The organism is Brevibacterium sp. (assembly GCF_031179145.1).
Classification (GTDB): domain Bacteria; phylum Actinomycetota; class Actinomycetes; order Actinomycetales; family Brevibacteriaceae; genus Brevibacterium.
In genome coordinates, this window is record NZ_JAPSIB010000002.1 from 228,418 (window position 1) to 274,403 (window position 45,986).

At 68.1% G+C, this 45,986-nt stretch carries 39 protein-coding genes and 1 tRNA gene (1 of these 40 running past the window's edge); 10 read left to right on the forward strand and 30 right to left on the reverse strand.

All coding sequences use genetic code 11. The annotated features are described in order from the left end of the window. The 11 genes from lysS to RIT73_RS03060 form a co-directional block, all read right to left on the reverse strand. Positions 1-314, reverse strand: partial view of a lysine--tRNA ligase gene (lysS, locus tag RIT73_RS03010; RefSeq protein ID WP_309130570.1) — the beginning only. The gene continues 1,246 nt to the left of window position 1, outside the view; only the first 314 of its 1,560 coding nucleotides appear in the window; its start codon is at positions 312-314; the stop codon falls past the left edge of the window. A 53-nt stretch (positions 315-367) separates the two neighbouring features. Continuing rightward, complete coding sequence (locus RIT73_RS03015; protein ID WP_309130571.1) at positions 368-1,252, reverse strand: DUF2520 domain-containing protein; 885 nt, start codon at positions 1,250-1,252, stop codon at positions 368-370. After that, on the reverse strand, positions 1,249-3,036 hold the full coding sequence (locus tag RIT73_RS03020; protein WP_309130572.1) for a PH domain-containing protein: 1,788 nt from the start codon (positions 3,034-3,036) through the stop codon (positions 1,249-1,251). Before RIT73_RS03020 ends, RIT73_RS03015 begins: the two co-directional genes overlap by 4 nt. A 1-nt stretch (position 3,037) precedes the next feature. Beyond that, entirely contained in the window at positions 3,038-3,556 is a 519-nt protein-coding gene (locus tag RIT73_RS03025) for a PH domain-containing protein (protein WP_309130573.1), read from the reverse strand. Further along, positions 3,553-4,014 carry a DUF3180 domain-containing protein gene (locus tag RIT73_RS03030; protein WP_309130574.1) on the reverse strand — a complete coding sequence of 154 codons (462 nt, stop codon included), beginning with the start codon at positions 4,012-4,014 and terminating at the stop codon, positions 3,553-3,555. Before RIT73_RS03030 ends, RIT73_RS03025 begins: the two co-directional genes overlap by 4 nt. A gap of 28 nt (positions 4,015-4,042) precedes the next feature. After that, positions 4,043-4,933 carry a 2-amino-4-hydroxy-6-hydroxymethyldihydropteridine diphosphokinase gene (gene folK / locus RIT73_RS03035; RefSeq protein ID WP_309130575.1) on the reverse strand — a complete coding sequence of 297 codons (891 nt, stop codon included), beginning with the start codon at positions 4,931-4,933 and terminating at the stop codon, positions 4,043-4,045. Then, positions 4,920-5,795: a dihydropteroate synthase gene (gene folP / locus RIT73_RS03040; protein WP_309130576.1), complete on the reverse strand. Its 876-nt coding sequence runs from the start codon at positions 5,793-5,795 to the stop codon at positions 4,920-4,922. Before folP ends, folK begins: the two co-directional genes overlap by 14 nt. Before the next feature lies 1 nt (position 5,796). Next, positions 5,797-6,414, reverse strand: a complete 618-nt coding sequence (gene folE / locus RIT73_RS03045; RefSeq protein ID WP_309130577.1) for a GTP cyclohydrolase I FolE — start codon at positions 6,412-6,414, stop codon at positions 5,797-5,799. Continuing rightward, positions 6,414-8,498, reverse strand: coding sequence for an ATP-dependent zinc metalloprotease FtsH (ftsH, locus tag RIT73_RS03050; RefSeq protein WP_309130578.1), 2,085 nt, complete (start codon positions 8,496-8,498; stop codon positions 6,414-6,416). The genes folE and ftsH overlap by 1 nt, the downstream gene beginning before the upstream one ends. Positions 8,499-8,628: 130 nt before the next feature. After that, positions 8,629-9,180: a hypoxanthine phosphoribosyltransferase gene (hpt, locus tag RIT73_RS03055; RefSeq protein WP_309130579.1), complete on the reverse strand. Its 552-nt coding sequence runs from the start codon at positions 9,178-9,180 to the stop codon at positions 8,629-8,631. Positions 9,181-9,259: 79 nt separating this feature from the next. Continuing rightward, on the reverse strand, positions 9,260-10,480 hold the full coding sequence (locus RIT73_RS03060) for an MFS transporter (protein WP_309130580.1): 1,221 nt from the start codon (positions 10,478-10,480) through the stop codon (positions 9,260-9,262). A 1-nt stretch (position 10,481) separates the two neighbouring features. Here RIT73_RS03060 and RIT73_RS03065 point away from each other — a divergent pair, with 1 nt between their 5' ends. Together RIT73_RS03065 and RIT73_RS03070 are read left to right on the forward strand one after the other, a co-directional pair. Further along, positions 10,482-10,613 carry a hypothetical protein gene (locus RIT73_RS03065; RefSeq protein WP_309130581.1) on the forward strand — a complete coding sequence of 44 codons (132 nt, stop codon included), beginning with the start codon at positions 10,482-10,484 and terminating at the stop codon, positions 10,611-10,613. Next, complete coding sequence (locus RIT73_RS03070) at positions 10,610-11,896, forward strand: amidohydrolase family protein (RefSeq protein WP_309130582.1); 1,287 nt, start codon at positions 10,610-10,612, stop codon at positions 11,894-11,896. The genes RIT73_RS03065 and RIT73_RS03070 overlap by 4 nt, the downstream gene beginning before the upstream one ends. On the opposite strand, the gene tilS is transcribed toward RIT73_RS03070, so the two are convergent. From tilS to dacB, 3 genes are read right to left on the reverse strand one after another with little or no spacing between them, the layout of a single operon-like run. Further along, positions 11,839-12,930 (reverse strand): tRNA lysidine(34) synthetase TilS, encoded by a 1,092-nt coding sequence (gene tilS, locus RIT73_RS03075; protein ID WP_309130583.1) that lies wholly within the window; start codon positions 12,928-12,930, stop codon positions 11,839-11,841. The two genes, RIT73_RS03070 and tilS, sit on opposite strands and share 58 nt — an antisense overlap. Further along, complete coding sequence (locus tag RIT73_RS03080; protein WP_309130584.1) at positions 12,917-13,930, reverse strand: zinc-dependent metalloprotease; 1,014 nt, start codon at positions 13,928-13,930, stop codon at positions 12,917-12,919. Before RIT73_RS03080 ends, tilS begins: the two co-directional genes overlap by 14 nt. Further along, complete coding sequence (gene dacB, locus RIT73_RS03085; RefSeq protein ID WP_309130585.1) at positions 13,927-15,375, reverse strand: D-alanyl-D-alanine carboxypeptidase/D-alanyl-D-alanine-endopeptidase; 1,449 nt, start codon at positions 15,373-15,375, stop codon at positions 13,927-13,929. The genes RIT73_RS03080 and dacB overlap by 4 nt, the downstream gene beginning before the upstream one ends. A gap of 137 nt (positions 15,376-15,512) precedes the next feature. On the opposite strand from dacB, the gene RIT73_RS03090 reads away from it, so the two are divergent. Beyond that, positions 15,513-15,998 carry an inorganic diphosphatase gene (locus RIT73_RS03090; protein WP_309130586.1) on the forward strand — a complete coding sequence of 162 codons (486 nt, stop codon included), beginning with the start codon at positions 15,513-15,515 and terminating at the stop codon, positions 15,996-15,998. Positions 15,999-16,166: 168 nt separating this feature from the next. After that, a complete protein-coding gene (locus RIT73_RS03095; protein ID WP_309130587.1) occupies positions 16,167-16,811 on the forward strand; it encodes a VOC family protein in 645 nt (214 codons plus the stop codon). A gap of 135 nt (positions 16,812-16,946) precedes the next feature. Here RIT73_RS03095 and RIT73_RS03100 read toward each other — a convergent pair whose 3' ends face one another. The 6 genes from RIT73_RS03100 to msrA form a co-directional block, all read right to left on the reverse strand. After that, positions 16,947-18,977, reverse strand: coding sequence for a PhoX family phosphatase (locus tag RIT73_RS03100; protein ID WP_309130588.1), 2,031 nt, complete (start codon positions 18,975-18,977; stop codon positions 16,947-16,949). Positions 18,978-19,122: 145 nt separating this feature from the next. After that, positions 19,123-19,899 carry a CPBP family intramembrane glutamic endopeptidase gene (locus RIT73_RS03105; RefSeq protein ID WP_309130589.1) on the reverse strand — a complete coding sequence of 259 codons (777 nt, stop codon included), beginning with the start codon at positions 19,897-19,899 and terminating at the stop codon, positions 19,123-19,125. Next, complete coding sequence (locus tag RIT73_RS03110) at positions 19,899-23,204, reverse strand: efflux RND transporter permease subunit (RefSeq protein WP_309130590.1); 3,306 nt, start codon at positions 23,202-23,204, stop codon at positions 19,899-19,901. Before RIT73_RS03110 ends, RIT73_RS03105 begins: the two co-directional genes overlap by 1 nt. A 26-nt stretch (positions 23,205-23,230) precedes the next feature. Continuing rightward, the gene (locus RIT73_RS03115; RefSeq protein WP_309130591.1) at positions 23,231-24,499 is read right to left on the reverse strand and encodes an MFS transporter; all 1,269 of its coding nucleotides are present in this window, start codon (positions 24,497-24,499) and stop codon (positions 23,231-23,233) included. Between the two features lie 17 nt (positions 24,500-24,516). Continuing rightward, positions 24,517-25,335, reverse strand: coding sequence for a nitroreductase family protein (locus RIT73_RS03120; RefSeq protein WP_309130592.1), 819 nt, complete (start codon positions 25,333-25,335; stop codon positions 24,517-24,519). Continuing rightward, positions 25,336-25,866, reverse strand: a complete 531-nt coding sequence (gene msrA / locus RIT73_RS03125) for a peptide-methionine (S)-S-oxide reductase MsrA (protein WP_309130593.1) — start codon at positions 25,864-25,866, stop codon at positions 25,336-25,338. It abuts the gene before it with no gap. A 166-nt stretch (positions 25,867-26,032) separates the two neighbouring features. On the opposite strand from msrA, the gene ggt reads away from it, so the two are divergent. Continuing rightward, complete coding sequence (ggt, locus tag RIT73_RS03130; RefSeq protein WP_309130594.1) at positions 26,033-27,865, forward strand: gamma-glutamyltransferase; 1,833 nt, start codon at positions 26,033-26,035, stop codon at positions 27,863-27,865. A gap of 18 nt (positions 27,866-27,883) precedes the next feature. Here the strand turns inward: ggt and RIT73_RS03135 are convergent, their stop codons facing one another. Both RIT73_RS03135 and RIT73_RS03140 read right to left on the reverse strand, forming a co-directional pair. Next, entirely contained in the window at positions 27,884-28,687 is an 804-nt protein-coding gene (locus RIT73_RS03135; RefSeq protein ID WP_309130595.1) for a CoA ester lyase, read from the reverse strand. An 8-nt stretch (positions 28,688-28,695) separates the two neighbouring features. After that, a complete protein-coding gene (locus RIT73_RS03140; protein WP_309130596.1) occupies positions 28,696-29,208 on the reverse strand; it encodes a MaoC family dehydratase in 513 nt (170 codons plus the stop codon). Between the two features lie 201 nt (positions 29,209-29,409). On the opposite strand from RIT73_RS03140, the gene RIT73_RS03145 reads away from it, so the two are divergent. The 3 genes from RIT73_RS03145 to RIT73_RS03155 all read left to right on the forward strand — a co-directional run bounded on the left by RIT73_RS03145 (position 29,410) and on the right by RIT73_RS03155 (position 31,979). Beyond that, positions 29,410-29,574, forward strand: coding sequence for a hypothetical protein (locus RIT73_RS03145; protein ID WP_309130597.1), 165 nt, complete (start codon positions 29,410-29,412; stop codon positions 29,572-29,574). Continuing rightward, positions 29,571-31,046 (forward strand): cytosine permease, encoded by a 1,476-nt coding sequence (locus RIT73_RS03150; protein WP_309130598.1) that lies wholly within the window; start codon positions 29,571-29,573, stop codon positions 31,044-31,046. Before RIT73_RS03145 ends, RIT73_RS03150 begins: the two co-directional genes overlap by 4 nt. A 120-nt stretch (positions 31,047-31,166) precedes the next feature. Beyond that, on the forward strand, positions 31,167-31,979 hold the full coding sequence (locus RIT73_RS03155; protein WP_309130599.1) for an HAD-IIA family hydrolase: 813 nt from the start codon (positions 31,167-31,169) through the stop codon (positions 31,977-31,979). A 44-nt stretch (positions 31,980-32,023) separates the two neighbouring features. Here the strand turns inward: RIT73_RS03155 and cls are convergent, their stop codons facing one another. The 4 genes from cls to RIT73_RS03175 form a co-directional block, all read right to left on the reverse strand. Then, positions 32,024-33,511 carry a cardiolipin synthase gene (cls, locus tag RIT73_RS03160; RefSeq protein WP_309130600.1) on the reverse strand — a complete coding sequence of 496 codons (1,488 nt, stop codon included), beginning with the start codon at positions 33,509-33,511 and terminating at the stop codon, positions 32,024-32,026. Between the two features lie 120 nt (positions 33,512-33,631). After that, positions 33,632-34,804: an acyl-CoA dehydrogenase family protein gene (locus RIT73_RS03165; protein WP_309130601.1), complete on the reverse strand. Its 1,173-nt coding sequence runs from the start codon at positions 34,802-34,804 to the stop codon at positions 33,632-33,634. Then, entirely contained in the window at positions 34,801-36,861 is a 2,061-nt protein-coding gene (locus RIT73_RS03170; protein WP_309130610.1) for an acetyl-CoA carboxylase biotin carboxylase subunit, read from the reverse strand. The genes RIT73_RS03165 and RIT73_RS03170 overlap by 4 nt, the downstream gene beginning before the upstream one ends. 19 nt (positions 36,862-36,880) lie before the next feature. After that, entirely contained in the window at positions 36,881-38,494 is a 1,614-nt protein-coding gene (locus RIT73_RS03175) for a carboxyl transferase domain-containing protein (RefSeq protein WP_309130602.1), read from the reverse strand. Between the two features lie 135 nt (positions 38,495-38,629). Here RIT73_RS03175 and RIT73_RS03180 point away from each other — a divergent pair, with 135 nt between their 5' ends. Continuing rightward, positions 38,630-39,271 (forward strand): TetR/AcrR family transcriptional regulator, encoded by a 642-nt coding sequence (locus RIT73_RS03180; protein WP_309130603.1) that lies wholly within the window; start codon positions 38,630-38,632, stop codon positions 39,269-39,271. Here RIT73_RS03180 and RIT73_RS03185 read toward each other — a convergent pair whose 3' ends face one another. Genes RIT73_RS03185 through RIT73_RS03195 form a run of 3 tightly spaced genes read right to left on the reverse strand, consistent with a single transcriptional unit; the run spans position 39,272 to position 43,947 of the window. Next, a complete protein-coding gene (locus RIT73_RS03185) occupies positions 39,272-41,512 on the reverse strand; it encodes a 3-hydroxyacyl-CoA dehydrogenase NAD-binding domain-containing protein (RefSeq protein WP_309130604.1) in 2,241 nt (746 codons plus the stop codon). It lies immediately after the preceding gene. Between the two features lies 1 nt (position 41,513). Continuing rightward, a complete protein-coding gene (locus RIT73_RS03190; RefSeq protein ID WP_309130605.1) occupies positions 41,514-42,722 on the reverse strand; it encodes an acetyl-CoA C-acetyltransferase in 1,209 nt (402 codons plus the stop codon). Between the two features lie 55 nt (positions 42,723-42,777). Beyond that, the gene (locus RIT73_RS03195; RefSeq protein WP_309130606.1) at positions 42,778-43,947 is read right to left on the reverse strand and encodes an acyl-CoA dehydrogenase family protein; all 1,170 of its coding nucleotides are present in this window, start codon (positions 43,945-43,947) and stop codon (positions 42,778-42,780) included. Positions 43,948-44,083: 136 nt separating this feature from the next. On the opposite strand from RIT73_RS03195, the gene RIT73_RS03200 reads away from it, so the two are divergent. Beyond that, the gene (locus RIT73_RS03200; protein WP_309130607.1) at positions 44,084-45,568 is read left to right on the forward strand and encodes a hypothetical protein; all 1,485 of its coding nucleotides are present in this window, start codon (positions 44,084-44,086) and stop codon (positions 45,566-45,568) included. Positions 45,569-45,622: 54 nt separating this feature from the next. Here the strand turns inward: RIT73_RS03200 and RIT73_RS03205 are convergent. Further along, positions 45,623-45,695: transfer RNA gene (locus RIT73_RS03205), tRNA-Thr, on the reverse strand. Between the last annotated feature and the right edge of the window lie 291 nt (positions 45,696-45,986).

A 45,986-nucleotide genomic window follows, 5' to 3' on the forward strand; every position in this document is an offset into this window, starting at 1 on the left:
CGCAGGGACAGCATTCCCTGCAGGCGCGTCCCATCTCCGGACTGCAGGGTGACGAAGCAGAGCTTGCCGGTCGTGCGGACGAAGACGACACGACCGACGACTCCGACGATGTCGTCGGTCTCGTCACCGGCGTCGAGATCGTCATGGGCGGCGTGCACCTCGGCGAGGGTGTGAGTGCGCTCGACGCCGACCGGATAGGCTTCGACACCGGAGTCCAACAGCCTCTGCCGTTTGTCCTTCCGAATCCGGATCTGCTCCGGATCGAGGTGGTCCGTCGAGGGGTCCGTGAGAGTGTTCGACTCAGTATCTGCCATGCGGTCAAGGCTACCGTGGTCCCCGCCCCCGGCGGAATTCGAGGCTCCCGCACTCAGCCCAATCGGCTCAGGAGCTCCTGGGCCTGTGCCTCGGTGATCCGGCCCAGGCTCAGCGCCTTCGCGGTGGTCGACCGGGCCAGGGCGCGGTAGCTGTCGCGGGCCGCCGGCGAGGACACGCTGAGGCTGTATTCGCCGAGTGCGGCGAGGTGGGCCTCGACCGTTCCGACGTCACCGCGGCTGACCGGCCCGGTCAGTGCCTTCGCACCGTTCTGCAGGGTGTTCGCGGCACTCGCATCGACGAGCGCTGACAGCACGCGGGACGCGTCCTCGACCCCCACCTCGGCGAGCATCTCCATCGCTTCGCTGATGATCGTGATCGTATGGTTCGACGCGTGCGTGATCGCGGCGTGGTAGAGGGGACGGTCCGCCTCGGCGATCTCGATCGGTTCGGCGCCCATCTCCACGACCAGCGCCTCGCCGACGGGGCGGATCGGGGCGGGAGCTGTCACCGCGACCGTCGAGCGCCGCAGCCGGGGCAGGTCCACCTCGGTGCCGGTGAACGACAGCGACGGGTGCAGGGCGATGGGAAGCGCGCCGAGGCGGGTCCCGGCCTCGAGAACGTCGGTTCCGTGCCGGCCCGCGCAGTGGATGAGGATCTGCCCCGAATGGATCCGGCCCAGCTTCGCCAGTCCGCCCGTCAAGGATGCGATCTCATCGTCGGGGACGGCGAGGAGCAGCAGCTCGGCGCGCTCGGCGATGTCGTCGGGCGGCAGGACCGGAACTCCGGGGAGCATGTCCTCTGCTCTCTCGCGACTGGCCGCCGAGGTCGCGCTGACGCCGATGATCGCGTGTCCCGCCTGCCTCCAGGCGGCGCCGATCACGGCTCCGACCTTTCCGCAGCCGATGATTCCGATGCCGAGTCGGGGCGCGTCGGTCACTGGTGGTTCTCCGTGAACTCTCGGGCTTCGGCGTCGAAGCGCTGACGGGCGAGACGAGTGCGCTCCGCGTGCTCGCGGAAGAAGCGCAGGGCGTGGTCCCGGGACTGGTGGGTGACCCGCGGGTTGATCGGCCCGGCCGTGGAGTGCACGGCGACGGTTCCCAGGCCGAGGGCGCGCTGCAGCGGCCCCTGCCGGTACTGCATCGACTGGACGCGTTCGTGCGGCACGAAGTCGACGCGACGCTCGAGCGCCCCCAGGCGCAGAATGAGCAGCGCCGAGGTCAGCGTATAGGCCCTCCGCTTCCACACCACTGGGTCGATGATCCGGCTGGAGGGCGGCTGCCCGTGGAACAGGGCTTCGGCGGCGGGCGCCTCGGGGTCGGTCGACTTGCGGTCGAACATCGCGGAGAGGATGAGGCTGCGAGCGCTGACTCCGTCCTCGACCTGCGGTTCGGGCAGGGCCAGGCCGATCATCAGAAGCGCCTGATCGATGTCACCGACGGGAAGCAGCAGATTCGTGTCCGCTGCGTCTGAACCGCTGGCGATGTTGTACTCGGCCTTCCACCATCCGGTCAGACGCCACAGGAGCGGCTGGTGCAGGCTGACCGCCTGCACCCGGTCGAGGGGAATGACCTTGCGGGAGGTGGAGAACAGCCCGTGGCTGACGGAGAGACCGGATTCGGTCATCCTGACCACGAAGTTCGCATTGCCCAGGTCCTTCTTGACCACGGCGCCGGCGGCGAACAGTCCGGGCAGCACTCCGAAGAACAGCGGAACGGCGACCTCGGTGAGTCCGAGGACGAACAGGACGCCGACGGCGACGAGCAGCCCGAGGAAGATGAGGACGGTGATGAGCGTCTCGGTCTTGAGCAGGGAGGCGGCGACCACTCGGTGCACGGGGACGCGGATGATCTCCCCCTCCCGTCCCAGCTCGGTGGTGACCTGGTAGGGCGCGAGCATCGAGTTGAGGCTGTCCTCGACCTCGCTCGCCGCGCCGCCGGCGATCGCATCGAGCCTCTTGGTCAACCGCACGCCGATGCTGTCGCCGCGGCGTTCGGGCACCGAGAGGTCCACCGGCGGCGCATCGACCGACGCGGCGTCGGGCCCGTCCCCTGCGACCCCGGTGGCGGTGACCCCGGTGGCGGTGTCCCCGATGGCGCTGTCTGCCGCCGGGGCCGAGGGCGCACCCCGGTTCTCCTTGACGTCCCGGACGGCGCCCAGCAGCTCGTCGCGCAGGACCTCCGCCTTCCGCCTGCTCAAGTACTTCAGCGACACGTTCGAGTCGCTTCCACCGGCGACGTCGAAGACGAGTTCGGCCAGGCCGAACAGGCGCGGCAGGAGCTTCTGCTTGAGGTCGATCGACTGGACCCGGTCCAGCCGCGCCTTGCGCTGCTTCTTGACCACGAGTCCGGACCGGGCATAGAGCGCATCCTCGTCCACCCGGTACCCCATCACCTTCCACGCCAGCCAGCTGCAGACACCGGCGACGAGGACGATCAGGATGATCGCCCCGAGCCCGGCCAGCAGGATCAGTGGGTGGGAGCGCAGCCAGTCCGCGGCGGTCAGGTCGACGCCCTCCCCCGTGGCGATGCCCTCGAGGGCGCCCTGGATGAAGTCCTGCGCGGCGTAGGCCGCGGCGATGACGATGACGACGAGCACGCCGAGGCTGTTCATGATCGGCGTCAGCGGGTGCACCCGGTGCCAGACCTCGGGTGCCGCCACAGCTTCGCGGGTCTCGGCGCTCTCGGGGGTCGGCTGTTCTCGGTCGGTGAACTCGGCAGGCATCTCAGAGCCCCGCGAGATTCGCCTGGCCGAGGCCGGCGAGACTGTCGCGCAAACGCTCGGCCTCGTCCCTGGGCAGTCCCGGGATGTTCGCGTCGGTGCTCGCCGAGGCGGTGTGCAGCTTCACCGAGGCCAGGCCGAACATGCGGTCCACGGGACCGGCATCGACGTCGACGAACTGCAGGCGGCCGTAGGGGACGACAGTGGTGCGGTGGAACATGATCCCACGCCGGATGAGCAGGTCGTCCTCGCGTTCGGCGAAGCCGATGGCTTTCGCCTGGCGCAGCGTGATGACGGCGATGATGACCGTGAGCAGGGCGATGCCGATCCAGATCAGATGGAGCCAGGTCAGCTCGTCGAAGATGATGGCCAGCACCAGGCCCGCGATGATCACGGGAATGGCCAGGAACAGCATCCCGACGATCTCCTTGAGTCCGTATCGGGGACTCACCCGGTTGAAATCGGGGAAGTCGGCGCGCTCAGCGGCCTCGGTCGGTGGGGATGGGTCGGGGGTGGTGCTCATGCGGGTTCGGCTCCTGGGGGATCTTGGGGAGGAAGGGCGCAGAAGCTCTCGACGATCAGACCGACGATCATCAGTGTCGCCGCTGCGACCATTGCGATCAGCATACCTGCCGCCAAATCGTTGCGGATCCCCGGCGCCGACAGGAAGTAGTAGGCAGCGTTGCCCAGGTACCAGCCGGCCAGCCCCGCCCCAGTCAGGGCACTGGCCTTGGCCATGACTGCGACCCGTGCGGCCTGCAGGGGGTCGATCTCCCTGGTGCGGTCGCCGTCGTTCCACTTCTTGATCGGGTAGCCGAGCACCAGCAGCACCGCGGACAGGACGAGCATTCCGAGGATCGCGAACCAGGGCAGCCCGGGCAGGGTGAGCCCTTGGCTCTCCAGCAGCACATCGATCACGGGCGCGATGACGGCGCCGACGGCTGCCCAGATGACCAGGTTGCTCGAAGAGGTGCGCTGCATGATCCCTAGTCTCCCAGAAGTCGCCGCGTCATTCTGCGGGCAGCCGGGATATTTCCTGATCACCGACGGTCTCGAGGACCTCAGCGATCGGCGTTCGACCCGCGGGGGTGAGCACGAGCGCCTCGGGGTCGAGCTCGGCCCAGGGAGCGAGGACGAAAGCGCGTTCGTGCGCGCGCGGGTGGGGCAGGATGAGCGTCTCCGTGTCGACGACGAGCTCCTCTCCCCCGACCGCGAAGCGGATGAGATCGATGTCGAGCGTGCGCGGGCCCCAGCGCAGCTCCCGCGTGCGTCCGCAGGCGACTTCGATGCCCTGCCCGACGGCGAGGAGTTCGTGCGCGCGAAGGCTCGTGTCGACGATGACGCTGAGGTTGCAGAAGTCGCTCTGCTCGACCCCGCCCCAGGGTGCGGTGCGATAGACGGAGGATCGTCTGCGCACCGAGATCCGCGGGTGCCTGTCGAGGGCGTCGACTGCTTGTTCGAGGGTGGCCGGGGCATCGCCGAGGTTGGCCCCGAGACTCAGCATCGCCTCAGCGGTGGTGGGTTCCCCGGCGCCGATGTCTCCTCGCCTCCGCACGACCGTGACGCTGACGTCGTTGAACGTGCGCTGGATCGGGGCGCTGGGCTTGTGCACGACGACTTCGACGGTCTCGCACAGGGTCAGGCAGTGGTCGGCGATGTGCTCGGCCAGCGTCTCGATGAGGTCGAAGGTGTTGTCCTCGACGATGGCGGCGACCGCCTCGGCGAGGTCTCCGTAGTGAATCGTGTCGTCGATGTCGTCGCTGGCGGCTGCCGCTGTCAGCGAGGTGTGCAGGACGACGTCGATGACGAAGTCCTGGCCTTCGCGCTTCTCGAAGTCGAAGACCCCGTGGTTGCCGCGCACGGTCAGTCCGCGCAGCTCGATCCGATCAGGCGTGCTCATTCTCGTCCTTCTCGCTCTCCGGTGCCGGTCTGTGGGCGGCGATCGCAGCGACGACCCGGCAGGCGACGGCCGAGCTCGCGGGGTCGTGCACGCGCACGGCCCAGGCTCCGGCCTGAGCCGCGATGGCCGAGATCACAGCGGTGGCTTGGTCCTTCGCGGCTTCCGCCGCCAGCGCCGGGTCGTCGGGCGAGAGCAGGCCGGAGATGAATCTCTTCCGGCTGGCCGCGACGAGGAGCCGATGGTCGAGATCGGCGAAGGCCTCGAGTGCGGCCAGGATCTGCCAGTTGTGCTCCGCGTTCTTCGAGAAGCCCAGCCCTGGGTCGACGATGATGTTCTCCGTGCGCACACCCGTCTCGACGGCCTCGGCGATGCGGGCACGCAGCTCCGCGATCACCTCCGCGACGACATCGTCGTAGTGGAACGAGGCATTAGCGCGATCGAGGTAACCGCGCCAATGCATGAGCACGACAGGTGCCTGGGCGCGGGCGGCCACGCCGAGCATGGAGGGATCCGACAGGCCCGCCGACACGTCGTTGATGATCCGGGCCCCGGCCTCCAGCGCCTCCTCGGCGACGACCGCGCGCATCGTGTCGATGCTGATCGCCGCTCCGGCCGCGGCCAGTTCACGGATCACCGGAAGGACCCGGCGCAGCTCTTCGGTCTGGTCGACGCGGACGGCGCCCGGCCGGGTCGACTCCCCTCCGACGTCGATGATGTCGGCGCCCGACCGGAGCAGCTCGAGCCCATGGTCGATCGCCTTGGCCGGATCGAACCAGCGGCCGCCGTCGGAGAACGAGTCGGGTGTCACATTGAGCACACCCATGATCCGCGTGCGCTCGGGGATCTCGGACATCGCTGACATCTCAGCGCAGGATGAGACTCATGGCTTCGGCTCGCGACGCGGGCTCGCGCAGCTGTCCCCGCACCGCCGAGGTGATGGTCGAGGCTCCGGGCTTGCGGACTCCGCGCATCGACATGCACAGGTGTTCGGCCTCGACGACGACGATGACGCCCTGGGGCTCGAGGTGCTTGACGAGGGCATCGGCGATCTGCGCGGTCAGCCGCTCCTGCACCTGTGGCCTGCGCGCATAGATCTCGACGAGGCGGGCGAGTTTGGACAGGCCGGTGACCTTGCCCTGCTTGTTCGGGATGTAGCCGATGTGGGCGACTCCGTGGAACGGCACCAGGTGGTGCTCGCACGTCGAGTAGAGATGGATGTCGCGGACGAGCACCATCTCCTCGTGACTGATGTCGAATGTCACGCCGAGCACTTCGGACGGGTCGCGGTGGAGTCCGGCGAAGACCTCTTCGTAAGCCCGGGCGACCCGGGCCGGGGTCTCGGCCAGACCCTCCCGATCCGGATCCTCACCCACGGCGATGAGGATCTCGCGCACCGCGGCCGCGATCCTGGCCCGATCGACCTTGGCGTCGGGCAGTCCTTCCGCTTCGAGAGCGTCGGACAGGTCATCGAGTTCGGGCATCAGCGCGCGTTCCCCTTGTCGTCATCGTCAGTGTTCGGGCCGTCGATCGGCGCCTCGGTGTCATCTCCCGGACCGACCGCGATCCCCTCTGCCGGTCCGGCAGGCTCGTTCTCCACATCGGAGACCGTCGCAGCATCATTCTCGCTGCTCAGCCGCACTGGTGGGACGATCGGTCCGCGTTCCGAGACCGGACGGTCGTCGCTGGCCAGCCACACATCGCGCTTGGGCCGTTTGACGACCGGGGCGAAGATCTCCGCCAGCTGCGCCTGGTCGAGAGTCTCGCGTTCGAGGAGCTGGTAGGCGAGGTTGTCGAGGACGTCCCGGTTGTGCGTCAGCGCCCAATACGCGTCGGCGTGAGCGGCGTCGATGATGGTGCGGACCTCGCGGTCGATCGTCGACAGGGTGGAGTCCCCGTGCTCGTCGCCGCCGCCCATTCCGCGTCCGGCGAACGGCTCCGAGTTGTCGTCGCCGACCTTCACCATGCCCAGCTTCTCGCTCATCCCGTACTGGGTGACCATCTTGCGGGCGATCTTCGTCGCCTTCTCGATGTCGTTGCTGGCGCCGGTGGTGGGGTCGTGGAAGACGACCTCCTCGGCGACCCGGCCGCCCATGGCATAGGCGAGCTGGTCGAGCAGCTCGTTGCGGGTGGTCGAGTACTTGTCCTCATCGGGCATGACCATGGTGTAGCCGAGCGCACGGCCGCGGGGCAGGATCGTCACCTTCGTCACCGGATCGGTCTGGTTCATCGCCGCCGCGACGAGGGCGTGCCCGCCTTCGTGGTAGGCCGTGACCAGGCGCTCCTTGTCGTTCATCAGCCGGGTGCGCTTCTGCGGACCTGCGATGACCCGGTCGATCGCCTCGTCGAGGATCCGGTTGTCGATCATCTTCGCACCCTCGCGCGCGGTCAGCAGGGCCGCCTCGTTGAGGACGTTGGCGAGGTCGGCGCCGGAGAACCCGGGGGTCCGCTTGGCGACCTGCCCGAGGTCGACCTCCTCGGCCAGGGGCTTGCCCTTGGCGTGGACCTCGAGGATGTGCTTGCGGCCCTTCATATCTGGGGCCTCGACCGGGATCTGCCGGTCGAAGCGACCGGGGCGCAGCAGGGCGGGGTCGAGGACGTCGGGTCGGTTGGTCGCGGCGATGAGGATGACGTTGGTCTTGACGTCGAATCCATCCATTTCGACGAGCAGCTGGTTGAGCGTCTGCTCGCGCTCGTCGTGGCCGCCGCCCATGCCCGCGCCGCGCTGCCGCCCGACGGCGTCGATCTCATCGATGAAGATGATGCAGGGAGCGCTCGCCTTGGCCTGCTCGAACAGGTCGCGCACCCGGGACGCTCCGACGCCGACGTACATCTCGACGAAGTCCGATCCGGAGATGGAGTAGAAGGGCACTGCGGCCTCACCCGCGACGGCCTTGGCCAGCAGGGTCTTACCGGTTCCCGGCTGCCCGTAGAGGAGCACGCCCTTGGGGATCTTGGCGCCGACGGCCTTGAACTTCTCGGGCTCGGCGAGGAATTCCTTGATCTCCTCGAGCTCCTCGAGGGCCTCGTCGACCCCGGCGACGTCCTTGAACGTGACGTCGGGGTTCTCCTTGCTGACGAGCTTGGCCTTGGATTTGCCGAAGTTCATCATCTTCCCGCCGCTCATCTGCGAGATGAGGAACCAGAACACGACGAAGATGATGACGAACGGGATCAGGGTTCCCAGCAGCGACATCAGCCAGCTCTGCTGCGGGACCTCGTCTGTGTATCCCTTGGGCGGCTCGGCCTGGTCGACGGCGTCGACGATCGCCTCACCGCGCTGTTCGACGTAGAAGAACTGGACCTTCTTGCCGAAGTCGGTGCCGTCGACGACGAGATCGTCCTTCAGGGTCAGATCGACGCGCTGATCGCGGTCGACGATCTTCGCCTGCTCGACCTTGTCGTCCTCGAGCAGCTGAAGGCCCTGCTGCGTGTCGATCTGGCTGAATCCGACTCGGCTGAAGAGCAGAGCTCCGATGGACACCACGAGGAGTGCCATCACGATCCAGATCAAGGGGCCTTTCGTCGCCTTGTTCAGAAATGGGCGACGCTTATTCGACTCGGCCATAGGTCCTCTCTGGAATTGATGTGGGCGGCCTGTTCAGGCTGCCGCGGCTGCCTGAGAACATCCCCCACAGCCTAGTCCCTGTCACTGGCAAAGCGGGAATGCGCTCCTGCGCCTTCCCGCCCGCCCCCGCTCAGCTGTAGACGTGCTGGGCCAGGGTGGCGACGAAGGGCACGTTGCGGTACTTCTCGGCATAGTCGAGTCCGTAGCCGATCACGAACTCGTTGGGCACGTCGAAGCCGATGTACCGGACGTCGATGTCGACCTTGACGGCTTCGGGTTTGCGCAGCATCGTGCAGATCTCGACGGTCGCGGCTCCGCGGCTGCGCAGGTTCTGCACCAGCCAGGACAGGGTCAGCCCCGAGTCGATGATGTCCTCGACGATGAGCACGTGCTTGTCGGAGAGGTCGGTGTCGAGGTCCTTGAGGATGCGGACGACGCCCGAGGACTTGGTTCCCGAGCCGTAGGAGGACACCGCCATCCAGTCCATCTTCACCGGAGAGTGCAGGGCCCGGGCGAGATCGGCCATGACCATCACGGCGCCTTTGAGAACACCGACCAGCAGGATGTCCTTGTCCTTGTAGTCTTCATCGATGGCGGCTGCCAGTTCAACGAGTCGTGCGGCTATCTGCTCTTCGGAGACCAGTACCTTTTCGATGTCACTGCCGAGATCGTTGATGTCCACGTCTGCTCGATTCTCCTTGCTGGGGGCGGGTGTTCCTTCATTATGAGTCACGACCTGGCACAACTGCCAACGAGCACAGTCACAGCTCTTCGTCGACGCTGCCCGGTGAGGCCGCGAGCACTCCGGTCACGCCCATGAGGATGCAGACGACGATCATGAACCACAGCGGCGCGGCCCATCCCCCGGTGAGTCCGAGCAGCCCGCCCACGATCAGGGGGCAGACGGCGGCGAGGACATATCCGACGGGCTGGACGAATGCCGATGTCCGCGCCGTCACGGAGACCGCCCGGGTGCGGGCGGTGATGAGGGCGAGCGCGGCCGGGAACGCAAAGCCGCCGTAGGACAGCAGTGCCGCCCACAGCGCGGGGAGGGTGGCGGGCATGAGGAGCAGACCGAGGTAGCCCAGGGCCGCGGCGACGGCGAAGCTGGCGAGCACCGTGCGCGTCCAGAGGCCGCGGGCCACGATCTGCGGGGCGATGAAGCCACCGGGGATGCCGCTGAAGGTGACGATGGTCATCATCACTCCCGCCATCACCGGATCGAGTCCGGCGTCGCGGTAGATCTGCGGCAGCCAGCCGAACTGCACGTAGGCGTTGACCGACTGCAGCCCGAAGAACATCGCCATGTACCTGGCTTTGGAGGAGGTGTAGATGTGCCGCCGAGGCGCGTCCGACTCCGGCGCCGAGGTGGCGGAGGCGTGCAGCCGGGGCACCGAGTGCGCCGCCCGCAGGGCGACCCAGGTGATGAGGCCTGCAATGGGGATGAGCGCCCAGAAGCCGAGTCCGAGGCGCCACGTGGAGAAGTGCTGGGCCAGGGGCGCGGTGAGCAGGGAGGGGAACATGGCGCCCAGTCCCAGCGAGACGGTGAATACGGTCGAGCCCAGCTGCCCGCGGTCGGGGAACCGGGCCTTGACGTAGACGGGGAGCACCACGTTGCCCACGGCCATCCCGATCAGGGCGAGCACGGTCAGCAGAGCGAACCCGGTCCAATCGGCCACCAGCGATCGGACGATGATTCCCGCCCCGATCAGGGCGCAGGACACAGCCAGGGTGGTGAACAGGCCGAGCCGGCGCAGTAGGGGGATGGACACGAGCCCGAACCCTGCGAAGCAGAAGCCGGGCAGGGCGGTGAGCAGCCCGATCTGCCATTCGTGGAGGGAGAAGGCGGTCTGCACCTCGGCGAGCACCGGGCCGAGAGAGGTCGCCGCCGGCCGCAGGGAGGCCGCGATGAGGATGAGGCACAGGAGGGCGAGTGCGTCGAGTCCACGGCTGGTCTTCAGTTCGTGAGGTGGCTGCGACATCATGACCCTCATCCTGTCAGATCGGCTGAGCCGGTTCGCCATCGGCCCTGGCGCGGCTCGCGGTGTTCCCCTGCGGCGGCTCGCCGAGGCGATACCCTTGGTCTTCGGATCCCCTGCCGACCTGAGGACGTGAATTTGACGCTCACCGATGTGCGACTCTTCCCCCGCCACCACGACGACCCCGCCGTCGACGTCGAGATCGCCGACGGGCGGATCGCCGCGATCACCCCGAGCCGCCGGAACGATCGCCGGCCGGACGACGGCCGCGGCGAGGACGAGAGCCGCAGCCACCTGCGCGAGGAGTCCGAGCACATCGACGGTCGTGGCCGGCTGCTGCTGCCGGGGCTCGGCGACGTCCATGCCCATCTCGACTCGAACCGGATGGGCCAGACCTTCCGTCCGCACACCGCCGACGGCACCCTGCACGGCTACATCATGAACGACCGCGCGAACTGGCGCCACGGCGAACGCAGCGTCCGCGACCAGGCCTCCTACGCGATCGCTGCGATCATCGCCTCCGGCGGGACCCGCATCCGCTCCCATGCCCAGATCGACGCCGACTGCTCCCTCGACCGGTTCGCAGGTGTCCGTGACGCCCTCGCCGCCCACGCAGACGTCCTCGACGCGCAGCTCGTCGCCTTCCCGCAGGCCGGAATCGTCCGCGAGCCCCGGGTCAGGGATCTCCTCGACGCGGCGCTGAGCGAAGGGGCCGATCTCGTCGGCGGGCTCGATCCCCTCCAGTACGACCGGGACCCCGTGAGACATCTCGACATCGTGTTCGGCCTCGCCGAGAAGCACGGCAAGGGGGTCGACATCCACCTCCACGAAGGCGGCAGCGCCGGCGCGTATTCGATCGAGGAGATCGCCCACCGTACGAAGACGCTGGGCCTCGAGGGCCAGGTGACGATCTCGCATGCGTTCGCCCTGCACACGAATCCCGAGTCCGAGGTCCGCCGCCTCGTCGAACTCATCGCCGAGGCGGGGATCTCGTGCACGACGGTCGCTCCGTCCAAGGGCGCACTGCCGCTGCGTCTGCTCGCCGAGCACGGGGTGGCGGTGGGTCTCGGAGAGGACGGACAGCGCGACTACTGGAGTCCCTACGGGGACGGGGACCTGCTGCGCCGGACCTGGCAGCTGGCCTTCACGAACAGCTTCCGGCACGATGAGGACATCGAGGCCTGCCTCGACGTCGCCTCCCGCGGCGGGGCGCAGGTGATGGCCGGGACCCGGCCTGCGGGGCTGCCGCTCACCGAGGATGCGGACTTCGGTCTCGCGGTCGGGGCGCCGGCGGACTTCGTCCTCATCGATGCCGACACGGTCACCTCGGCGATCATGGACACACCCCGTGACCGGGACGTCTACAAGGGCGGGGTGCTCGTCGCCTCCGGCGGTCGGCTCCTCGGCGGGGTGCGCTGAGACCGCCCGGCGCGCTCGACGTCGCGGAAGCTCAGCCGGTCGCGGTCGACCAGCGCTTCGGTGTCGCCGGGCAATGACAGGCGCCCGCGGGTGCGACTGCGCACGAGACGGCACAGCGTCGCGATCCGGTCGGCACCGAAGCCCTGCGCGGGCACACCCAAGGACAGGAGCCAGGAGCGCAGTGCCCGGCTGAGGATCGCCTCGGGCAGGTCCCGCAAGGGTATGAGGTCGATCTCCCGGCGCTCGGCGAGCTCGGCGGCAACCGTCCAGGCCACCTCATCGAGGCAGTCGGCGTCGGCGCGGCAGAGATCGGCCGTCCGGGCCAGATTGGCGGCGAGCGGCTGTCCCAGTTCACGTTCGAACCGCTCGACGAGGCCGCGCGCCCGCACCCGCGCGAACGCGGGATCGGTGTTCATCGGGTCGTCCCACACCTCGATGCCCTGCGCCCGGCAGGAGGCTTCGGTGTCGCTGCGGTCCAGGCCCAGGAGCGGGCGGAGGAGACGAGCCGTGCGCGGCGCCATTCCCGCCAGCGACCGTGTGCCCGATCCGCGCAGCAGACCGAGCAGAACGGTCTCGGCCTGATCGTTTCTCGTGTGCGCAGTGATGATCCACTCGGCGCCGACACGCTGCCGGACGTTCTCGAGAACGCCATAGCGTGCCTCTCGGGCCGCCGCCTCGAGGCCTTCGACGCCGGCACTGACCTGCACGGCGATGGTCTCGGCCGGCACACCCCAGCTCTCAGCGGTCGTGCGCACGCGCTCTGCCACCGCGGCGGAGGCGGACTGCAGTCCATGGTCGACGGTCACGGCGCGGGCGCTGACCTCATCCCTGCGGTGGAGGAAGGCGCACGCGTGCAGGAGCGCCATCGAGTCCGCTCCTCCGGAGACCGCGACGATCACGACCGGCGGATTCGGTCCCCGCGAGGCAGTGGCGGCAGTCGCCGGGGAGAGAGCCTCCCGCACGGCGGTGCGGATGGCGGCGCTGGCGGGGTCGAGGGTGGGGCGCCGCTCGGGCGATCGCTCACCCGTGGACACGGTCCAACCACAGCCGCGGCGTCTGGATCTCCGCGCTCGTCGGCAGGTTGCCCGGCTCTGCGTAGATGGCGGAGAACCCGGTCTGCCCGACCTCGCGGCGGACGGCGCGGACGAACTTCGCCCCGTCCCGGTACTGGGCGAGTTTGAGGTTCATGCCCAGCAGGTTCGTCAGGAATCCCTGTCCCGAGTCGCGGCGGGCCTCGAACCGGTGGCGCAGGGTCGCGACGCTGCCGATGACGTCGGCGCCCACTTCGTCCATGACGACGTCGGCGTGCCCTTCGAGCAGGCTCAGTATCGCCGAGGCCTCGTCGAGGGCGGTCCGCATGTCGTCGTCGGTGATGAAGTCGAGCATGCTTGCCTCCCCCTTGACGATCCGCGCGGCAGTGGCGAACAGATCGGCGATGGAGGAGAAGCTGGGGGCCTGCAGCGGCACCGACACGAGGCGCGAGAGCAGTCCGCGCATGTGCTCGCGCAGCCAGGGGGCGGTGGCGAACTGGACCTGGTGAGTGGCCTCGTGGAGGGCGACCCACATCCGGAAGTCGCGAGGGCCGACGTCCATCGCCTCCTCGGCGATGAGCACCGCCGGGGCGATGAACATCAGACGGCCGGTCTCCGCGGCGAAGGGATCGAACTGTCCGAGCACCCGGGTCGAGAGCAGCGACATCACCGACGCCACCTCCACTGCCGCGGCTCCCCGTGCCGCAGGGCCCGGCGGGGTGGGCAGGGCGGAGACGTCGACCATCCCGTTGAGCGACTGCGCGTTGGCCTTGATCCAGCCGAGCTGGTCGAGCACCAGGACGGAGCCGGCGGCCAGCCGGGCACGGACGTCGTCGGCATGGGCGGGATCGAGCAGGAACGAGTCCACGACCAGGTCCTGGGCGGTCAGCGCGTTGTCCTTGAGCCCGCGCACCAGTTCCTGGAGTTCGTCCCGACCGGGGACGCGGGCGGCGGTGACGAGCTCCTTCGCGGCCCGTTCGGCGATGCGTTCGTCGATGATCATCGGCATCCGCAGTTCGCGAGCGCCGTGACGATGTCGTCGATGGTCTTCCGTGCGTCCAATATCTTGCCCTTCTTCACGTGGTCGACCTGGAGGCTGAAGACGAGGTACCGTCCGTCGCGGTCGAGGACCCCGCCGGCCAGGGAGGTCACGGTGGACAGGGTCCCCGTCTTCGCATGCACCTGTCCGGTGGCCATCTCATCGTTCGTGAACCGGTCGCTCAGCGTCCCGGTCAGCCCGCCCACCGGCATCAGGCTGATCAGGGAGGACAGCGAGCCGTCCGCGACGGCGGAGGCCTGCAGGACGGAGGTGAGGTCGTGCGGGGAGATCCGGTTCGCATAGGTCAACCCGGAGGTGTCCTCGAGGTGGGTCTGGCCGAGGTCGACCGTCTCCTCGAGCGCGGCGAGCACCGCCTTCGGGGCGGCTGCGGCGGATCCCGGCTGCCCGGAGGCGATGGCGACCTCCCGGCCGAGCACCTCGGCGACGACGTTGTCGCTGTGGACGAGCGCGTACTCGAGGAGTTCGGAGATCGTCGCGGACTCGACCGCGGCGACGGTCGCGGAGTCCGTGGAGCCCTCGGTCGCGGAGTCCGTGGACCCCGTCGTGGCGCCTGCCTGCGCCGAGGCGGGGCGGGGGTTCTCGGTGACGGTGATCCCGGCGGCCTGCAGCTCCTTGTCGAAGGCCGCGAACGCGTCCTTGGCCGGGTGCTCGCTGCGGGGGCGCCACTCCCCCGTCCCACCGAGGTAGCCGGTGTCGATCATCAGCGGCTGGATCGGCGTGATCACTCCCTTGCCGATGTCGGACCGGGACCAGCCGGGGTCGAAGTCCGGACCCGGATAGCGGCTGGTGTCGAGGTTGAGCTTCACCTCGGCGACTCCTCTGTCCTTGAGGGCCCGGGCGGCCTGAACCGCGAGCGTGCGCAGGCCCGCGTGGCCGACCACGGCGCTCGGCTGCGAGTCGCCTGCGCCGAGCAGCGGGTCACCGCCGCCCTTCAGGGTCAGGGTCGAGGTGGCGGGGTCGAACTCCGCCGAGGTGGTCAGCCGTTCCTGCCCGCCGATCGTCAGCAGGGCCGCCGCCCCGGTCAGGACCTTCGTCACCGACGCCGGTGTGCGGCCTTCGTTCTGTCCCCGGGCGTAGAGGACCTTGTTGCTCAGCGCGTCGCGGACTTCGATTCCCAGGCCCTTGACCTGCGCCGAGGAGAGGATGCCGTCGACGACCTTGCCGACGCCGGCCGGCACGGTTGCGGAATCGTCGAGCGCCGAGGCGGGCGCCGGGACGTCCGATGACACCGCGCGCGGTTCGGGGACGGGCTGGACCTCGATGGGCGGGTCCACGGTGAGAAAGCTCGGAAGCTCGTCGGAGACGTCGAAGGCATCGGCGACGGCGTAGCCTGTCACCGAGAGCGCGAGGACTCCGGCGACGACGCCCGTGGCGATCCGTTTGTTCACGCTCGAACTTCCGTTCTGGTCGTCGGTGGCGTCGGCGGCGATGTGCGTGATCGCCGGTGTGCCGGTGGGGACTTGTAGGCTCTATTCTAGTGACGCAATCCGAATTTCTCGTCAAGCACCCCGACTGAAGGAGCACCATGGAACTCTTGGCCACGATCGAGATCCCGCGCGGTCAGCGCAACAAGTACGAAGTCGATCATGAGACCGGTCGCGTCAAGCTCGACCGCTACCTCTACACCTCGATGCAGTACCCGGCTGACTACGGCTTCATCGAGGACACGCTCGGCAACGACGGTGATCCCCTCGATGTTCTCGTTCTGCTGCCCGAGCCGCTGTTCCCCGGCGTCCTCGTCGATGTGCGCCCGATCGGAATGTTCCAGATGGAGGACGAGGCAGGCGGTGACGACAAGGTCCTCGCCGTGCCGGCCGGCGATCCCCGCTGGGACTCCTACCAGGACGTCTCCGACGTCGACAAGTTCACCCTCGATTCCATCGAGCACTTCTTCACCCGCTACAAGGACCTCGAGCCCGGCAAGTTCGTCAAGGGCTCGAAGTGGGTCGGCCGCGCCGAGGCAGAGGCAGAGGTCGAGGCCTCGATCGCCCGCTTCAAGGAAGCTCACTGAGCCTGCGCTCTCCCACGGATCGGATCTCATCGACCGCTCGGATGCGCGCATCCGGGCGGTCGCTCTCCTCTCCCCACCCAGGCGGCAATGCTGGTTGCCACGTCCCTTTCGTCGTAATTTAGGTCACCCTAATAAGAAGTGTGAGCTGGGTTATGCGATTCTCAAGACATGAAACTCGATCATGTGTCCTTCGCCAGTGAACCTGATGGTTACGAAGCAACGGCCAGGAGAATTTCGGACAGACTGGGCGTGGACCCCTATGACGGCGGCGTCCATCCCCGGTTCGGCACCAGAAACCTGATCTTCCCCCTCTCGGGCGGCCATTACCTCGAAGTCGTCGAAGCCTTGGAGCACCCTGCCGCCCTGTCCACGCCCTTCGGTCAGGCCGTGCGGGCCAGGTCCGAACTCGGCGGCGGCTGGATGGGCTGGTGCGTGTCGGTCGATGACCTCACCGAGGTGGAGAAGCGGCTCGAACGCAAGGCCGTCGACGGCAACCGGACACCGGAGTCCGGCCGAGAGCTGCGCTGGCTGCAGATCGGCGTCAAGGGCCTGCTCGCCGACCCGCAGCTGCCGTTCTTCATCAAGTGGTCGGTGGACTCGTCCGAACACCCCTCCGCGTACAAGTCGAACGGCGATGTCGCCATCGACACCCTGCAGATCGCCGGGGACCGCGACCGGCTGCGCGACTGGCTGGGCACCCAGGATCCCAAGCCCCTGCCCGAGATCAACATCGACTGGTCCTCACCCCATGGCACCCCCGGAATCATGTCCGTGAGCTTCCGGACGGAGAAGAACGGCCACGTCGTCATCTGAGCGCTGCTGCGCCAGGCTCGGCCCGCTGTCGCGCCCCGGGGCGGCCTGCCGCCGATTCGGTGGTCACAGAACTGAGGCGGAAACGGGAATCTCCCGTTTCCGCCTCAGTTCTTCGACCGCCTGTTCGCGCTGTGCTCAGTCCTTGAGCACCTGCACCACGGATGGCCGGGGCATCGCGGCGACTCCCCTGCCGACATCCGTGGCCTCGACGTAGTCGGGGAACTTCGAGTGCTGATCCGACCAGCTGCCGTCCTCGCCGGGGTGCTGCACGGCGACGAACGCCGTGTTCTCACCGTCGTGCACGAGCGGACCGCACACCTCTGCCTCGCGTGGGACCGAGAGGAACTGCTCGACGCGTCCGCGCTCATCTCCCTCGAGGGTCACCCGGAACAGCCCGTCGCAGTATCCGATGCCATCGGGGGCGCCGTCGGTGGAGATCCACAGGTTGCCCGCGGTGTCGAAGGTGACGTTGTCGGGGCACGAGATCGGCGAGACCTGCTCTGCCGGGAATCCCGAGAAGTAGGTCGCGTCACCCTGCTTGGGGTCGCCGCAGACGAGGAGCAGCGTCCAGTCGAAGTTGGTCCCGGCGTGGTTGTCGCCGCGTTCGGTGATCTCGATGACGTGACCGTCCCGGTTCTCGGTGCGCGGGTTGGCTTCGTCGGCTCCGGCCTTGCCGGCCTTGCCGCGGTCGGAGTTGTTCGTGCAGGCGACGTAGACCTTGCCGTTGACCGGGTTCGGTTCGACGTCCTCGCAGCGGTCCATCTTCGTCGGACCGAGCTTGTCCGCGGCCAGCCGCGCGTTGACCAGCACCTCGGCGACTGACATCCCGGGCACCCGGGAGCGGCCGTTCTTCACCAGCGGCAGCCACTGCCCGCTGCCGTCGAACGCTCCGTCGGCGGGGACCTCTCCGCTGCCGTCGATCTCGGTCTTCGGCGAGTTGCCGGTGAACTTCGCGACGTAGAGGTCGCCCTCGGCCAACAGCGTCTTGTTGTGGGCCCGGTCGCCCTCCCTGTACTTGCCCTTCGACACGAACTTGTAGAGGTAATCGAACCGTTCGTCGTCGCCCATGTAGGCCACGGCGTGGCCCGACTTCGAGATCGTGACATTGGCGCCCTCGTGCTTGAAACGGCCGAGGCCGGTGTGCTTGAGCGGCGGCGAATCGGGGTCCCAGGGATCGACCTCGACGATCCAACCGAACCGGTTGGCCTCGTTCGCGAAGCCGGGGTTGGACGTGTCGAAGCGCGGCAGGTCCTCCTCCCAGCCGTAGGCCGAGGGTTCGCTGGTCAGTCCGTAGCGCTTCTCCGCCGCCGAGGTGCCGGCCGCCTTGAAGTAGGAGTTGAAGTTCTCCTCGCCGGAGACCAGGGTCCCCCACGGGGTGAGCCCGCCCGCGCAGTTGCCCAAGGTCCCCTGCGCTTTGTCCCCTTTCGGGTACTCCTTGGTCCGGAGCAGGTCGGAGCCGGCCGCCGGGCCGGTGAAGGTGTACTCGGTGTCGATGAGGAAGCGGCGGTTGCGGCGGCCGTGGACATCGACGCGCCAGGGTGCCGACTTGCCCGGACGGACCAGTTCGGCCACTGTCAGGCCATGGGCCTGGCGGCTGATGGCGCGTTTCGTCGCGGCATCCATGTCCGCGGGATACATGATGTCGTCGTTGGTGTACTCGTGGTTGGAGAACAGGACCGCGCGGTTGTCGTCACCGCTCTCGTCGAGCTGGATCTGGAGGAAGTCGTTGTTGTAGCCGAACTGGCGCCGCTGGGCTTCGACGCTCTGGTTCTCCGGGTCGAACGTCGGGGAATCGGGGAACAGCGCGTCGCCCCAGCGCACGACCGTGTGCCAGGAGTAGCCTGCCGGGACGATGAGCTCGTCGACCTCGTGGTGGACCGGGTCGATCGCGGTGAAGTCGAGGGAGCCGCCGGTCGCGGCGGCCGCAGCCCGGGCGGCGGGGCTCGGCGCGGAGGTCACTGCGATGGCCAGGGCCCCGGCGGCGGAGGCGCCGAGGACGGAGCGGCGGCTCAGCTGCGCGCCCACGATGTCACGGAAGTAACTGTTGTTCGACGTATTGCAGATCGCCTTCGTACACGCGTTGTCGCATTTCAGCGCGCAGGTGACAGGGCTTCTCTTGCCGCGCACATGATTGGCCATGGGCAGAAGTTCGCGCAGGGGCGCCATCGGTTCTCTCCTTGTTCGGACTCGCTCATCCCACGCCCACCAACTCGACCGAGCAGCCGCAGCGGTGGGCCGGGCACACCAGGACGAGAGTTCCAGCCGCAGGTCAACCGCTCCCCACGAGGAGGTGAACGGCCGGTGAACCCGCTCAGGCGAAGTCGACGAGGTCGAGGATCCCGGGTGCCAGGAAGCCCACGGCGTCGATGAGGAAGTGCGCCCACACCAGGGGCATCAGGCGGCCCCGGCGCATGAACCACCAGCCGAAGATGATGCCCATCGCGACGTTGCCGAGGAACGGCCCGATCCCCTGGTAGAGGTGGTAGCTGGCGCGGAAGAGGGCGAGAGAGACGATGATCGTCCACGGGCCGCAGCCGAGGCGGTACAGCCGGGTGGCCCCGAATCCGAAGATGAGCACCTCTTCGAGGATCCCGTTCTTCGCCGCGGCCAGGAGGAGGACCGGGATCGTCCACCAGTGGTCGCCGAGGTTGGCCGGCTGCACCTCGGCGGTGATCCCCGTTGCCCTGCCGCCGGCGTAGACGAGCAGGGTGCCTGCGCCGATGATGAGGAACATCCCGGTGCCGGAGCCGAGGTCCCGCCACTTGTCGCCGGCGACGCCGAGGCGCCGAGACAGTGGGGTCGGGTCGTCGTCGCGGGTGAGCAGGTAGAGCGCGAGGAGGACGGGGACGAGGGCGAAGCCGATCCCGAGCAGCTGGTAGACGAGGTCGAACCCGGGCCGCGGGGATTGACTCGTGTTCAGCTTCGCCTGGGCCTGATCGATCGGACCGCGGGAGACGATGTCGGCCAGACGCACGATCGCGTACACCGCGGACTGGCCCAGCGACAGAGCCGCGACGAGCCCGACCTCGAACCACAGCCGCCTCCGCTCCGCGGGCAGCAGCACCCGGGCCACCGGTCCGTCGGTCATCAGGCCTTCCCCGCCCTCGCCTCGGCGGCGTCGAGGACCTGCCCGCGGGCGATGTTCTTCACGTGCCGCTTCTCCGCCCGGCGCTCCTTCGCACTCTCGAGGAGCAGGTAGAGGACCGGCACGAGGATCAGGGTGAGCAGGGTCGAGCTGACGAGGCCGCCGATGACGACGATCGCCAGCGGCTTCGAGATGAAGACTGAACCGCCGGTGAGCCCGAGCGCCATCGGGATGAGGGCGAAGATCGTCGCGGCCGCCGTCATCAGGATGGGCCGGTAGCGCAGCCGGGCGCCGTGGACGACCGCTGAGCGCAGCGGCGCTCCGTGGGCCCGGAAGTGGTTGATGAGGTCGATGAGCACGATCGCATTCGTGACCACGATGCCGATGAGCATGAGCAGACCGATCATGGAGGTCAGGCCCAGGGCGGTGTCGGTGAGCAGCAGCGCGGCGATCGACCCGGTGGCGGCGAAGGGAATGGAGACGAGCAGGATCAGCGGCTGCAGCAGCGACTTGAAGGTCGCCACCATGATGACGAAGACGATGAGGATCGCCGCGAGCATGGCCAGGCCGAGTTGGGAGAACGCATCCTGCTGCTCGGCGGTGGCGCCGCCGGTGTCGACGGTGACCTCCTCGGGCAGGTCGAGCCCGTCCAGGGCGGCCGTGACATCCGCGGACACCGCACCGAGATCGTCGCCGGCGGGCGTGATCGAGATCGTCGTCGAGCGCTGGCCGTTCGTGTGGCGGATGTTCGGGGCGCTCTTCACCTCCTCGACGTCGGCGACGTCTCCGAGCTCGATGAAGCGGGGCTCAATCCCCGGTGCCTCCGGCGTGCCCGGGATCTTGAGCGTCCGCAGCTTCTCGAGCGTGTCGACGCTGCGGTCGAAGAGAAGCACGGAGTGGGAGACGTCGTCGATGACGACCTCGCCGATGTTCTCCCCGTCGACGGCCCGTTGGACGTATCGCCCGATGGCGGCCTCGGTGAGGTTCTCCTCGGCGGCGGCCTCATGGTCGACCCTGACTTCGATGACCGGTTGGACGGCGTCGACGTCGCTGGTCACCGATTGGGTGTCTGCGACCGTGTCGAGCTTGTTCTCTGCGGTGTTCGTGGCATCCTCGAGCACCTGCGGGTCCGTGGCGGTCAGGGTGACGTCGATCGTCTGGCTTCCGGGTGCGGAGCCCTCGTTGACGACTTCGACCCGGCCGGCGCCGGTCAGGGAGTCGAATCGTCTCTGCAGATCCGCGGAGATCGCCCGGGCCGAGCTCGAGTCGGCGACGCTGAGGATGTAGCTGCCGCTGATCGCCGTGCCGGTGGAGAATCCGAACGTCGACGCCCCGATCGAGACCTGGTAGGACTCGATGCGGTCGTCGGCTGCGAGGATGTCCTCGACCGACTCGGCCTGGGCGTCGGCCTCGGCGAGGTCGGTGCCGGGATCGAAGGTCTGGACGACGCGCAGGGTGTCCTGGCCGGTGTCGCCGAAGAGTTCGGTCTTCAGCTGCGGGATCATCAGGCCGGTGCCGCCGAGGAGGATGAGGGCTGCGAGGACCATGGCGATCGGATGCTTCGTCGAGAAGGCGATGGCCGGGACGTAGGTCCTCTGCAGCCGTGTCACCGGCGAGTGCAGAGCCGCGAGTTCGTCGACCTCGGACGGGGGCGGGGCGTCCGCCGACACCGCTGCCGGCTTCGTCGTCGTCGCGTCATGACGACCGGAGTCGAGGATGCTGTGCCTCTTCGCCGCCCGCTTCGCGGCCTGCGACTCCGCCCTCCACTCGGCGAGCATCCGGGACCTGCTCCGGCGCACCTCGGCGCGCTCCTCCTTGGTCAGCTTCACCGTGGCCTCACGCTGCCGCAGGAACCAGTAGGCGAGGACGGGGACGATCGTCAGGGCCACGAACAGGCTCGAGAGCAGGGCGATCGTCGCGGTCAGCGCGAAGGGGCGGAACATCTCACCCGTCTGCCCGGACACGAAGGCCAGGGGCAGGAAGACGGCCACCGTGGTCAGGGTGGATGCGGTGATGGCGCCGGCCACCTCGGCGACGGCGGCGAGGATGTTCGTGAACTTGTCACCGCCGGCGGCATGCCGCCTCCGGATCGCCTCGATGACGACGATCGAGTCGTCGACGACGCGGCCGACGGAGATCGTCAGCGCACCGAGGGTGATCATGTTCAGCGTCTCCCCGCCCATCCACAGGCCGATGAGGGCGATGAGCAGGGACAGCGGGATCGAGATGGCCGTGATCACGGTGGCGCGCACGGAGAGGAGGAAGACGAGGATGACGAGGACTGCGAACACCAGGCCCAGCAGCCCCTCGCCCAGCAGGTCGTGGATGGACTGCTCGATGAAGGGCGCCTGGTCGAAGGCGGTCACGAAGTGGGTGTTCTCCCCCATCTTCCGCTCGAGGCCGGGCAGGGCGTCCGCCACCGCATGGGAGACGTCGACGGTGTTGGCGTCGGATTCCTTCGTCACCGACAGGCTCAGCGACGGGTGTCCGTTGGTGCGCGAGATCGAGGTCGCGGGTTCGTCGGCGAGGGCGACGTCGGCGACGTCGGACAGGCGCACCGGCCCGTCCGATCCGGTGACGACGAGGTCCTTGATCGCGGCGACGGAGCGGATCCGCGCCCCCACCTCGACGGGGGCGGCTCCCTCACCTGTGCGCAGGTCTCCCGCCGAGGCGGGGATGCCGTTGGCCTGGAGGATGCCGGCGATCTCGTCGAGGCTCGCCCCTTCGTCCTCGAGGTCGCCTGGGCGGATGCGGATCTCGACCTGTTTGGTCCGGGCGCCGGCGATCGTGACCTGGGAGACGCCGTCGATCTTCGTCAGTTCGGGTTTCGCGATGTCCTCGAGTGTGGCGGCCAGCCGGTCGGGTTCGGCGTCGGAGGTCACCGACATCGCCAGCACCGGGATGTCGTCGGTCCCCGCGGTGAAGACGGAGGGCTCGACGCCGTCGGGCAGCCGGGATTCGACTTCGGAGATCGCCCGCTGCAGGGCCCGCACGACGTCGTCGGAGTTCTCCCCGTAGTCGGTGCTCACGGTGATCGACGAGCTTCCGGCCGAGGACACCGAAGTGACGTCCTCGACCTCGGGCAGGGCATCGACGGCGCCTTCGAGCGGCGCCGTGACCTCGCGTTCGACGGCCTCCGGGGTGGCGCCCTCGTAGTTCGCGGTGATGGTCGCCTGGGGATTCTCGAGCGAGGGGAACAATTCCTGCTTGAGCGCCGAAGCCCCGATGACCCCGAAGATCACGGCCACCACGGAGATGAGGGCGATGAGAGCGCGGTTGCGCAGGCTCAGCCGGGTCAGAAAGCTCACATGCCGACTCTACTCACCGCTCGGCCCTAACGGTTCGCGCGGGGCCGGGTCTCGCGCCCGGTGATCCAGTACGCTGCGGCCATGACGCCGAGGATGCCGGTCATCACGAACGCCCACGAGTAGTCGAAGCGGTCGACGACGGCGCCGGCGATGATGGGTCCGAGGATGGCTCCGCCGTCGAGGGCCATCTGATACTTCGCCAGCACCCGGCCGCCTTTGCGTTCGTGTCCGATGACGTCGGCGACAGCTGCCTGTTGAGCCGGGTTGGCGAGTCCCGAGCCGATGCCGGCGACGACCGAGAGGACGAAGAACAGCCAGATCGAGTCGGTGAAGCCCAGGGCCGCAGTCGTGATTCCGAGGATCAGCAGGCCCCATTGGATGAAGGGTTTGCGGCCGAGGGTGTCGGCGAAGCGGCCGACGACCGCGACGGCTGAGGTGTTGCCGATCGCGAACATCGTCAGCGCCAGACCCGCCACGGCGGTGTCCGCGCGCAGCGCCTGGATGGCGAACAAGGGGTAGATGGCCACCCGGATGCCCATCGCCGACCATCCCTGGACGAACGCGGAGAACAGGGCGGCCCGGTAGGCGGAGTCGGCCCAGGCCTGCCGGAACGTCATCACCTCCTGCGGCGTCTCGTCCCTGTGGGCCTCGGCGTGGGCCCGTCCCTGCCTCGTCGAGGATCCCTGGGAGGCCGTGGATCCGAGGAAGATGCGGACGACGGCTGCGGCGATGACGAGGCCGACCGCGTAGATGACGAAGGGCACCCGCATCCCCCAGCCGGCCATCGCTCCGCCGAGCACCGGCCCGGCGATGTTGCCGACGAGGAAGGCGGTCGCATAGGTGCTCGAGGCCTTGGCTCGGGCATCGACCGGGGCGAGCCGGATGATCAGGGCCATCGCCGAGACGCTGAACATCGTCGAGCCGATCCCGCCGAGGCCACGGAAGATGAGCAGCTGCCAGTAGCCCTGGGCGAAGGCGACGGCCGCGGTGGAGGCGGCGACGATGAGGAGACCGGCGATGTAGATCCGGCGTTCGCCGAAGGCATCGACGAGGCGGCCCGAGGTGGGTGAGAAGACGAAGCGGAAGAAGGCGAACGAGGAGACGACGATGGTCGCGGCGGTGACGCCGAAGTCGAAGCTCGCCGCGAACTGCGGCAGCACCGGGGCGATGATGCCGTAGCCGATGGCGACGATGAACGCGGCCGCCACCAGGACGTGGATCTCCTTGGGCAGCTTGGTCGTCGCGGTGGCCCCGGCGGGGGTCTTGTCGTCTGCGGTCTCGTCGGGGTTCTTCACTGGGGTCCGGGGATCTTTCAGAGGGTGTCGAGGAACTGCTCGGGGTCGGGCAGCGGTCGGGTGCTGCGGGCGAGCCGGGCCCGGTACGCCTCGGGGACGGAGCCGATGTAGAACCAGCCCATGAGCAGTTCGTTCTCGCTCAGGCGATGGAGGCGGCGGACCGCGGGCGCATTGGCCAACGTGCCCGAGCGCCACATCACTCCCCAGCCGGCCTGCCACAGGGCGAGCTCGAGGAGGTGGCCGGCACCGGCGGCGGTGGCGTGCTGTTCCCAGTCGGGAACCTTGGGGTTGGGCTGCGGGGAGGAGACGAGGGCGAGCAGGAGCTCTGCCCGCAGTGGCTTCTCGTTGACCTGGCCCGGCTTGCGGTGCTCGCCGGCGGCTTCGTCGAGGGCCGCGCCGAGGCGGAGGCGATCGTCGCCGCGGATGATGAGGAACCGCCAGGGACACAGCCCCTTGTGGTCGGCGACCGAGGAGATCGCACGGATGATCTCGCGCAGATCGGAGTCGTTCGGAGTCTCGGGGCCGACCTTCGAGATCGAGCGGCGGGTGGAGATCGCATGGAGGACCGGATCGGCGACGAGGTCGATCGACGTCGGCGCCGAGTAGTCGGGCCCGCAGTTGGTGGGCGCGCAGTTGGTGGGCGCGGCCTGCGCATCCTGATTCTGCACGGCCTCGTCGTGGGCCTCGGCGAGCTTCTTCGCCCACGGTCCGGTCTCACCGTTGAGGAAGAGCGCCCTCGCGCGCTCTCGCTGCTTGGACTCGTGCTTCTTCGACTCCTGTTCGGAGTCCTTGTGCTTCGCGTCCTTCGCGCAGGACTTCTTCTTGTGCTTCGACATTCAGCTCACCCACTCCGCATAGGACTTCCGGGCCTTCGACAGCTTGGGGTCGATGATGACACGGCAGTAGCCGTTGAAGCGATTGTTCGTGTAGAAGTCCTGGTGCACCGGTTCGGCTTCATGGAAGATGCCGAGGGGTTCGAGGGTCGTCACGATCGGCCGGTCGAAGTGCTTCTGCGCGTCCTCGATGGCCCGGGCGAACTCGGCCTTCTCCGCCTCATCGGCATAGAACATGGCCGAGCGGTATTGGGTGCCGACGTCGTAGCCCTGAGCGTTGAGACTGGTCGGGTCGTGACCGGTGAAGAAGAGGCCGAGGATGACCTCGGTGGGCACGACCTCGGGGTCGAACGTGACTCGCAGTGCCTCGGCGTGGCCGGTGGTCCCCGAGCAGACGGAACGATACGTGGGGTCGGGGGTCTGCCCACCGGTGTAGCCGGAGATCACCGAGGTGACTCCGATGGTCCGCTGATAGACGGCGTCGAGGCACCAGAAGCAGCCGGCCCCCAGGGTCAGGGTACGAAGATCGCTCATACCGGTATACAACCACACCGCTCCGCACTTATTCCCGCACTCCTTCCCACCGCGACTCGCTGCGGAGGATCGGAGATCCGATGTGATCGACATCATAGAGTGAAGAGGTCCGCTTCCCCGGCCGGTCCGCGCGCTCCGGGGAGACCCCGACCAGCGAGAGAGACCCATGAAACGACCCGCAATCGCCGCCGTGTGTGCGTGCGCCGCTCTGTCCCTGTCCGCCTTCGGTTCTCTGGCGCCTGCCGCACCCGCTGCGGCCGATCCGCGTCCGACCGACAAACAGGCCACGGCCACCGGCTCCGGCGGCGCTGTGAGCACCGTCGACGCCGACGCCTCGGCCGCCGCCCTGTCCGTTCTGCGCAAGGGCGGCAATGCCGTCGACGCCGCTGTCGCCGCGGCCGCCACCCTCGGCGTCACCGAACCCTACAGCGCCGGCATCGGAGGCGGCGGGTACTTCGTCCACTACGACGCGAAGACAGGAGAGGTGAGCACACTCGACGGACGTGAGACCGCGCCGGCGGCGCTGACTCAGCAGGACTTCGTCGATCCCGCCACGGGCGAGCGCTATCCCTTCTCCCCCGAGCTCGTCACCAGCGGCGTGGCCGTCGGCGTCCCCGGAACCCCGGCGACCTGGCAGCGGGCCCTCGACGAATGGGGCACGCTCAGCCTGAAGAAGGCGCTGCAGCCCGCGATCAGGACCGCGAACCGCGGTTTCGTCGTCGACGACACCTTCCGGGAGCAGACCCTGGACAACAAGGAGCGCTTCGCCGCGTTCGACTCCTCGGCCGAACTCTTCCTGCCCGGCGGCGACGCCCCCGAGGTGGGCAGCACTTTCAAGAACCATGACCTCGCCCAGACCTACCGGGAGCTCGGGAACAAGGGAGTCGAGGAGTTCTACACGGGAGACCTCGCCGAGGAGGTCGCCGCGACGGTGCAGGCCCCGCCGATCTCGGAGAGCACCGACCTGCCGGTCCCTCCCGGGGAGATGACGACTGAGGACCTCGCCGACTACGAGGTGCTCGAGCAGGAGCCGACCAAGGTCGGCTATCGCGGACTCGACGTCTACGGGATGGCGCCCTCGAGCAGCGGCGGCACGACCGTCGGTGAGGCGCTGAACATCCTCGACGGGTTCGACCTGGACCGCATGTCGAGCGCCGACGCCCAGCACCACTACCTCGAGGCCAGCGCCCTCGCCTACGCCGATCGCGGCAGGTACGTGGGCGACCCGGCCTTCGTCGACGTGCCCACCGACGCGCTGACCGATCCGGTCTACGGCGCCGAACGAGCCTGCCTGCTCGACCCCGACGCGGCCGTCGCCAAGCCCGTCGCCCCCGGCGATGTCAGCGACTATGACGGCCAGTGCCCGTCCTCGACGAACCACTGGGAGGAGAAGGAGGACACGGAGAACGTCTCGACGACGCATCTGAGCACCGCCGACAAGTGGGGCAATGTCGTCTCCTACACCCTGACGATCGAGCAGACCGGCGGCTCGGGCATCACCGTCCCCGACCGCGGGTTCCTGCTCAACAACGAGATGACCGACTTCACGACCGCTGAGGACGATCCCGCCGATCCCAACCGGGTCGAAGGGGGCAAACGCCCACGGTCCTCGATGTCACCGACGATCGTCCTCAAGGACGGAGAGCCGATGCTCGCGCTGGGTTCGCCCGGCGGTTCGACGATCATCACGACCACGCTGCAGACCCTGATCAACCGGGTCGACCTGGGCATGAGCCTTCCCGAGGCGATCGCCGCGCCCCGCGCCTCGCAGCGCAACACCGCGGCGGTGACGGCGGAGCCCGAGTACATCGACGCCTACGCCGATGAGCTGGAGGCCCTCGGGCACACGCTCACCCCCTCCGGGGATTCGTTCACCCCCAATTCGGAGATCGGCGCCGTGGCGGCGATCGAACTCAGTCCCGACGGAACCCAGACCGCAGCCGCGGAACCCACTCGCCGCGGCGGCGGCTCCGCGATGGTGGTGACGAGCGAGCGGTGATGCCCACGACGGCCGGAGTCAGTGGGCGCGGGCGACGATGAGCTCGGCGTGCTTGAGCAGCGGCGCGTCGATCATCTTGCCCTCGTAGGCGAAGGCGCCCTTCTGCGTCTGGGCGAGCGCGAGCACGCCCTCGGCCCAGTCCAGCTGTTCAGGGCTGGGGCGGAAGGCGTCGCGGACGACCGGCACGTGATAGGGGTGGATCGAGACCTTGCCGCTGAACCCGGATTCGACGGCGTCCTCGGCCTCCTCGCGCAGCCCGTCGAGGTCGTCGATGTCGGCCCAGATGGAGTCGAGGGCGTGCCTGCCGTGGGCGCGCGCGGCCAGCAGGGTGGAGCTGCGCACGTGCCTGACGACGTCGCGCCAGGACCCGTCGGCTCTCCGCGACGAACCCCCGCCGAGGTCGGCGATGAGGTCCTCCGAACCCCACATCAGCGCGTAGGTGTTGGGGCCGGCCGCGATCTCGGCTGCGTTGACGGCCCCGAGCGCGGTCTCGATCAGCGCGATGACCTGCCGGTCGCCGAAGACCGTGAGGTCACGGGCATGCTCGGCCTTGGGCACCATCACCGCCGTGTAGTCGGTGGCGGCGAGCATCTTCAGGTCCTCGTCGAGGTGTGCGGAGTCGCGGGAGTTCACCCGCACGACCGTGCGGGTCGGGTCGAGCGGGAAGTCGACGATCGCCTCCCGTGCCGCGGCCTTGTCGGCGTCGTTGACCGCGTCCTCGAGGTCGAGGATGACGATGTCGGAGCGCTCCGCGGCCTTCGTGTAGCGGTCGGGACGGTCGCCGGGGACGAAGAGCCAGGCGGGCCTGAATTCCAGGGACATGGTGGTCCTCACCTCTCCTTCCGGGGAGCAGCGCTCTCGGGCTGCCCGTGGCTGGACATGAACATCATCGTCTGCCGCACCGCTTTGGCGACCAGGGTCCCGTGCTGGTTGTAGCCGCGGTGCTCGAGGGTGACGATCCCCTGCCCGGGGCGGGACTTCGAATCACGCTTGTCGACGATCGTGGTCTCGGCATAGAGCGTGTCGCCGTGGAAGAGCGGGGCCGGGAAGGACACCTCGGAGAAGCCCAGGTTGCCGACGATGGTTCCCTGCGTGAGCTGGGAGACGGACAGTCCGACGAGCGTGGCCAGGGTGAACATCGAGTTGACGAGGCGCTGCCCGAAGGGCTCGGTCTCGGCGAAGGCCGCGTCGAGGTGAAGGGCCTGGGTGTTCATCGTCACCGCCGTGAACCAGGTGTTGTCCGCCTCGGTGATGGTGCGGCCGGGAGCATGCCGGTAGACGGCTCCGACCTCCATCTCGTCGAGCCAGAGCCCGCGCTGCTCGATGACCTTGTTCTCGCTCATGTGTCACTCCTCACTTGTCCTGATTTGAGCTTAGCCGCTGCCGGGGAGGCGAAACGAGTCGGGTCCGGGGTCTTCAACTTCACCGTCTGGTCGGTATAGAGTGGTAATTTGACGGAGCCGTCAAAGATTCGGCCCCGCCTCGGATGCAACGTCGGCCGGGCTCAGGTCGGCGACGTGAACCCGGTCAAAGGAGACCAGATCATGGACCAGAATTTTCGTTCGGAGCTCGACCGGCGCCTCGATCTCTACGAGGACCCCGCCAGCGATGAAGGCGTCCTCCCACCACTGCCGGTCGGCGACATCGTCATCTCGATCGTCGTCCTCGCCGTTCTCTCCATGGCCCTGCTCGGGTGGTGCTTCCTATGAGCTTCCACATCAGCCGCAGCGCCCCCGAGCCCGGTTCCACGAGCGATCTTCCGCTCCTGAAGAAGGAGCGGATCTGGAGCTTCGGGGACTTCTCCGCCGCCAACATCGGTCTGGCGATCGCCACCTGGGCATTCCTCCAGGGCGGGGCCGTCGCCTACTACGTCGGCGCGAAGGAGGCCGTGGCCAGCATCGTCATCGGCTACGGCATCAGCATCATCTTCGTCGCCCTCGCTCCCTGCGTGCCCTCGGCCAGGTACGGCGTCGAACAGTTCGTCTCGCTGCGCTCGTCGTTCGGCACCTCCGGCTCGCGGGTGATCATGCTCGTCCTCTCCGCGCTGCTCGCCGCAGCCTGGGCGGCGGTGCTCGCCATCATGTGCGGGCACGCCTTCGCCAATGTCTGCAATGCCCTCCTGGGCACGGATCTCGCGACCGACAGCCTGTTCGTCAAACTCATGGGCCTGAGTGCCGTGATCGTCTCCTGGATCATCCTCACCCAGGGGCCGAGGTCCATCGAGACGGTGAACAAGTTCGTCTCCCCCGGACTCGTGGTCGTCACTCTCATCATGCTCGTCCTCGTCTTCACCCAGATCGGCTGGACCGAGCTGATGGAGCTCAAACCGCTCGCCGCTGACTTCGACAAGCACATGGCGTTCATGATCGCGATCGAGCTCAACGTCGCCGGCGGCCTGGCCTGGTGGCCCAACGTCGGCAACCTGGCCCGGCTCACCCGCAGCTCCCGCGCCGCCTACTGGCCGAACATGATCGGCCTGTTCCTCGCCTCGGTGCTCGCCGCCGTCGTCGGCGCGTTCGCCGCACTGGCCCTGGGCTCCGAGGATCCCACGCTGTGGATGATCCCGCTCGGCGGCTTCGTCCTCGGCGGTCTCGCGCTCCTGTTCGTCGGCTTCGCCAACATCACCTCCATCGTGGCGCAGGGATACGCCGCCCTGGTCGCCGTGCGCGGCGGCGCGGGCTCCGTCGGCCGTCGCCTGCCCTGGCCGGTGCTCGGCGCGCTCCTCTTCGTGCCCGCCGTCGTCCTCGTCTTCTTCCCCGACGTCACGTACAACAACTACGGCCGGTTCGTGTCCTGGGGTGCGACCGCTCTGGCGCCGCTGTGCGCCGTCCAGTTCGTCGACTTCTTCATCCTCCGCAGGCAGCGCCTCGACCTGCGGGCGATGTACGACAACCGGCCCGGCTCGCCCTATCACTTCTCGGGCGGGTTCAACGTCGTGGCGTTCGTCTCAGCGGCCGCGGGTGCGCTGACCTACGGCCTGCTGCTCAACCCGGTCGACTACATCCCCGCCGAGGCGTTCCGCTGGCTGACCGCGTCACTGCCGGCGATGATCGTCTCCGGCGTCCTCTACTGGGTGCTCACGAAGATCATCACCATTCCGCTCGGGCAGGGTGGATTCGGGGCGCAGGCGCCTGCCACCGGGGAACCGGAATCGGCGGGGCGCGGTCCCGGACGCCTATGACGGCCGGTCCGCAGAGGTTCCCGGCCGGGGCCGACTAAGCTGGGAAGCGAACCCGACTGCTCCTGCCGACCGTGCTGACCGGCAGGAGCGGTCTCCAGCGTCCCCGAGCCGAGGAGTGAGATGGAGCGCGAACCGATCGACTGCTGGTTGACCGACATGGACGGCGTCCTGGTCAAGGAGAACTATGCGCTCCCCGGCGCGCAGGAGCTCCTCGAGCAGTGGCGACGGAACGACACCCCGTTCCTCGTCCTGACGAACAACTCGATCTACACCGCTCGGGATCTCTCCGCCAGGCTGCGGGCCAGCGGCCTCGTGGTTCCCGAGAGCCACATCTGGACCTCGGCGATGGCCACCGCCGATTTCCTCCGCCATCAGGTCGAGAACGGCACGGCGTTCGTCGTCGGTGAGGTCGGCCTGACGACCGCCATCCACGAGGCCGGGTTCGTGATGACCGAGCACCGGCCCGACTTCGTCGTCGTCGGCGAGACCCACACCTATTCGTTCGAGGCGATCACGAAGGCCATCCGCCTCATCCAGGCGGGTTCCCGGTTCATCGTCACCAACCCCGACGCCACCGGTCCCAGCCCCTCCGGGGTGCTGCCCGCGACGGGAGCGATCGCGGCTCTGATCACGAAGGCGACCGGTCGCGAGCCCTATGTCGTGGGCAAGCCGAATCCGATGATGTTCCGCTCGGCGCTCAACAAGATCGGGGCGCATTCGTCGTCGACCGCGATGATCGGCGACCGGATGGACACCGACATCATCGCGGGCATGGAGGCGGGGATGCACACGGTTCTCGTGCTCTCGGGCATCTCCACCGCCGAGGATGTCGCGCGCTTCCCGTTCCGCCCCGACGAGATCATCACCGGGGTCCATGAGCTCCTCGACGTCCCCCTCGACGAACTCGGCGCAGACGTCGCCGGGTCCGCCTGAGGGCTCGCCTGTTCCCTGCGGCAGCTGGGCCAGTGCAGGAAACCTCACTCCAGGGCTGAGGTCAGCCGCATCACGGATTCCATGTACCGCCGCCGCAGCGGGCGCTTCTCCCATTCCTCGACGCTGAGCTCACTGCTCGCGCGCCGGTAGCCGGAGATCACCTCGGCGATCTCCGAAACGAGGTTGCCTCCGGTGGTCAGGAGGCTGATCTCGTAGTTGAGGCCGAAGGAGCGCATGTCCATGTTCGACGACCCCATGACGCCGTACCGGCCGTCGACGATGAAGCACTTCGTGTGCAGCACCTGGGGTTTGGGGAAGCGGAAGATCCGCACTCCCGACTCGAGCAGCCCCTGGTAGTAGGAGGACTGGGCACGGTCGACCATGTACTGGTCGGCCTGCTCGCTGACGTAGAGTTCGACCGCGACGCCCCGGCGGGCTGCGGTGACGACGGCGGTCAGGAGGGCCTCGTCGGGCACGAAGTACGGGCTGACGATCTCCAGGCGCTCCTGCGCCAGGTACATCAGAGAGATGAAGACTTTGAGGTTCGGCTCAGTGGTGAAGCCAGGACCCGAGGGGATCAGCTGCATGCCGTTGACATCTCCGCCCATCTCCGGCTCGATCGCGTGGCCGTCGTATTCCCTGATCTCGAGCTCCTCACCGCATTCGGAGTACCAGTCGGTGGCGAAGATCGCCTCGACGGTGGCGACGATCGGTCCGCTGACCTCGACCATGATGTCGTGCCAGTGCCTTCCGACCTTGATGTTCCCCTTCTTCAGATAGCTGGAGTCGATGAGGTTCTGCGACCCCATCATCGCCTTCTTCCCATCGACGACGACGAGCTTGCGGTGATTGCGCAGGTCGATGCGGCGTGCTTTGCCGCGCCAGGGGATGAAGGGCAGCATGAGATGCCACTCGATGCCGGCCGCGCTCAGCCTCTTCCCGAGCTTGTGGAACCCGCGGTACTTGCGGGAGCCGATGTGGTCGTACATGACCCTGACCTCGGCTCCGCGCGCCGCGGCGCGTTCGAGGGCCCGGAAGAACACGTCGGTGGTGTCGTCCCAGGCCATGATGTAGATCTCGACGTGAACGTACTTCTCGGCCTCGTCGATGAGCTCGGCCATCCGCCGGATGCTCGCCTCGTAGTCGGAGATCAGTCCGTGGTTGACGCCGGCGACCATCGGCAGCGCGGTGAGTTCACGTCCGAGTCGCACGATCGAGTCGAACTCCCGCGGCGCCTGCAGGGAGGGCGGGATGTCCGGCAGATCGTCGGCGCCCTCATGCATGAGCTCGTTCGCCGCGGCTTGGATCCGCTGCCTGCGCCGATTCACATACGGGTTGCCGAGCAGCAGGAACAGGGGAATGCCGACAATCGGCAGGAACAGGATCAGCAGCAGCCAAGCCGTGGCCGATGACGGGCGGCGGCCTTGCGGCACGATGCCGATCGCGACGATCAGGGCGAGGTATTCGAGGACGATCCACGTCACCGTCAGATAGGTGGGCAGACCGCTGAGGTCGATGAGCTTGAACTCCATGATCGGCCCTTCCTGACGTGACGGTTGCTCTCACCCTATCCGCAGCCGGCCTGGTCACCCTGGACGGGCCCTACTGCACTGCGGGCGCGGCCACCAGCCCCTGGCCGGCGGCCGCGCGGCTCAGAGTCCGAGTTCGCGGGCGATGAGCATGAGCTGGACCTCGGTGGTGCCCTCGCCGACCTCGAGGATCTTCGAATCGCGGTAGTGACGGGCAACGAGGTACTCGTTCATGAACCCGTAGCCGCCGTGGATCTGGGTGGCGTCGCGGGCGTTGTCCATCGCGGCCTCGCCGGCGACGGTCTTCGCGATCGCGGCCTCCTTCTTGAACGGCAGCCCTGCCTCCATCCGCGAGGCGGCGAGGTAGTAGGCCGAGCGGGCTGCCACGGTGCGGGCCTCCATCCGCGCGATCTTGAACGAGATCGCTTGGAAGTCCGCGATCGCGTGACCGAAGGCCTTGCGCTCCTTGGCGTACTTCACGGATTCATCGACACAGCCCTGAGCGGCGCCGACGGACAGAGCCGCCACGGCGATGCGGCCCTCGTCGAGGATGCTCAGGAAGTTCGCGTAGCCGCGGCCGCGCTCGCCGAGGAGGTTCTCCTCGGGCACCTGCACGTCCTCGAAGGTCAGCGGATGGGTGTCGGAGGAGTTCCAGCCGACCTTGTCGTAGGCCGGTTCCACCGTGAAGCCGGGGGTGCCCGCGGGGATCATGATCGTCGAGATCTCAGGAACCTCGCGTCCGCTCTTCGACATCCGCGTGCCCGTCACCGCGGTGGCCGTGACGAGGCGGGTGATGTCGGTGCCCGAGTTCGTGATGAAGCACTTGCCGCCGTTGATCGTCCAGGTGCCGTCGTTGAGGATGGCTTTCGTCTTGGTGCCGCCGGCGTCGGAGCCGGCTTCGGGCTCGGTCAGGCCGAAGGCGGCCAGTCCGGAGCCGTCGGTGAGCTGGGGCAGCCATTCGCGCTTCTGCTCCTCGGTGCCGAACCGATAGATCGGCATCGCCCCGAGCGAGACCCCGGCTTCGAGGGTGATCGCCAGGGACTGGTTGACCCGGGCGATCTCCTCGATGGCCAGGGTGAGGGCGAAGTAGTCGCCGCCCATCCCGCCGTACTCCTCAGCGAAGGGCAGGCCGAACAGGCCCATCTTCCCCATCTTCGCCACCAACGCGTAGGGGAACTCGTGTCTGGCGTCGAGTTCGGCGCTGACGGGCGCGACCTCCTCGTCGGCGAATCTCGCGACGGACTGTCGCAGGTCCTCGTACTCTTCGGGCAGCATGCCCGGAACGAAAGCAGTCATGCCTTCCCCTCCATCGTTGTCGGTTCGGTCTCGGTCGGTGCTGTTTCAGTCGGTGCTGGTGCTGCTGCGGCCGTCGTCGCGGTCTCCTCGGCGTCCTCGACGACAGTGGCGAGCACTTCGTCGAGGGCGACCTGCGCCCCTTCGGCGACGGCGACGGTGACGGTGCCCGTGGCGGGGGCGGTGAGCACGTGCTCCATCTTCATCGCCTCGACGATGACGATCGGCTCGCCCTGGCCCACATGCGTCTGGGAGTCGACGAGCACCCGGACCACGGAGCCGGGCATCGGTGCGAGCACCTGTGAACCGCCCTGACCCGGGTGCAGCGAGGTGTCGGCGGCGGGTCGGGTGAAGACGTGGATGCCGTTCTCACCGCTGATCCAGATGCTGCGGCTGCGCGCGTCGGAGAACACGCGACCGGTGTGCGCGACGTCGTCGAGGGTCACGTGCCAGAGTCCCGAATCGTCGACGACGATGTCGCTGGCAGCCGCCTCGACGTCGACCGGCTCCCCGCCGGAGGCGAGGCTGACGGTGGGCCGGAAGTCCGGGCGGGACGTCCGCCAGGCGGTGGGCCGCCCCCACGCCGAGGCGGTCCGCGAGGTGTCCCTGCTCGTCACGGCGCCGGTGAGCTCGGTTCCGGCCCTCCCCGCGGTGGCGAGCACCGCGGCGGCGGCGAACTGCCGGTCGAACTCGCTCGGGGCATGGGCGAGCTGCGCGGCGTCCATCGTGTCGATGAGTGAGGTGTCGAGGTCGCCGGCGATCACCTCGTCGAGGCCCAGCAGGGTGCGGAGGAAATCGATGTTCGTCACGATCCCCGGCACCGCCGAGGCGGCGAGCGCCGCGTCGAGGCGGGCCAGTGCGGTGGCCCGGTCATCGGCGTGGACGATGAGTTTGGCGATCATCGGATCGTAGTCGGAGGCGATGGTCTGGCCGGCGGTCAGCCCGGCGTCGACGCGGATGCCCTCTCCTGCCGGGAACACGACGTCGAGCGCGGTGCCGCCGGTGGGCAGGAATCCGCGGGCGGGATCCTCGGCGTAGATGCGGGCTTCGATGGCATGGCCGCTCAGGGTGACGTCGTCCTGGCGCAGCGGCAGCTCCTCCCCGGCCCCGATGCGCAGCTGGAGTTCGACGAGGTCGACTCCCGTGACCGCCTCGGTGACGGGGTGCTCGACCTGCAGCCGGGTGTTCATCTCCATGAAGAAGAACTCGTCGGGCCGGTCGGCTCCGACGATGAATTCGACCGTGCCGGCGCCCCGGTAGCCGACGGATTTCGCGGTCTCACAGGCGGCCTGCCCGATCCGGGCCCTGGTCTGCGCGTCGAGGAGGGCCGAGGGCGCCTCTTCGATGACCTTCTGATGCCGACGCTGCAGGGAGCATTCGCGCTCGCCGAGGTGAATGACGTTGCCGTGGGAGTCCGCGACGACCTGGACCTCGATGTGACGCGGGGTGGCGACGAGGCGTTCGAGGAACAGGGTGTCGTCGCCGAAGGAGTTCGCGGCCTCACGCCTGGCGGCGTCGAGGGCGGCCGGCAGGTCGGCGGCGTCGTGCACGGCGTGCATGCCCTTGCCGCCGCCTCCGGCCGAGGGTTTGATGAGGACCGGGAACCCGATGTCGTCGGCAGCGGCGACGAGCTGCTCGTTCGTCATCGCGGCATCCTTGGTGCCGGGCACCAGGGGCACCCCGCGCGCCGACACGGCCTGCTTGGCGGTGATCTTGTCGCCCATGATCCGGATCGCGTCCGAGCCTGGTCCGAGGAACACGATGCCCGCGTCCTCGCAGGCGCTCGCGAACTCGGCGTTCTCGGACAGGAACCCGTAGCCGGGGTGAATGGCCTCCGCCCCGGTGGACCGGGCTGCGGCGATGACCTTGTCGATGCGCAGATAGGACTCGGAGGCCGCGGCCGGCCCGAGGCGGACCGCGGTGTCGGCGGCGCGGACGTGGGCGGCGTGGGCGTCGGCGTCGGAGTAGACGGCGACGGTCCGGATGCCCAGGCGCCGGCACGTGCGGATGACGCGGAGGGCGATCTCGCCGCGGTTGGCGATGAGGACGGTGCGAAACATTCTTCTCATGGTCGAGGGCTCACATTCTGAAGACGCCGTAGCCGCTGGCCGACAGCGGACGGTCCATCGGGGCGAAGCGGGCGAGGTCGAGGGCCAGGGACAGGATCTGGCGGGTGTCGGCGGGTTCGATGATCCCGTCGTCCCACAGCCGGGCCGTGGAGTGGTAAGGATTCCCCTGGGCTTCGTACTGATCGCGGATCGGCTGTTTGAACGCCTCCTCCTCGTCGGCGCTCCAGGTCTCGCCGCGGCCTTCGAGCTGGTCGCGCTTGACGGTCGAGAGCACGCTGGCCGCCTGCTCGCCGCCCATCACGGAGATGCGGGCGTTGGGCCACATCCACAGGAAGCGGGGTGAGTAGGCTCGTCCGCACATCGAGTAGTTGCCGGCGCCGAACGAGCCGCCGATGACGACGGTGAATTTGGGCACCCGGGCGCAGGCGACGGCGTTGACCATCTTCGCGCCGTGCTTGGCGATGCCGCCGGCCTCGTAGTCGCGGCCGACCATGAAGCCGGAGATGTTCTGGAGGAAGATCAGCGGAACGCTGCGCTGGTCGCACAGTTCGATGAAGTGAGCGCCCTTGACCGCTGATTCGCCGAACAGGATGCCGTTGTTCGCGACGATCCCAACCGGATGGCCGTCGATGTGGGCGAAACCGGTGACCAGCGTCGTGCCGTACTCGGCCTTGAACTCGTGGAACAGGGATCCGTCGACGAGGCGGGCGATGACTTCGCGGACGTCGTAGGGCGTGCGGGAGTCGACGGGAACCACCGAGGTGAGCTCCTCAGTGGCGTGCAGCGGCTCCCGGGGCTCGACGACGTCCCAGTTGGGCGCCGGTTTCGGTCCGAGGGTGGAGACGATGTCGCGCATGATCTCCAGGGCGTGGGAGTCGCTGGCCGCCAGGTGGTCGGTGACGCCGGAGACCCGTGAGTGGAGTGCGCCTCCCCCGAGGTCCTCGGCGCTGACCTCTTCCCCGGTGGCGGCCTTGACCAGCGGCGGGCCGCCGAGGAAGATCGTGCCCTGTCCGGCCACGATGATCGACTCGTCGGCCATCGCCGGCACGTAGGCGCCGCCCGCCGTGCAGGATCCGAGGACCGCCGCGAGCTGCGGGATGCCCGCCGCCGAGAGGGTGGCCTGGTTGTAGAAGATGCGCCCGAAGTGCTCGCGGTCGGGGAACACCTCGTCCTGATTGGGAAGGTTCGCGCCGCCGGAATCGACGAGGTAGATGCAGGGCAGATGGTTGTCCTTGGCGACCTCTTGGGCGCGCAGGTGCTTCTTCACCGTGACCGGGTAGTAGGTGCCGCCCTTGACGGTGGCGTCATTGGCGACGATGACGCACTCGCGTCCATTCACCCGCCCGATCCCGGTGATGATGCCGGCGCCCGGGCTGGCGTCGTCGTACATGCCGGTGGCGGCGAGCGGGGAGAGTTCGAGGAACGGGGTGCCCGGGTCGATGAGGCGCTCGACCCGGTCGCGCGGCAGCAGTTTGCCGCGGTCGAGGTGCCGCTGCCGTGCCTGCTCCGATCCACCCAGCGCGTTCGCGCTGATGCGGGCCCGGAGCTCGGCGATGAGTTCGGCGTGTGCGCGGGCGTTCTCCTCGCCAGCTGCCGGATTGACCGCAGTTCCCACTGCTCTCATTGGCGTTTCCCTTCCCTGCCCTGGATTCCCTGCCCTGAACTTTCAGTTAATTATTGTTAACTCAACTGCTATGATACTGCCGATGGGCGGTTGTGACAACGCGCACATGAACCAGGGATTCGGAAGGCGAGCGCCATGGCACCAGCGGAGACCGGCACTCACGGTTCGGGCACGGCTGCGCCCACGACTCGGGCGGCGGCCAAGGCGGCGCGGCGCGAGCAGCTGCTGACAGTGGCCAAGACCCTCTTCGCCCGGCACGGCTTCCACGGGGTGCGCCTCGAGGACCTGGCGAAGGGCGCTGGGATCTCCGCCCCGGCCGTCTACCGCCACTTCGAATCGAAGGAAGCCGTGCTCGAGGAGCTCCTCGTCGGGATCTCGCAGTACCTGCACGCCGGCGGCCGGGAGGTCATCGACGTTGGCACAGGGAGAGCTGCGACTGCAGCGGACGCCGCCGAGGTGCTGGTCCGTCTCATCGACTTCCATGTCGACTTCGCGATGGCCGAGCCCGAGCTCATCCGCATCCAGGATCGTGACTTCGCGGCCCTGCCCGAGACCTCACGCCGCACGATCCGTCGCCTGCAGCGTGCCTATGTCAGCGACTGGGCCTCGGTCGTCGAGGACGTCCACCCGGACTGGGGGTCCGAGAGCGCGACGATCCGCGTCCACGCGGTCTTCGGGATGATGAATTCGACCCCTTACCTGGCGCGAGGGCTGAGCTCGGGAAACGTGAGCCGAGAGCTGCGCACCGCCGCGCGCGCAGCTCTCGGGCTGGGGTGATCACTCGTAGGTCTGGCCGGTCTCGGCCCTCTCGATCAGAGTCGCCGGCGGAGTGAACCGTTCTCCGTAGGCGGCGGCGAGTTCCCGGGCTCGTGCGACGAAGCCGCTCAGTCCGCCTGCGTACTGGTTGACGTACTGGAGGACGCCTCCTGTCCAGGCGGGGAAGCCGATGCCGTAGATCGAGCCGATGTTCGCGTCCGGCACCGAGGTGAGCACCCCCTCATCACAGCACTTGATCGTCTCGATCGCCTCGGCGAAGAGCATCCGCTCCTGCAGGTCGGTGAACGGCTGCTCAGCCAACGGGAGATCGGCGGTACCGCCCTGCCCAGCCGTCACAGCCGTGAACCTCTCGCGCAGACCGGGCCACAGCCGCCCCCGCCCGCCGGTCTCGTCGTAGTCGTAGAAGCCGCGGCCGGCCTTGCGTCCGATTCGGCCCTGGTCGACCATCCAGTCGATCACGGCCTCCGAGGGATGCTCCTCCCATGTGCCGCCGGCGGCCTCGGTCGCGGCCCGGGTCTCCTGCCGGATCTTCTGCGACAGGGTCAGTGTGAGTTCGTCGAGGAGCTGCAGCGCACCTGTCGGATATCCGGCCTGAAGGGCCGCCTGTTCGACGCTGGCCGGCTCCACTCCTTCGCCCACCGCGGCGACCGCCTCGGCGATGAAGGTCCCGATCACCCGGGAGGTGAAGAAGCCGCGGGAGTCATTCACGACGATCGGGGTTTTGCGGATCTGCTGCACGAAGTCGAAGGCCCTGGCCAGGGCCTGGTCCGAGGTCTTCTCCCCGCGGATGATCTCGACCAGCGGCATCTTGTCCGCGGGTGAGAAGAAGTGCACGCCGATGAAGTCGGCTTCCCGTTCGACCCCGGTGGCCAGTTCCGTGATCGGCAGCGTCGAGGTGTTCGACCCGAGGATCGCGTCGGGTGCGACGACATCCTCGATCTCGGCGAACACCTGCTGCTTGACGGGCACGGATTCGAAGACCGCCTCGATGACGAAATCGACGCCGGCGAAGTCGTCGGCCGCGTCCGTCGGTGTGATCCTGTCCAGGACGGCTTCGCTCTTCGCCGAGGTGGTCCGGCCCTTGGCGAGCGCCGACTCCTCCCGCCCCCGCGCGTAGTCCTTGCCGCGTTCGGCGTCGGCGAGCTCGACGTCCTTGAGGACGACGTCGATTCCGGCCTTCGCGGCGGTGTAGGCGATCGCGGCTCCCATCATTCCGGCGCCGAGCACGCCGAGCTTCGTCACCTGCCGGGGCTCGTGGCCGTCGGGCCGGGATCCGCCGGAGTTGATGTGGCCGAGGTCGAAGAAGAACGCCTTGATCATGTTCTTCGCCACCGCGGTGTGGGTGAGGCTGACGAAGTAGCGGGTCTCGACCGTCAGTGCCGTGTCGATGTCGACGTAGGCGCCTTCGACGGCCGCGGCCATTGCGGCCCGCGGGGCGGGCATGGGGGCGCCTTTGAGCTGGCGGCGCAGGAGTGCCGGCAGGGCTGGGAGCTTCGAGGCCAGGGACGGCGAGGAGGGTGAGCCGCCGGGGATCCGGAATCCCTGCCGGTCCCAGGGCTGGGCAGCGTCGGGGTTGTCCCGGACCCAGATCCTGGCTCGGTCCTCGAGTTCGCTCAGGGGTGCGAGCTCATCGATGAGGCCGAGTTCGCATGCCTCGGCGGCTTTGAATTTGGTCGACGGCAGGAACGCCTTCTGCAGGGCGTCCTGGAGCCCGAGCATCCGCACGGTCCGGGCGATGCCGCCGCCCCCGGGCAGCAGGCCGAGTGAGACTTCGGGGAAGCCGAAGCGGGCGCCGGAGACGTCCTCGGCGGCGATCCGATGGTGGGCGGCGAGTGCGACTTCGAGCCCTCCGCCCAATGCGGTGCCGTTGAGTGCGGCCACCACCGGCCTGCCCAGAGTCTCCAGCCTCCGCAGCAGCCCCTTGACGTGGTTGATCTGCGCGGTCTCGGCCGCCGCGTTGGCGGGGTCGGCGGCGCGGAGGCGGTTGAGGTCGCCGCCGGCGAAGAATGTCGACTTCGCCGAGGTGAGGATGACTCCGCAGATGTCGGCGACTCTGGCCTCGAGCCAGCCGACCAGATCTTCAAGGGCGGCCGCGAAATGGTCGTTCATCGTGTTGACCGATGAGTTCGGGTCGTCGATGACGACGGTGACGACGCCGTCGGAGTCGATCCTCCGGGAGTAGCCGGTGTCCTTCGTGTCGGTGTTCGGGTGATCGGTGTTCGGGTGGTCGGTGTTCGTCATGTCAGGCCCTTTCGATGATCGTCGCAACGCCCATGCCGCCGCCGATGCACAGCGTGACGAGTCCGCGCCGCAGGTCGCGGCGCTCGAGTTCGTCGACGAGAGTGCCCAGAATCATCGCGCCGGTCGCTCCCAGCGGATGCCCCATGGCGATGGCTCCCCCGTTGACGTTGACCTTGTCGTGCGGAATGTCGAGATCCTTCATCCACTTGAGGACGACGGCGGCGAAGGCCTCGTTGAGTTCGAACAGGTCGACGTCGTCGATGGTCAGGTCGGCTTTCGCGAGGACTTTCCGGGTGGCCGGGGTGGGCCCGGTGAGCATGATCGTCGGGTCCGAACCGGTGACGGCGGTGGCGACGATGCGCGCTCGTGGCTTCATCCCCATCGCAGCGCCGGTCTCGGCGCTGCCGATGATGGTCAGGGCCGCACCGTCGACGATTCCCGAGGAGTTCGCCGCGGTGTGGACATGGTCGATGGCTTCGACCCAGTGGTACTTCTGCAGCGCCACCTCATCGAATCCGGTCTGCGTGGCGAGCTTGGCGAACGCGGGCGCCAGCTGAGCCAGCGATTCGACGGTGGAGCCGGGACGCATGTGCTCGTCGGTCTCGAGCACGGTGACGCCGTTGATGTCCCTGACGGGAACGATCGAGCGGGTGAAGCGGCCGTCGCGCCAGGCGTCTTCAGCTCGATTCTGGGACTCGACGGCGAACGCGTCGACGTCGGCGCGGGAAAAGCCCTCGGTCGTGGCGATGAGGTCGGCGCCGATGCCCTGGGGGACGAAGTGCGTGTCGTAGTTCGTCGTCGGATCCTGCGCCCAGGCGCCGCCGTCGGAGCCGATGGGAATCCGTGACATCGATTCGACGCCTCCGGCGAGGACCAGGGATTCGAAGCCGCTGGCGACCTTCGCGGCGGCGAGGTTGACGGCCTCGAGCCCTGAGGCGCAGAACCGGTTGATCTGGACGCCGGCGACGGATTCGTCGAGTCCGGCGACAAGGGCCGCGGTCCGGGCGATGTCGCCGCCCTGCTCCCCCACCGGCGAGACGACGCCGAGCACGAGGTCGTCGATCGCCGAGTCGTCGAGGCCGGGATTGCGTTCGCGCAGGGCGTCGATGAGTCCCGTCACGAGGTCGATCGGCTTCGTGCCGTGCAGGGCACCCCCGCGGTTCTTCCCGCGCGGGGTGCGCACTGCGTCGTAGATGTACGCGTCGCTCATGAGATCCTCACAGTCGTTGCGGTCGTGGTCTTCGGTTGCTGCATCGATCGGGGTCTCACAGCCCCAGGGAGCGGCCGACGATCTCCTTCATGATCTCGGTCGTGCCGCCGTAGATGGTCGTCACTCGCGCGTCCTCGTAGTCCTGGGCGATGCGGTACTCGCGCATGTACCCATAGCCCCCGTGCAGCTGGAGGCAGCGACTCACGACGGCGACGCTGTGTTCGGTGGTCAGGAACTTGGCGGCCGCGGCATCCTCGGCGCTGAGCTCACCCTCGAGGTGGGCGAGCACGAGGGAGTCGATGTAGGCGCGGTGAGCACGAGTCGTCGCCACCATCTCGGCCATCTCGAACCGTGAGTTCTGGAAGCTGCCGATCGGCTGTCCGAAGGCGTGCCGTTCCTTGAGGTGGGCCAGGGTGCGTTCGAGCACTCCCTCGGTCGACGCCACTGCGGCGACCGCGATCGAGAGGCGCTCCTGGGGGAGGTTGCGCATGAGGGAGGAGAATCCGGTCCCCTCTTCGCCGAGGAGGTTCGCAGCCGGCACACGCACGCCTTCGTAGCTGAGCTCACTCGTGTCCTGGGCATGCAGACCGATCTTGTCGAGGTTGCGTCCGCGGGAGAATCCCGGACTGGAGGTGTCGACGACGAGCAGGCTCAGGCCTCGGTGCGGGTGGTCGCCGGTGCGCACTGCGGTGACGACGAGATCGGCGTTCTGCCCGTTGGAGATGAAGATCTTCGAACCGGTGACGATGTAGTCGTCACCGTCCCTGACGGCTCTCGTGCGAATTCCGGCCAGATCGCTGCCGGCGCCGGGTTCGGTCATCGCGACGGCGACGACGCTCCGGCCGAAGGCGATCCCCGGCAGCCAACGTCGCCTCTGGTCCTCGGTCGTCAGCTCGGTGAAGTACGGGATGATGACATCGTTGGCGAGGCTGATTCCGCCGAGTCCCGAGGAGACGGGGTGGCGCGAGAGCTCCTCGGCCATGACGACGTTGAAGCGGAAGTCCTCGCTGCCACCGCCGCCGTAGACCTCCGCGATCGAGAATCCGAGGATCCCCGCCTCGGCGGCCTTGACGAAGAGGTCCTTGGGCACGATGCCGGAGCGCTCCCAGTCCTCGGCATGAGGACGGACGTGGGTGTCGACGAAGGCGCGCACGACCTGTCGGAAGTCCTCATGGTCGGTCTCGAACAGGGCCCGCCCCGCCCCGAACACCGGGGTGCTGCTCATATCCGCTCCGCAACATAGCTGATCGATCGTTCAGTAACTTCTCCAGTCACCATTGAATACCAGTTCGGTGTGAGCGTCAACACAGAAGTCACCGCCGAGCATTCAGCGGCTCGCTCCCCGAATGAGACAATGGGGTATGCGCCGAGTCGTTGCCGTCTCCCGGTTCCTCACCCGCGGTCACCCCCTTCGCCTGACCCTGATCCCCGTCACCGTCTCCCTCGTCGTCTTCGCGCTCATGCTTGGCGTCCTCGCACCGGCGTTCGGCCGACTCGAGGACAGTCGCAGCGCTCCGGTCGACACGGGCGACGAAACCGCGCCGCCTCCAGCCCCGCGGGCACACCCGAATTTCACGGTCGCGGTGGGACTCGACGACGAGCCGCGGGAGATGCCTGCGATCCAAAGCGCCAAGGTCGATTTCCTGTCCTTCTCCGATCAGTTCGCTCAGTTCCTCGAACACGGCGGACTCGCACCTGACTTCGGCACCGAGGAGCGAGTCCTCTCGCCCGATGCGGCTCGTGCTCAGGTGGAGGACGGCACTTCGGTGCTTGCCGTGATCCTGCCGGCGGACCTCACCGGGCAGGTGATGACCGACATCCGGGACTACCTCGACGGCGCCATCGACGGCCCGAAGTACACGATCACGATCGTGGCGGGGCCACAGGCGCTCAACGAGGACGAGCACATTCTCCAGCAGTACCGCTCCCAGGTCATCACTCAGGCGGTGGAGCAGGTGTCGGAGCAGATCCGCACGGTCGCGTCGAAGTCCGACTGCCAGGGACTGCGTGCGCAGAGGTGCGAGCGAGGATCCGCGGAGGCGACACTCGCTTTCGAGCAGCCCTTCGACATCACCGTCGACACCGTGGCGGGGCCGGCTCCGGTCGACTACTTCACCACCGGCGCCGAGGCGGTCGCAGCGCCTGAGACGCAGGCTCCGTCCGTCGCGGCGTCGGATCCGGCTCCCCGGGCACCAGCTGAGTCCTCCGCAGGCTCGCCTCTCGCGTGGACGACCGCGCTGCTCAGCGCCCTGGCCATCGCCTCGGCGGCACTGGCGCTGACGTCCACCTTCCTCGTCAATCGGGCTGCCGGCCTGCAGATTCTCATCATCGGCCCCTGGAGGTCTCTGCTGCCCCAGAAACCGGTGCAGCGGCGAGATCTGCTCGAGGTCAAGGTGTCTCTCGCAGTGCTCGGATCAGCTGTGCTGTCCGTGGCGGCGACGACGGCCCTGCTCGTGGGTGGTGCCGGAGTGCACTTCGGGGAGTACCCGGCGGTTCGCGTCATCGCCGTCACAGTGCTCCTCGGGCTGATCTGTGCGGCGATCGCGACGTCGACGATCGTGCTCAATGAAGTGCTCGGCGGGATCGCCGGGGTCATGACTGCCCTCACTGCCGCGACGGCAGGGATTGCGACCTCAGGTCTCGGCGCAGTTCTCGGGATCACGGAGAGCTTCGGCAGCGCCGAACATCTCGGCCGGCTGATATCCGGCAGCCTCGGAACTGCCGGACCCAGCGCGGCCGCTGCACTGCTCCTGTTCGGCTTCACTGCTGCCCTGGCGATCGCGGGAACGGTGATCACGATGTTCTACGATCGCCGTGTGAGTGCGCAGATCGCACTCGTCGACTGACATGAAAAAGCCCCTCCCGATCCAGCGTTGATGCTGGTGGGAGGGGCGTTGCCGAGCCGCCTGCGGGAATCGAACCCGCGACCTTCTTATTACGAGTAAGACGCTCTGCCGACTGAGCTAAGGCGGCAACCGGACCAACTCTAGCCAATTTCTGCGCCAGGGGTCAAAACGGGATGGCGCTCACTCAATCCGCTTCCGCCGCGTCTGTATTCGCACGGCTCAGCGATCCTGATCAATCTGCAGCAGGTGGCCGCCGCCGCGGGAACCGCTCTGCTCATCGCGATCATGCAGGTGACGGCGCTGCGGGTGACCGGGCCGGACATCGATGGTCCCGGTCTGCTGCCGGGAATCGTGGCCGCTTTCTGGGTGGCCCTGGGGCTGGCTCTGCTCGCGATCGTGGCGGCATTCTTCATGCCGG

Excerpts from the sequence above, each read along its gene's own strand:
- RIT73_RS03020 (WP_309130572.1), bottom strand. The coding sequence starts at position 3,036 with ATGCCTGCCGAGTTCACCGACCGAGAACAGCCGACCCCCGAGAGCGCC.
- RIT73_RS03025 (WP_309130573.1), bottom strand. The coding sequence starts at position 3,556 with ATGAGCACCACCCCCGACCCATCCCCACCGACCGAGGCCGCTGAGCGC.
- RIT73_RS03030 (WP_309130574.1), bottom strand. The coding sequence starts at position 4,014 with ATGCAGCGCACCTCTTCGAGCAACCTGGTCATCTGGGCAGCCGTCGGC.
- folK (WP_309130575.1), bottom strand. The coding sequence starts at position 4,933 with ATGAGCACGCCTGATCGGATCGAGCTGCGCGGACTGACCGTGCGCGGC.
- folP (WP_309130576.1), bottom strand. The coding sequence starts at position 5,795 with ATGTCAGCGATGTCCGAGATCCCCGAGCGCACGCGGATCATGGGTGTG.
- folE (WP_309130577.1), bottom strand. The coding sequence starts at position 6,414 with ATGCCCGAACTCGATGACCTGTCCGACGCTCTCGAAGCGGAAGGACTG.
- ftsH (WP_309130578.1), bottom strand. The coding sequence starts at position 8,498 with ATGGCCGAGTCGAATAAGCGTCGCCCATTTCTGAACAAGGCGACGAAA.
- RIT73_RS03060 (WP_309130580.1), bottom strand. The coding sequence starts at position 10,480 with ATGTCGCAGCCACCTCACGAACTGAAGACCAGCCGTGGACTCGACGCA.
- RIT73_RS03065 (WP_309130581.1), top strand. The coding sequence starts at position 10,482 with ATGACCCTCATCCTGTCAGATCGGCTGAGCCGGTTCGCCATCGGCCCT.
- RIT73_RS03080 (WP_309130584.1), bottom strand. The coding sequence starts at position 13,930 with ATGATCATCGACGAACGCATCGCCGAACGGGCCGCGAAGGAGCTCGTC.
- RIT73_RS03090 (WP_309130586.1), top strand. The coding sequence starts at position 15,513 with ATGGAACTCTTGGCCACGATCGAGATCCCGCGCGGTCAGCGCAACAAG.
- RIT73_RS03095 (WP_309130587.1), top strand. The coding sequence starts at position 16,167 with ATGAAACTCGATCATGTGTCCTTCGCCAGTGAACCTGATGGTTACGAA.
- RIT73_RS03100 (WP_309130588.1), bottom strand. The coding sequence starts at position 18,977 with ATGGCGCCCCTGCGCGAACTTCTGCCCATGGCCAATCATGTGCGCGGC.
- RIT73_RS03105 (WP_309130589.1), bottom strand. The coding sequence starts at position 19,899 with ATGACCGACGGACCGGTGGCCCGGGTGCTGCTGCCCGCGGAGCGGAGG.
- RIT73_RS03120 (WP_309130592.1), bottom strand. The coding sequence starts at position 25,335 with ATGTCGAAGCACAAGAAGAAGTCCTGCGCGAAGGACGCGAAGCACAAG.
- msrA (WP_309130593.1), bottom strand. The coding sequence starts at position 25,866 with ATGAGCGATCTTCGTACCCTGACCCTGGGGGCCGGCTGCTTCTGGTGC.
- ggt (WP_309130594.1), top strand. The coding sequence starts at position 26,033 with ATGAAACGACCCGCAATCGCCGCCGTGTGTGCGTGCGCCGCTCTGTCC.
- RIT73_RS03135 (WP_309130595.1), bottom strand. The coding sequence starts at position 28,687 with ATGTCCCTGGAATTCAGGCCCGCCTGGCTCTTCGTCCCCGGCGACCGT.
- RIT73_RS03140 (WP_309130596.1), bottom strand. The coding sequence starts at position 29,208 with ATGAGCGAGAACAAGGTCATCGAGCAGCGCGGGCTCTGGCTCGACGAG.
- RIT73_RS03145 (WP_309130597.1), top strand. The coding sequence starts at position 29,410 with ATGGACCAGAATTTTCGTTCGGAGCTCGACCGGCGCCTCGATCTCTAC.
- RIT73_RS03150 (WP_309130598.1), top strand. The coding sequence starts at position 29,571 with ATGAGCTTCCACATCAGCCGCAGCGCCCCCGAGCCCGGTTCCACGAGC.
- RIT73_RS03155 (WP_309130599.1), top strand. The coding sequence starts at position 31,167 with ATGGAGCGCGAACCGATCGACTGCTGGTTGACCGACATGGACGGCGTC.
- cls (WP_309130600.1), bottom strand. The coding sequence starts at position 33,511 with ATGGAGTTCAAGCTCATCGACCTCAGCGGTCTGCCCACCTATCTGACG.
- RIT73_RS03165 (WP_309130601.1), bottom strand. The coding sequence starts at position 34,804 with ATGACTGCTTTCGTTCCGGGCATGCTGCCCGAAGAGTACGAGGACCTG.
- RIT73_RS03170 (WP_309130610.1), bottom strand. The coding sequence starts at position 36,861 with ATGTTTCGCACCGTCCTCATCGCCAACCGCGGCGAGATCGCCCTCCGC.
- RIT73_RS03175 (WP_309130602.1), bottom strand. The coding sequence starts at position 38,494 with ATGAGAGCAGTGGGAACTGCGGTCAATCCGGCAGCTGGCGAGGAGAAC.
- RIT73_RS03180 (WP_309130603.1), top strand. The coding sequence starts at position 38,630 with ATGGCACCAGCGGAGACCGGCACTCACGGTTCGGGCACGGCTGCGCCC.
- RIT73_RS03185 (WP_309130604.1), bottom strand. The coding sequence starts at position 41,512 with ATGACGAACACCGACCACCCGAACACCGATCACCCGAACACCGACACG.
- RIT73_RS03190 (WP_309130605.1), bottom strand. The coding sequence starts at position 42,722 with ATGAGCGACGCGTACATCTACGACGCAGTGCGCACCCCGCGCGGGAAG.
- RIT73_RS03195 (WP_309130606.1), bottom strand. The coding sequence starts at position 43,947 with ATGAGCAGCACCCCGGTGTTCGGGGCGGGGCGGGCCCTGTTCGAGACC.
- RIT73_RS03200 (WP_309130607.1), top strand. The coding sequence starts at position 44,084 with ATGCGCCGAGTCGTTGCCGTCTCCCGGTTCCTCACCCGCGGTCACCCC.